The sequence below is a fragment of the Mesorhizobium sp. M0601 genome, assembly GCF_040320845.1.
Taxonomy (GTDB): domain Bacteria; phylum Pseudomonadota; class Alphaproteobacteria; order Rhizobiales; family Rhizobiaceae; genus Mesorhizobium.
This window is the reverse complement of the sequence record NZ_JAMYQK010000019.1, coordinates 57,672-101,410: the sequence shown is the minus strand read 5'-3', so window position 1 is coordinate 101,410 and position 43,739 is coordinate 57,672. Positions and strand designations below refer to the sequence as shown.

Annotated in this window: 37 protein-coding genes, 1 tRNA gene and 1 pseudogene (1 of these 39 only partly in view); 14 read left to right on the top strand and 25 right to left on the bottom strand. The window is 61.9% G+C overall.

The window, feature by feature from the left end:
- Nucleotides 1-144 precede the first annotated feature (144 nt).
- The gene (locus NKI41_RS18550; protein ID WP_352684448.1) at nucleotides 145-1,056 is read right to left on the bottom strand and encodes an Ivy family c-type lysozyme inhibitor; all 912 of its coding nucleotides are present in this window, start codon (nucleotides 1,054-1,056) and stop codon (nucleotides 145-147) included.
- 56 nt (nucleotides 1,057-1,112) lie between these two features.
- Nucleotides 1,113-1,718 (bottom strand): 3-isopropylmalate dehydratase small subunit, encoded by a 606-nt coding sequence (gene leuD / locus NKI41_RS18545; RefSeq protein WP_292663076.1) that lies wholly within the window; start codon nucleotides 1,716-1,718, stop codon nucleotides 1,113-1,115.
- Nucleotides 1,719-1,885: 167 nt separating this feature from the next.
- Here leuD and NKI41_RS18540 point away from each other — a divergent pair, with 167 nt between their 5' ends.
- The 4 genes from NKI41_RS18540 to NKI41_RS18525 all read left to right on the top strand — a co-directional run bounded on the left by NKI41_RS18540 (nucleotide 1,886) and on the right by NKI41_RS18525 (nucleotide 3,675).
- Entirely contained in the window at nucleotides 1,886-2,311 is a 426-nt protein-coding gene (locus tag NKI41_RS18540) for a GNAT family N-acetyltransferase (protein WP_352450225.1), read from the top strand.
- 92 nt (nucleotides 2,312-2,403) lie between these two features.
- On the top strand, nucleotides 2,404-2,715 hold the full coding sequence (locus NKI41_RS18535; protein ID WP_352684452.1) for an ArsR/SmtB family transcription factor: 312 nt from the start codon (nucleotides 2,404-2,406) through the stop codon (nucleotides 2,713-2,715).
- The gene (locus tag NKI41_RS18530; RefSeq protein ID WP_352541961.1) at nucleotides 2,715-3,161 is read left to right on the top strand and encodes an SRPBCC family protein; all 447 of its coding nucleotides are present in this window, start codon (nucleotides 2,715-2,717) and stop codon (nucleotides 3,159-3,161) included. The genes NKI41_RS18535 and NKI41_RS18530 overlap by 1 nt, the downstream gene beginning before the upstream one ends.
- 70 nt (nucleotides 3,162-3,231) lie before the next feature.
- On the top strand, nucleotides 3,232-3,675 hold the full coding sequence (locus tag NKI41_RS18525) for an SRPBCC family protein (protein ID WP_352684446.1): 444 nt from the start codon (nucleotides 3,232-3,234) through the stop codon (nucleotides 3,673-3,675).
- A gap of 36 nt (nucleotides 3,676-3,711) precedes the next feature.
- On the opposite strand, the gene NKI41_RS18520 is transcribed toward NKI41_RS18525, so the two are convergent.
- The 4 genes from NKI41_RS18520 to NKI41_RS18505 are packed head-to-tail and all read right to left on the bottom strand — an operon-like array spanning nucleotide 3,712 to nucleotide 8,730.
- Nucleotides 3,712-4,878, bottom strand: coding sequence for an NAD(P)/FAD-dependent oxidoreductase (locus tag NKI41_RS18520; protein ID WP_352450228.1), 1,167 nt, complete (start codon nucleotides 4,876-4,878; stop codon nucleotides 3,712-3,714).
- A 30-nt stretch (nucleotides 4,879-4,908) separates the two neighbouring features.
- A complete protein-coding gene (locus NKI41_RS18515) occupies nucleotides 4,909-6,495 on the bottom strand; it encodes an ATP-binding protein (RefSeq protein WP_352684444.1) in 1,587 nt (528 codons plus the stop codon).
- A complete protein-coding gene (locus tag NKI41_RS18510; RefSeq protein ID WP_352594351.1) occupies nucleotides 6,483-7,175 on the bottom strand; it encodes a response regulator transcription factor in 693 nt (230 codons plus the stop codon). Before NKI41_RS18510 ends, NKI41_RS18515 begins: the two co-directional genes overlap by 13 nt.
- A gap of 4 nt (nucleotides 7,176-7,179) precedes the next feature.
- Nucleotides 7,180-8,730, bottom strand: coding sequence for a DUF4153 domain-containing protein (locus tag NKI41_RS18505; protein WP_352684442.1), 1,551 nt, complete (start codon nucleotides 8,728-8,730; stop codon nucleotides 7,180-7,182).
- Nucleotides 8,731-9,008: 278 nt separating this feature from the next.
- Between NKI41_RS18505 and NKI41_RS18500 the strand changes: the two genes are divergently transcribed.
- Entirely contained in the window at nucleotides 9,009-9,890 is an 882-nt protein-coding gene (locus tag NKI41_RS18500) for an HpcH/HpaI aldolase/citrate lyase family protein (RefSeq protein WP_352684440.1), read from the top strand.
- 28 nt (nucleotides 9,891-9,918) lie between these two features.
- Nucleotides 9,919-10,125, top strand: a complete 207-nt coding sequence (locus tag NKI41_RS18495; RefSeq protein WP_352470863.1) for a DUF1737 domain-containing protein — start codon at nucleotides 9,919-9,921, stop codon at nucleotides 10,123-10,125.
- A gap of 289 nt (nucleotides 10,126-10,414) precedes the next feature.
- On the opposite strand, the gene NKI41_RS18490 is transcribed toward NKI41_RS18495, so the two are convergent.
- The gene (locus tag NKI41_RS18490; protein ID WP_023680515.1) at nucleotides 10,415-10,837 is read right to left on the bottom strand and encodes a metallopeptidase family protein; all 423 of its coding nucleotides are present in this window, start codon (nucleotides 10,835-10,837) and stop codon (nucleotides 10,415-10,417) included.
- 183 nt (nucleotides 10,838-11,020) lie between these two features.
- Between NKI41_RS18490 and NKI41_RS18485 the strand changes: the two genes are divergently transcribed.
- From NKI41_RS18485 to NKI41_RS18475, 3 genes are read left to right on the top strand one after another with little or no spacing between them, the layout of a single operon-like run.
- A complete protein-coding gene (locus NKI41_RS18485; protein WP_352684438.1) occupies nucleotides 11,021-12,103 on the top strand; it encodes an ImuA family protein in 1,083 nt (360 codons plus the stop codon).
- On the top strand, nucleotides 12,036-13,514 hold the full coding sequence (locus tag NKI41_RS18480; protein WP_352458333.1) for a DUF6504 family protein: 1,479 nt from the start codon (nucleotides 12,036-12,038) through the stop codon (nucleotides 13,512-13,514). Before NKI41_RS18485 ends, NKI41_RS18480 begins: the two co-directional genes overlap by 68 nt.
- Nucleotides 13,511-16,819: an error-prone DNA polymerase gene (locus NKI41_RS18475; protein WP_352684436.1), complete on the top strand. Its 3,309-nt coding sequence runs from the start codon at nucleotides 13,511-13,513 to the stop codon at nucleotides 16,817-16,819. The genes NKI41_RS18480 and NKI41_RS18475 overlap by 4 nt, the downstream gene beginning before the upstream one ends.
- Before the next feature lie 42 nt (nucleotides 16,820-16,861).
- On the opposite strand, the gene NKI41_RS18470 is transcribed toward NKI41_RS18475, so the two are convergent.
- From NKI41_RS18470 to NKI41_RS18455, 4 genes are all read right to left on the bottom strand, one after another.
- Nucleotides 16,862-17,101: a Trm112 family protein gene (locus NKI41_RS18470; RefSeq protein WP_023675986.1), complete on the bottom strand. Its 240-nt coding sequence runs from the start codon at nucleotides 17,099-17,101 to the stop codon at nucleotides 16,862-16,864.
- Between the two features lie 204 nt (nucleotides 17,102-17,305).
- Nucleotides 17,306-17,977: an LON peptidase substrate-binding domain-containing protein gene (locus NKI41_RS18465; RefSeq protein ID WP_352470870.1), complete on the bottom strand. Its 672-nt coding sequence runs from the start codon at nucleotides 17,975-17,977 to the stop codon at nucleotides 17,306-17,308.
- Between the two features lie 163 nt (nucleotides 17,978-18,140).
- The gene (gene trxA, locus NKI41_RS18460; protein ID WP_352458335.1) at nucleotides 18,141-19,133 is read right to left on the bottom strand and encodes a thioredoxin; all 993 of its coding nucleotides are present in this window, start codon (nucleotides 19,131-19,133) and stop codon (nucleotides 18,141-18,143) included.
- An 85-nt stretch (nucleotides 19,134-19,218) separates the two neighbouring features.
- Nucleotides 19,219-19,716 carry a prolyl-tRNA synthetase associated domain-containing protein gene (locus tag NKI41_RS18455; protein ID WP_352684434.1) on the bottom strand — a complete coding sequence of 166 codons (498 nt, stop codon included), beginning with the start codon at nucleotides 19,714-19,716 and terminating at the stop codon, nucleotides 19,219-19,221.
- A gap of 230 nt (nucleotides 19,717-19,946) precedes the next feature.
- Here NKI41_RS18455 and NKI41_RS18450 point away from each other — a divergent pair.
- Nucleotides 19,947-20,021: transfer RNA gene (locus NKI41_RS18450), tRNA-Gly, on the top strand.
- Between the two features lie 132 nt (nucleotides 20,022-20,153).
- On the opposite strand, the gene NKI41_RS18445 is transcribed toward NKI41_RS18450, so the two are convergent.
- The 5 genes from NKI41_RS18445 to NKI41_RS18425 all read right to left on the bottom strand — a co-directional run bounded on the left by NKI41_RS18445 (nucleotide 20,154) and on the right by NKI41_RS18425 (nucleotide 27,731).
- Nucleotides 20,154-22,379, bottom strand: coding sequence for a mechanosensitive ion channel family protein (locus NKI41_RS18445; RefSeq protein WP_352684432.1), 2,226 nt, complete (start codon nucleotides 22,377-22,379; stop codon nucleotides 20,154-20,156).
- Between the two features lie 440 nt (nucleotides 22,380-22,819).
- Nucleotides 22,820-23,890, bottom strand: a complete 1,071-nt coding sequence (locus NKI41_RS18440; protein ID WP_352614629.1) for an adenylate/guanylate cyclase domain-containing protein — start codon at nucleotides 23,888-23,890, stop codon at nucleotides 22,820-22,822.
- Nucleotides 23,891-23,893: 3 nt separating this feature from the next.
- On the bottom strand, nucleotides 23,894-24,385 hold the full coding sequence (locus NKI41_RS18435; RefSeq protein WP_254818889.1) for a Rab family GTPase: 492 nt from the start codon (nucleotides 24,383-24,385) through the stop codon (nucleotides 23,894-23,896).
- 15 nt (nucleotides 24,386-24,400) lie between these two features.
- On the bottom strand, nucleotides 24,401-27,058 hold the full coding sequence (locus NKI41_RS18430) for an OmpA family protein (protein WP_352684430.1): 2,658 nt from the start codon (nucleotides 27,056-27,058) through the stop codon (nucleotides 24,401-24,403).
- Nucleotides 27,059-27,065: 7 nt separating this feature from the next.
- Complete coding sequence (locus NKI41_RS18425; protein WP_352470876.1) at nucleotides 27,066-27,731, bottom strand: DUF3450 domain-containing protein; 666 nt, start codon at nucleotides 27,729-27,731, stop codon at nucleotides 27,066-27,068.
- Between the two features lie 407 nt (nucleotides 27,732-28,138).
- On the opposite strand from NKI41_RS18425, the gene NKI41_RS18420 reads away from it, so the two are divergent.
- Both NKI41_RS18420 and NKI41_RS18415 read left to right on the top strand, forming a co-directional pair.
- Nucleotides 28,139-28,270, top strand: coding sequence for a glycosyltransferase (locus tag NKI41_RS18420; RefSeq protein WP_352684428.1), 132 nt, complete (start codon nucleotides 28,139-28,141; stop codon nucleotides 28,268-28,270).
- 80 nt (nucleotides 28,271-28,350) lie between these two features.
- Entirely contained in the window at nucleotides 28,351-31,323 is a 2,973-nt protein-coding gene (locus tag NKI41_RS18415; protein ID WP_352684426.1) for a trifunctional glycosyltransferase/class I SAM-dependent methyltransferase/polysaccharide deacetylase, read from the top strand.
- 86 nt (nucleotides 31,324-31,409) lie between these two features.
- Here NKI41_RS18415 and NKI41_RS18410 read toward each other — a convergent pair whose 3' ends face one another.
- Both NKI41_RS18410 and NKI41_RS18405 read right to left on the bottom strand, forming a co-directional pair.
- On the bottom strand, nucleotides 31,410-32,090 hold the full coding sequence (locus tag NKI41_RS18410; protein ID WP_352684424.1) for a peroxiredoxin-like family protein: 681 nt from the start codon (nucleotides 32,088-32,090) through the stop codon (nucleotides 31,410-31,412).
- Between the two features lie 19 nt (nucleotides 32,091-32,109).
- Nucleotides 32,110-35,409, bottom strand: a complete 3,300-nt coding sequence (locus NKI41_RS18405) for an adenylate/guanylate cyclase domain-containing protein (protein ID WP_352684422.1) — start codon at nucleotides 35,407-35,409, stop codon at nucleotides 32,110-32,112.
- A 171-nt stretch (nucleotides 35,410-35,580) separates the two neighbouring features.
- Here NKI41_RS18405 and NKI41_RS18400 point away from each other — a divergent pair.
- Nucleotides 35,581-35,791 (top strand): annotated as a pseudogene (locus NKI41_RS18400) (adenylate/guanylate cyclase domain-containing protein); the annotation flags it as partial.
- A 78-nt stretch (nucleotides 35,792-35,869) separates the two neighbouring features.
- Here NKI41_RS18400 and NKI41_RS18395 read toward each other — a convergent pair.
- The 3 genes from NKI41_RS18395 to NKI41_RS18385 form a co-directional block, all read right to left on the bottom strand.
- Entirely contained in the window at nucleotides 35,870-37,255 is a 1,386-nt protein-coding gene (locus NKI41_RS18395) for a hypothetical protein (RefSeq protein ID WP_352684420.1), read from the bottom strand.
- A gap of 204 nt (nucleotides 37,256-37,459) precedes the next feature.
- On the bottom strand, nucleotides 37,460-37,984 hold the full coding sequence (locus NKI41_RS18390; protein WP_352541941.1) for a GNAT family N-acetyltransferase: 525 nt from the start codon (nucleotides 37,982-37,984) through the stop codon (nucleotides 37,460-37,462).
- A 93-nt stretch (nucleotides 37,985-38,077) separates the two neighbouring features.
- Nucleotides 38,078-38,884, bottom strand: coding sequence for a hypothetical protein (locus NKI41_RS18385; RefSeq protein ID WP_352684418.1), 807 nt, complete (start codon nucleotides 38,882-38,884; stop codon nucleotides 38,078-38,080).
- 204 nt (nucleotides 38,885-39,088) lie between these two features.
- Here NKI41_RS18385 and NKI41_RS18380 point away from each other — a divergent pair, with 204 nt between their 5' ends.
- Nucleotides 39,089-40,504, top strand: coding sequence for an adenylate/guanylate cyclase domain-containing protein (locus NKI41_RS18380; RefSeq protein WP_352684416.1), 1,416 nt, complete (start codon nucleotides 39,089-39,091; stop codon nucleotides 40,502-40,504).
- A gap of 52 nt (nucleotides 40,505-40,556) precedes the next feature.
- Here NKI41_RS18380 and NKI41_RS18375 read toward each other — a convergent pair whose 3' ends face one another.
- From NKI41_RS18375 to NKI41_RS18360, 4 genes are all read right to left on the bottom strand, one after another.
- Nucleotides 40,557-41,036, bottom strand: a complete 480-nt coding sequence (locus NKI41_RS18375; protein ID WP_352470885.1) for a class I SAM-dependent methyltransferase — start codon at nucleotides 41,034-41,036, stop codon at nucleotides 40,557-40,559.
- 175 nt (nucleotides 41,037-41,211) lie between these two features.
- A complete protein-coding gene (locus NKI41_RS18370; RefSeq protein ID WP_352470886.1) occupies nucleotides 41,212-42,393 on the bottom strand; it encodes an ABC transporter permease in 1,182 nt (393 codons plus the stop codon).
- Nucleotides 42,390-43,388 carry an ABC transporter permease gene (locus tag NKI41_RS18365; protein WP_023675966.1) on the bottom strand — a complete coding sequence of 333 codons (999 nt, stop codon included), beginning with the start codon at nucleotides 43,386-43,388 and terminating at the stop codon, nucleotides 42,390-42,392. Before NKI41_RS18365 ends, NKI41_RS18370 begins: the two co-directional genes overlap by 4 nt.
- A 2-nt stretch (nucleotides 43,389-43,390) precedes the next feature.
- Nucleotides 43,391-43,739, bottom strand: the end of a protein-coding gene (locus NKI41_RS18360; protein ID WP_352684413.1) for an ABC transporter substrate-binding protein. Its footprint extends 1,550 nt past the window's final position; only the last 349 of its 1,899 coding nucleotides appear in the window; the start codon falls outside the window, past its right edge; the stop codon is at nucleotides 43,391-43,393.

Below are 43,739 nucleotides of genomic sequence, written 5' to 3'. Positions count from 1 at the left end.
GTGCTCAAAGGCCGGACATATGGACGCAAGCGATCGAAAACGACGCAAAACAACCGTTGCAGGCAGGGCGCCGTCCACATATGGATCCTCGGGTCAAGCCCGAGGATGACGAAAGCAGGGTAGTCGCCGCGCCGCGCAAAAAACCTAATTCGCCGACCCCAGCGCCTTGTCCAGCGCTTCCCTCACGTCGGCCGGCCATGTACTCACCGCTGGCCACGCGTCCGGCTCGGGCTTGTCGCCGCGGCGCGCGAAATAGAGCTTCTGGTTGACCGGGTCGACCGCCATGAAGCCGTCATTGCCGCCGCAATCATGCGGCACGCAGCCGCTGGCAAAAAAGGCGCCCGACGCGGTTTTTTCCGTGCCGCCGCCGACCAGCAGGCTGGTCGCCATGTCGGGCATGTCCTTGCCAAGCAGTGTCTCGGCTAGTTTGTAGACCGCTTCATTGTGGAAGGCGTCGATGATGTTGTCGTATTTCGACGGATCAACGTCCTTCCAGTCGGTGCCCGGCTCCGGCATGTAGGTCAGATTGCCGGAAGTCGTCAGTCCGGCCGTCGGCGACCATTGCAGCGCCGGCTTGGAATCGCCCGGCAGCAGATAGGGTACGAAATAGACGGCGCTGTCGGAGATCGCGGCCGGCGGCGCGCCGCATTCATCCTGCTCGACCGTGGTCGTCTGGATCGTGCCGCCTTCCGGCTTCCACACGATCACCTTGGCCGGGCCGCATTGATTGCCGCCGTCGCCGACATCGACCAGCGCCACCTTGACGCCGCCGACCTCGACGATCTTGTCGAAGAAGACGTCGTAATTGCGCGCCAGTTCCTTGCCGTCGAAGGCGAGCACCCGTTCCCCGTATTCTTCCTCCTGGGTGATAGTCAATTGGCCGCCCTCGAACGGGATCGGCGCCTGCTTGTCATCGTCGGCGGCGGCTGTGTCGCTGGCGCCTTGATCTGCCGCTGGCGCTTCCGTGGCGGGCGTCTGCGTCTGGGCATAGACGCTCGCCGGGGGCAGCAGCATCAGCGGCAGTCCGCAGGCAGCGGCAACAAGCAAGCGTGTCATCAAATCCCTCCCCGGACACTTGGCGTAGAGGCCGACCGTCGGCGCGGCTTTAGAGCCTATGCCCAGGGCCGCAGCTCGGCGTTCTTCTTCTCGAACGAAGCGATGGCGCCGGCCTTCTCCATGGTCAGGCCGATATCGTCGAGGCCGTTCAAGAGGCAGTGGCGCTTGAATTCGTCGAGGTCGAACTTGACCACGCCGCCGTCCGGCCCGCGGATTTCCTTGGCTTCGAGATCAACCGACAGCGTCGCGTTGGAACCGCGCGAGGCATCGTCCATCAGCTTCTCCAGGTCTTCCGGGCTGACGGTGATCGGCAAGATGCCGTTCTTGAAGCAGTTATTGTAGAAAATGTCGGCGAACGAGGTCGAGATGACGCAGCGGATGCCGAAATCGAGCAGCGCCCACGGCGCATGTTCCCGGCTCGAGCCGCAGCCGAAATTGTCGCCGGCGACCAGGATCTGCGCCTTGCGGTAGGCCGGCTTGTTGAGCACGAAGTCCGGGTTTTCCGAGCCGTCGTCCTTGTAACGCATTTCGGCGAACAGGCCGGTGCCGAGCCCGGTGCGCTTGATCGTCTTGAGATAATCCTTGGGGATGATCATGTCGGTGTCGACATTGACGATCGGCATCGGCGCGGCGACACCGGTGAGCTTGGTGAATTTTTCCATGGTTCTTGCCCGTCTTCTTCTCGTTGCGGGGAATTGCTGGCGCTCGGTTTACACAATGCCGCGGGCAAATAAAAGACGGCTGTTTTTGGACTTCCGTCGTCGATCGAAACACAAAATCGGTACAAAACAGCTTCAAAACCACCGGCCCATGGTGCACTTTTGTCGACATGACAACGCGATCCACGATCCTTTACGCCAGCGAACCGGGCCTCGGCATCGCCGAGTTCCGCCGCGTTCTGGTGGAATCCGGCCTCGGCGAGACACGGCCCGTCGATGATCATGCCCGTTTGAAGGCGATGCTCACGAGTGCCGACCTGGTGCTCACCGCGCGCATCGATGCACCGGGCAAGCCGCTGGTTGGTGTCGCTCGCGGCATCACCGACTTTTCCTGGGTCTGCTATATCTCCGAGCTCGCTGTTTCTGCATCGGCGCAAGGGCTGGGTATCGGCAAGGGTCTGATGGATGAGGCACGCCGGCAACTCGGACCTTCCGTTGCCATCAGCCTGATCTCCATACCCGACGCCGTCGGCTTCTATGAGCGTATCGGCATGGAGCGCATGCCCAACGCATTCTGGTTCGGCCGCAAGCGCTGAAATCCACTCCCAGCGACCTCAACCCGCGCATTCTTGGCTACGGTTCTGCCTCTTGACATGCAACCAAATGGTTGCATATTAGAGTCATGAGCATGGATGCCGTCTTTCGCGCCTTGGCCGACCCGACACGCCGGCGATTGCTGGACAGCCTTCATGCCAGGAACGGGCAGACGCTGAACGCGCTGTGCGGTGAGATGGACATGACGCGCCAGGCGGTGACCAAGCATCTGGCGATCCTGGAAGAAGCGAACCTCGTCGCCACCATCCGCAAGGGACGCGAGAAGCAACATTATCTGAATCCCATTCCCATCAACGAGATCGCCGAACGCTGGATCGGCAAATTCGAGCGGGGGCGACTGGGCGCCCTCGGCGATTTGAAGAAACGCCTCGAAAGGGAAGACTGATGAGCAACATTTTCGTTTATGTCACCTACATCCGCACTTCGCCCGAAAAACTCTGGCAAGCACTGACCGAGCCGGAGTTCCAGCGGCAATATTTCCTCGGCGCTCAGATGCTAAGCGACTGGAAACAAGGTTCGGCGTGGAAGATGGTTTACACCGACGGCCGCGTCACCGACAGCGGCGAGGTCCTCGAGATCGATCCACCCAAGCGCATCGTGCTCAAATGGCGCAACGAGTTCATGCCCGAGGTCAAGGCGGACGGCTACACACGCTGCACCTTCGCCCTCGAGCAGGAGGGCGAGATGATGAAGCTCGCCATCACACACGAAGCCGATGGACCGCACAAGCTGCTTGGCCATGTGGCGAACGGCTGGCCGCTCATCCTGTCCAGCCTGAAGAGCCTGCTCGAAACCGGCAAAGGCCTGTCGCGCCCAGCGTCGAAGGCTTGAGGTTGTTTCGATAGCGAAACGTTTTCTGGAGGCAGGGCGATGTACAGTTCCGCGGTGCACAGCATGACCAATGGCGAGACCGTTATGGCGAGCGCCGCCCGAGCGGATCTTTGACGCCCTCGTTACACGCGAGGTCGAGCGCTGGTGGGGGTCCGCCAGGACCTACAGGATGACCGGATGGGCGGCCGACCTCCGCGTCGGCGGCCGCTGGAGCGTCACCGTCGAGACGGCGGCCGGCAGACACCTGCCCGCCAGCGGCGAATTCCTGGAGATCGAAGAGCCGCGCCGGATCGTGCAGACGCGGAGATACGACTGGGACCATCCGACGCTTGGCCGCCGCGAAACCAAAGTCGCCTGGCTGCTGGAGCCGATCGCCGGCGGCACACGCGTCACCATCTGCCATGGCGGCTTCGCCGGCATCGCTGCTGCCGCAACGAAGCATGCCGAAGGCTGGGCCCGGGTGCTGGGCTGGCTTCAGGCGTATCTTGGTACGGGCGGCTTGGCGGCGGCTTAATCCACCAAGCAACGGTAGCATCCCTTCGCGCCAGCGTTAAATTACATTCAATTCCCGAAACGGCCGCCCGTCGGCAATCCGGCTGTACCCGAACGCCGAGCAATCCACCGTGCGATAGCCGCCATGTACTATCAGTTCGGCCAGCGCCTTGCCGACCGCCGGAGCCTGCTGCAAGCCGTGACCGGAAAACCCGTTGGCGAAGAGGAAATTGCCGACCTCCGGGTGCGGGCCGATCACCGCGTTCTGGTCGAGCGTATTGTAGTCGTAATGGCCGACCCAGGCGCGCGTCGGCTTGATCGCCTCGAAGGCCGGAATGCGGGTCGCCAGCACTGGCCAGATCACCTCTTCGAACAGCGGCCAGTCGGGGTCGAAGTCGGCGGGGTCGGCCGGTCCTTCGCCCTCTTCCGGCTCGGCGCCGCCGGTGATGTAGACCGAGCCCTCCGGCCGGACATAGATGCCGCTCGGGTCGACCAGCAGCGGCATGTCGTCATATTTTTCGCGCGCCTCGAAGACGAAGACATTGCGCTTGCGCGGCTCCACCGGCAGCGCCAGCCCGGCCATTGCTGCCACCTTGCCGGCATTCGGCCCGGCGGCGTTAACGACGGTGCCGGCCTCGAGCCGCTCGCCATTGTCGAGGGTCACACCGGCGACGCGCTTCCCCTGCCGCTCGATACCGGTCACCGACGCTGTGATGAAATCAATGTTCTTGCTTCGCAGTGCCTTGCGGAACAGCATCAGCATCGCGTGCGCGTCGAACCAGCCTTCGCCGCTGCGGCCATAGGCGCCGGCGGAAATGCCCTCGACCGACAGCCACGGAAAGCGGCGGACGAGCGCCTCGGCATCCTCGAGCACGATGTCGGCGCCCTCGGCCATCTGCGCTTCGTGGTTGGCCCGCAGGATCGGCAGCCCGTTCTCGCCGGCAAGGATGAGATAACCGCCTTCGCGAAAGCCGATATCGGCGTCCGCGCCAAACTCTTCCCTGAGCCGCCGGAACAGTTTCAGCGTGAATTGCGACAGCCGGATGTTTTCCGGGATCGAGAACTGCTGGCGGATTGAGGCGCAGGACAGCGTGGTCGCGGCGCGGGAAAATTGCGGGTCGCGCTCGACAAGCGCGATCGAGCCCGAAAACCCTTCCTCGCGCAGATAATAGGCGACCGAGGAGCCGACGATGGCTCCGCCGATGATGACGATGTCGTAATGCACCTTTTGGCCCTTCCGATCTGAACCGCCGAGTCACGCCGCCGGCAGGATGATCTCGAAGCGCGTGCCGCTCGCCGAGTCAACCAGCCGGATCGTGCCATCATGCGCTTTCAGGAGGGCCAGCACGATGCCGAGGCCCATGCCGGTGCCGCCGGAATCGCGGCGCGTGGTGAAGAACGGCTCGAAGATGCGGCCTCGGTTGCTGGGCGAGATGCCGGCGCCGTCGTCAGCGACCACGATGGTGGCCTTGCCGTCTGCTTTTGCGGCTGTGACCGATACCAGCGTCGTGCCGTGCCGCGCCGAATTGTCGATGAGATTGGCCAGCACGATCGCCGCGTTTTCGGCCGATATGCGCAGCCCGATCTCGGTGCCCGCCTCGACGCGCACCGCCAGCCTGTCGTCGGCCGGCAGCAGCGCCAGCGCAGCAGTGAGCGACGTGCTTTCGCCGCTGGGCTCGAGATTTTCGGCGCGCGCCAGGTCGAGCAGGCGGCGCACCAGCAGATTGAGCCGGCCGGCATCGGTGACGATATTGTCCGAAAACCGCCGCCGCTCGGCCTCGTCCATCGCGCTGCCTGAATCGCGCAGCAGTTCGGCGGCCCCCTGGATCGCCGTCAGCGGCGATTTGAGCTCGTGCGAGACGTGGGTGGCAAAGGTCTGGATGCCGTCGGAGCGTGCGTGCAGCTTTTCGGCCATGTCGAGGAAAGCAGCAGAGAGTTCACCCATTTCGCGCGTGCCGTGGTGATCGAGCGGCCTGATCGCCGCGCGGTCGCCGGCGGCGATGCGTTTCGTGCGTTCCATCAGCGCATAGATCGGACGGCTGACGGCGCGCAGGAAGACCAGCCCGATCAGCAGCGCGCCGCCGAGGATGGCGATTGCCGCCAGCGCCACCTTGCCGCGCTCGCCATAGAGATGCTTGACGATGTTGTTCGGCGTCCGCGACAGATAGACGACGCCGGCGACCTTGCCGGAGACCGCAACCGGCATGGCCACGAAGACGCGAACCTTGGTGCCGCGGCTGACCGAATAGAGCGGCGGCGACGGCTGGTCGGGAACCCGCAGCCTGAGCGCGCTGGCGTAGCGGCCGGCAAGCGCTGCGCGAACCTCGTCGACAGCGGCGAGCGACAGGCCGGCCTCCTCACGGCCGGCGATGACCACGCCTCTGGGATCGAGCAGCCGGAAGCCGGCGAGCGTGGTCTTCTGTGTCTCGGCAAGAATGCCCGACAGGCGTGCGCCGATTGCAGCGAAGGCGGGATCGGCGCTGGCCGCGGTGGCCGCGGGCCGGGTCGGCAGGATCCCGTCGGACGCAAGATCGAGGCGCGGTTCGATTGGCTGGTAGGGAGAGGCCCGATCGCTGGTGCTGGGTGAAGGCACGGGTGCGCCGAGCTTTTCCGGGGCAAGGCCGGCCTCACGGACCTCTTGCGCATAGATCGCGCCAAGGGCGGCGCCTTGGGCGATCAGCTCGGCCTCGGTCTGCCTGATCAGCTGGTTCTCGTAGAGCCGGAAGAAAAACAGGCCGGCCAGCGGCAGCGCCATCACCATGATCAGGATGGCAATGACGACCGTGGCAAGCCGTGGCCGCCATTTGCTGCCAATCAGTTCTTGGGCGCTCACGCGCCGCATCCGCCCAGCCGAAAACCGACGCCGTGCACGGTCTCGATCGCATCGACGCAGCCGACGGCCGCCAGCTTGGCGCGGATATTGCGGATGTGGCTGTCGACGGTGCGGTCTGCGACATGGATATTGGCCGCATAGGCGTTGGCCATCACCATGTCGCGGCCAAGCACATGCGCCGGCCGCGCCAAAAAGCCTTTCAGGATCGCGAATTCGATCGACGTCAGCGCCAGCGGCTTGCCGTCGAAGCTGGCTGTATGGCTTGCCGGAACCAGCAACAGTCTGCCATGCGAGAATTGCCGGTCGTCGGCTGGTTCCGGCGTGGGCCGAGCGCGGCGCAGAATGACGTTGACGCGGGCGACCAGCTCGCGCGGGCTGAACGGCTTGGTGACATAATCATCGCCGCCCATCTCCAGCCCGAGCACGCGGTCGATCTCTTCATCCCGCGCGGACAGGAACAGCACCGGCAGGTCGGATGTGTGGCGCAGCCGCCGGCACACTTCCAGCCCGTCCATTTCCGGCATGCCGATGTCGAGCACGACGAGATCGGGCGCATGGCGCTCTATCGCCTGCAAGGCAGCCGCGCCGTCCGGCACCGCCAGCGTTTTCATGCCGGCCTTTTCCAGCGCGAAGCAGATGATTTCGCGAATGTGCGGGTCGTCGTCGGCGACCAGTATGTGGTGCGGCATCAAATCAGCGGCCCGGCATGAAGGGTTCGGACATCGGAGGAACCACGAACGGGCCACGCCTGTCGAGGGCGCGGTTGAGCCGCCAGTCACGAAAGCTCCAGCCCCGCCAGTTCTCCTGGCCGGCGCGGAAGCGTGCTTCGTCCTGTGCATACCAGCCGGCGAGTTCGCGGATGGAGGCATCCTCCGCGGAAACCGTCCTGCTCTGGTGCTGGACGAAGCGATCGAGCGCCGGCAAGGCGCCGGGCCCGAGCGAGCGCAAGTACCAGACGTCGAGCTGGGTGCCTTGGCCGGTCATTTCGAAGCAATGGTCGACATTGTAGTTGGCGATCAGCGCGGCAAAGTTGATGAACGAGCAAGCATAGAGCGTCGCCGATAGCGTCAGAAGATTGGCGGCAAGCAGCCATTCGTTGGACTTTTCGCGCGCGATGCGGGCCATGATCAGGACAAGGCCCGCCGCCACCAGCCCCATCCAGACGAACGCAGCGACACGCCAATAGGTCAGCGCATAGATACTGATATAGAGATCGAGCCGCAGGATCGACGAGATCACCAGGAGGATGTTCTGCGCCACCCAGGCATAAACCAGCCGGCGGATGAGCGGATCGCCGGAGGTCGCGCTTCCCGGCCGCAGCGCCGCCAGCACGAAGCCGGCGGCCAGCAGCGCCGTGACGATCAGCGGATAGGCGCCGCGATGCGCGTAGGCGGCATAGGTCAGCCCGTCGGGAAGCGCGATGCCGCCCCACAGATAGGTGGCGTCGAGTGCGCTCTGCACCGCGAACAGGATGTTGAAGACGACGAGCGCGCGGAGGATAGCGGCCTTGCCGAAGACGATGTCTTCGATCGTGGGACTTATGGCTGGCCTCGTCGGTGTGCTGGCAGGCGTTCCCAACCGGGGAATATGCCGGAGAAGCCGCGGCAGGCGCGGCCGCAGAAAGGCCCATACGCCGGCGAGCGCGAATAGCCAGAAGGCAAGACGCGGCAACTGCATGAGGTTGAGCAGGGCGAAGAGATCAATCAGCGAAAACCAGTATTCGATGACGGGATTGGCGGCGCCGAACAGCGCGAGGAACACTGCGCCGAGGCCCAGCGGCATGACCCAGACGGCGATCGCCGCAAGGCGCACGCGCCGCCGGCCAAGCCGCCGCGCCGCCGTGCGCCAGCGGAAGAAATCAAGAACGAGCCGAAATGGCGTTGCAACCAGGAACAGCGAGAGTTGGCCGGCAATACGGGCAAGGCCGCGCCGCAACCGTCCGGCCAGTGAAAGCGCGAAGATGGCCAGCCCCGCCAGCGCGATCGAGACGGACAGTGCGCTGACATTTTCCACAAGCGGCAGCAGCGCCATGAGCAGCGCAACCGGCTTGAACCAGAATTTGCCATCGTTGAAGGAGCCGAGAGGATGGAGAGCCATGCTCGCCGCGGCAATCGCAACGCCGAACAGGAAAAGCGTGATGCCCGCCGGTTGGCCATAGAAGAAAAAATCGGCCAGCGCGACGAGCAGGACGGCAACGCCGAAGCGGTTGCAATAGCTCGGCGCCGCCGGGAGGAATACTATCATGATCGGGCTTTCTCGGCGGCTTTGATGCGGCCGGTGGGCGGGGATTTCCGGACGAAAGGGAGGAGGTTTACCGAAGTCCGGGGCGGATCGACGAGCCACCAGCTTTCGCGGCGAAGCCGGTACGGCAGGGACCAACGGGAGTTCGTTTGCTCTTGCATGCCGCCCTTGTCGCATCCGGTCGGGTGGCAAGCGGGGCGGAGACGAGGAGATTTTCCGAAGTTGCGTGCAGTTTTTATGCACGGCTTGCCTCGGCCGGCTGCAGACGGCATAGATCGGAGATGACCACCGAAAGCTACCGCCCGCGCCGCTCGGTGCTTTACGTCCCGGCTTCGAACGACAAGGCGCTGGCCAAGATCCAATCGCTGGCCTGCGATACCGTCGTCATCGATCTCGAGGACGCCGTCGCCCCGGCCGACAAGCCTTCCGCGCGCGAAAAGCTGGTGGCGATTTTCGCCGGCCATTCCAACCGGCGCTGCGAGATGGTCGTGCGCATCAATGCGCTGTCGAGCGAGTGGGGCGGCGCCGACCTGCTGGCCGCGGCAAAATGCTCGCCCGACGCCATCCTGCTGCCCAAGGTCGACACGCCGCGCGACATTCTCGAGGCCGGCGACGTGCTCGACGACAATTTTATCGCCGACGAAGTCAAGCTATGGGCGATGATCGAGACGCCCAAGGCGCTGCTCAACATCGGGCCGATTGCCGAGCTCGGCCGCGATCCGGGCTCTCGCCTGGTTTGTTTCGTTGCCGGAACGAACGACCTGGTCAAGGACACCGGCATTCTCGCCACGCCCGACCGGCGTTATCTCGTTCCATGGCTGATGCAGATGGTGCTCGCCGCGCGCGCCGGCGGCCTCGACCTGCTCGATGGCGTCTTCAATGATTTTCGCGATATGGACGGGTTTGCGCGCGAGTGCACGGAAGCGGCCGCCATGGGTTTTGACGGCAAGTCGCTGATCCATCCGGCTCAGATCGAAGCCGCGAACCGCGCCTTTGCACCGTCGCCCGAAGCAATAGCCGAAGCGCGCGCGGTCAAGGATGCCTTCGCGCTCGCCCAAAATACCGGTAGGGCGGTAGTTGCGCTGAACGGCAAGATGGTCGAGCGGCTGCATCTGGCGCAGGCCGAAAAACTGCTGGCGAAGGCCGCCGCTGTTCGCGCATGACTAACGCAACTGACGACAGGATTGAAGAATGAAACTCTACCGTTTTCTGTCCGGTCCGGACGATTCCAGCTTCTGCCACAAGGTGACGGCGGCGTTGAACAAGGGCTGGCACCTGTTCGGCTCGCCGACCTATGCCTATGACCAGGAAGCCAAGACCATGCGCTGCGGCCAGGCCGTGGTGAAGGACATCGAGGGCCAGGAATACGGCCCCGACACCAAGCTCAGCGACTGGTAGGGAGGTTCGCTGAAGCGCTCGTCCTTCGTCATCCTAGGGCGTAGCAGTCGCGAAGCGACGTCGCGGAGTACCCTAGGACCCATGCCGTTACCTCTGCCGAAGGGCACGGCGGATCAGGATTAGTGTGAGCTACCACCGATCGGGATAGCCCCGTTACCCAGAACGGGATGATGAGCGGTCGGTTCTGCGCCGCCGGCGCACTGCATCACTATCACGGCATGGATCCTGGGGTCTGCGCCGCGTCGCTTCGCTCCTTGCTCCGCCCCAGGATGACGAGGAGCGGGGTCGCTCACTCTGCTGCTTCCTCGATCTTCTCCATGTCGTCGTCCGACAGGCCGAAATGGTGGCCGATCTCGTGGATCAGCACGTGGGTGACGATGTCGCCCAGCGTTTCCTCGTTCTCGGCCCAGTAGTCGAGGATGGCGCGACGATAGAGGGTGATGCGGTTCGGCCCCTCGCCGGTCTGCGGATTCCAGCGCTCGGCGATGCCGCGCCCCTCGAACAGGCCGAGCAGGTCGAAGGGCGTTTCCAGCGAAAGGTCGTCCATGATCTCGTCGGTCGGGAATTCGGCGATCTGAATGACGATCTCGCCGGTCAACTTGCGAAAGTCCTCCGGCAGATGGGCATAGGCCTCCAGCGCCAGGAGCTCGATTTCCTCCATCGTTGGCGAAAGCTGGTCGTGCCAGATGCGTGTTTGGTAGATGCGAGCCATGCTTTGTCCTTTGATCCCGGCATATAGGCTTTCAGGCCGGACTCGGCAAATGGTCGGGCTGGAGTGCCCGTGCCATGCCCCCACTACAGGAATAAATTCCCCATGACTCCGCTTGACTCTTCGGGCGACCTCTGGAATCCTAGAGAACATAACAGGAACAAGTGTGAGTGGAAGCTGACCGTCATGGCGACAAGCGCCGTGGCGCGGGAGACTGTTTTTGCCCTGCGCCGCCAGATCGCGAAGATCGAAGGGACCTTGCCCGAGCGCCTGGAGGCGCCGGCCAGTTCGTCGTTTGACGCGGATGTCCCTCGTCAGAGTCTGACACCCTCTCGGCATCCGACACCCGCTCGGAATCTGACCATTGTCCGGCGCGGCCTTGCCGTGGCGCCGCCCGATGCGTTTTTGCGCACCGGCGCCGAGCGCCTCGATGCCGCGCTGAGCGGCGGCCTGCCGAAGGCGGCGGTGAGCGAGTTTCATGGCGCCGCGACCCGCGATGCCGGGGCCGTTGCCGGTTTTGCCTTGTCGCTCGTCAGCCTGATCCTCAGCCAGGGGCCGCAATTGCCGGTGCTGTGGATCGGCACATCCGAGGTTTTCCGCGAGGCCGGCTTTCCCTATGCCAGGGGGCTTCACGCCTTCTTCGGCATCGAGCCGGAGCAATTGCTGTTTTCCGAGGCGCCAAGGCTGCTCGATGCGCTGTGGATCGCCGAGGAGGCTGCCCGGATGACGGCGCTGGCCGCCGTCATCCTCGAAATCCGCGGCAGCCCGCAGCGGCTTGACCTCACCGCGACGCGGCGGCTGCACGCCCGCGCGCAGAGTGCGGGCCGGCCGCTGTTCCTGCTGCGCCAGGCCGGCGAGCCCGAACCGACGGCAGCGCCCGTCCGCCTCATCCTGTCGGCGGCACCGGCGGCAACGCGTAAGACGCTTGCCGGGCCGCTCGCCGGCTCGATCGGCCGGCCCGCCTTCACCGTCGCCATCGGCAAGAGCCGCACGGCCTTGCCCGGAAAATTCACACTGGAGTGGAACCCCGATGAACGCATATTCGAAGAAAGACGGGGCGAGCAAGGAAGGTCTCAGGAATGGGCCCCAGAACGGCCAAAGAATCCTATCCTTGTGGTTTCCGCATCTCGCCGCCGAGAGGATCCTGCGGCAGCGTCTGGGGCGGTCCTGGCGTTCCCGGCCGTCGGATCACCTGCCGCTGGTGATCAGCCATCGCCAAGGGAACACCCAGCGCATCGCCGCCCTCGACGAACGGGCCGAGGCGCTTAATCTGAAGCGCGGCATGGGCATAGCCGACGCACGCGCCATGCATCCCTCGATCGACATCGTGGAGGCCGATCCGGAGGCCGACCGGCGCCTGCTCGAAGGCCTCGCCGACTGGTGCGACCGCTACACCCCGCTGGTGGCGCTTGACGGGACCGACGGCCTCTATCTCGACGTCACCGGCTGCACCCATCTTTTCGGCGGCGAACGCTCGATGCTGGATGATATCCTGTCGCGTTTTTTCCATCAGGGCTTCGATGTCCGCGCCGGGCTTGCCGCCACGCCTGGTGCTGCCTGGGCGGCGGCGCGGTTTGCTGGCGACCGCATCGTGCCCGATGGTGGGGAGGAAGCGCTTCTCGCGCCCTTGCCGCTGGCGGCGCTGCGCATCGACCCGGAGGTACGCGCCAGCCTCGAAAGCGTCGGCCTGCGCACGGCGGGCGCCGTCATGGCGGCACCGCGCGCGCCGCTGGCCCGCCGCTTCGGCGCATCGCTGCTCTTGCGCCTCGACCAGGCGCTTGGCCGCCTCGAGGAGGCCGTGTCGCCGCGCCTGCCGGTGGCACCGCTTTCGGTCGAGCGTCACCTTGCCGAGCCGATCATGCTGACCGAGGACATCGAGCGGCTGACCGGCATGCTGGCGACCACCTTGAAGAGCGACCTCGAGCGTCGCGGCGAGGGCGCAAGGCGGCTGGCGCTGCTGCTTTTCCGCGTCGATGGCGGCGTCAGCCGCATCGCCGTCGGCACCTCGCGGCCTCTGCGCGAGCCGCGGCTGATCCAGAAATTGTTCCACGAAAGGCTTGCCGCGCTCGAACAGGATATCGACGCCGGCTATGGCTTCGATCTCGTGCGCCTTTCGGTGCTGACCGCCGCCGCCTTCGACATGCAGCAGGCCGACCTTGCCGGCGAGACGAGCGACGACGGTGCCGATATCGCGCTTTTTGCCGACCGCATTCGCGCCCGGCTCGGCGAAGGCGCGGTCTTGAAGCCGGTCGCCGTCGAGAGCCATTTGCCGGAGCGCGCCGTCGCCACCCTTCCCTTCACGGAGGCGCCGCAGAGAAGCTCGCCGCCGAAGCAGCCGGACAAGGCGAAGGACGCTCCCACGACCGTCTTCCAGCCGGAACGGCCGATCCGGCTTTTCCGTTCGCCCGAGCCGATCGAGGTGCCGGCCACCGAAATGCCGGAAGGCCCGCCTTTGAACTTCCGCTGGCGGCGCGCGCTCTATCGGGTCGCGCGCGCCGAAGGGCCGGAGCGCATCGCGCCGGAATGGTGGCGAGGGGCGGCGGGACGAGAAGATGCCCCGACCCGGGATTATTTCCGCATCGAGGATGCCGACGGCCGCCGTTACTGGCTCTATCGCCAGGGGCTTTACGGCGCCTCGCAGCCCTCGCCGCGCTGGTTCATGCATGGGATCTTCGCATGAATGCGCTGACGGCCAACCCCTATGCCGAATTCGGCATCCAGTCGAACTTCTCGTTTCTGCGCGGTGCCTCGAAACCGGAGGAGCTGGTGGTCGCGGCAAAATTCCTGGGGTTTTCGGGGATCGGTCTCGCCGACCGCAACACGGTGGCGGGCGTGGTGCGCGCCTGGCAGCAGGCCAAGGTGGAGGGTGTTTCCTATCATCCCGGCTGCCGCCTGGTTTTTTGCGACGGCACGCCGGACATCCTCGCCTACCCGCAGGATCGCAAGGGTTGGGGTCATCTCTGCCGCATGCTGACGCAGGCCAATCTGCGTGACGAGAACGAAAAAGGGGCGACGCTCCTCAAACAGAGCGATCTTCTCGAATGGGGCGATCTCCTGTCGCTCGCCATACTGCCAGATGTGTCGGCGGACGCGGAAACCAGCCTCGCACTCCTTAGCCGGCTCAGGGATCGTTTCGGTGAAAACCTGCGGCTTGCGGTTTCGCCGGATTACCGCGGCAACGACCGCTTCCGTATCGAGCAGGCGGCGGCGATGGCGGATCTGGCCGGCATCCCGTTGATGGCGACCAACGATGTTCTCTACCATACGTCGGAACGGCGCCCGCTGCAGGACGTGCTGACGGCGATCCGCCTCAATGTGCCCGTCGCCGAGGTGGGGCTGGAGCTGGCGGCCAATGCCGAGCGTCACTTAAAGCCGCCGCTGGAGATGGCACGGCTTTTCCGCAGGCATCCGCAAGCGCTGGCGGAAACGCTGCGTTTTGCCGGCGAGCTGACCTTCTCGCTCAGTGACCTGCAATACAACTATCCCGACGAGCCGACGGAATCGGGTCTTGGGCCGCAGGCCGAACTGGAAAGGCTGGCCAAGGAGGGAGCCGCCATCCGCTACCCCTCGGGCGTGCCCGCTTTTGTGACGCAGCGCATCGAGGAGGAGCTCGCTCTGATCGAGCGTCTGAACTACGCGCGCTATTTCCTGACTGTCCACGACATCGTCAAATTCGCCCGCAGCCAGAACATTCTCTGCCAGGGGCGCGGCTCTGCCGCCAACTCGATCGTCTGCTTCTGCATTGGCATCACCGAAGTCGGCCCGGACAAGATCGAAACGCTTTTCGAGCGCTTCATTTCCGAGGAAAGAAACGAGCCGCCCGACATCGACGTCGATTTCGAGCATGAAAAGCGCGAGGAGGTCATCCAGTACATCTATTCCAAATACAGCACCAAGCGCACCGCGCTGGCCGCCGCCGTCGTCAGCTACCGGGGCCGCTCGGCGATGCGGGAAGTGGCCAAGGCGATGGGCCTGTCGGACGACGTCCGGGGCGCGCTGTCCAGTTCGATCTGGGGCTGGTCGACCTCGGAGCTCGGCGAAAAGGAGACAAAGGCCGGCGGCCTCGATCGGACCGATCCATCGACAAGGCATGTGATAGAATGCGCCAACGAGATCATGGGCTTTCCCCGTCATTTGTCGCAGCATGTCGGCGGTTTTGTCATCACCCGGGACCGGCTCGACGAGATCGTGCCCATCGTCAAGACGGCGATGGACGAGCGCAAGATGGTCGAGTGGGACAAGGACGATCTCGACGCGGTGAAAATCCTTAAAGTGGACGTGCTGGCGCTCGGCATGCTGACCTGCCTGCAGCGCGCCTTCACCCTGCTCCAGGATCATTATCCGCAGGCGCGGGACGCGTACGGCCTGCCCTATGTGCTGGCCACTCTGCCTGCCGAGGACAGGCATGTCTACGACATGATCTGCCGTGCCGACACGATCGGCGTCTTCCAGATCGAATCGCGCGCGCAAATGTCGATGCTGCCGCGGCTGCGGCCGAAAAGCTTTTACGACCTCGTCATCGAGGTGGCGATCGTGCGGCCCGGCCCGATCCAAGGCGACATGGTCCACCCTTATCTGCGCCGCCGGCAAGGCAAGGAAAAACCCGAATATCCCAAGCCGGAACTGGAAAAAATACTCGGCAGGACGCTGGGCGTGCCGCTGTTCCAGGAGCAGGCGATGAAGATCGCCATCGTTGCTGGCGGCTTCAGGCCGGGCGAGGCCGATGAACTGCGCCGCGCCATGGCGACATTCAAGCGCACCGGCACGATCGGCAATTACCGCAAGAGAATGGTCGACGGCATGGTCGCCAAGGGCTACGAAAAAGACTTCGCCGAGCGCTGCTTCAAGCAGATCGAGGGTTTTGGCGAATACGGCTTTCCCGAGAGCCACGCCGCTTCCTTCGCCCTGCTGGTCTATGCCTCCTGCTGGTTCAAGACCTTCTATCCCGACGTGTTCTGCGCCGCGATCCTGAATTCCCAGCCGATGGGGTTTTACCAGCCGGCCCAGCTTGTCCGCGACGCGCATGACCACGGCGTCGAGATCCGCGAGGTCGACGTCAATTTTTCCGGCTGGGATTGCGCCTTGGAGAAATCGCCTTTCGATCCAGATCGTATCCTTGACCGCCATGCCCAGATGCGCGGCGTCATCCGGACCAGCCATGCCGTCCGGCTCGGCTTTCGCCAGGTCAAGGGCCTGTCGAAGGAGCGCATGGAAGCGTTTGTGTCGAGGCGCGGCGCCGGCTATGCATCCATACGCGACGTCTGGCTGCGCTCGGGCCTCAACGTCGACGAGATCGAAAAACTGGCGCAGGCCGACGCTTTCCGGTCGCTTGGATTGAACCGTCGCGACGCTCTATGGGCGGTCCGCGCGCTCGACGGCAAGAGTGCCGCCGAAAAGCTGCCGCTGTTCGACCAGCCGGCGATCCGCTTGCGCGATCTGGAGCCTGCAACCAGGCTCCCGACAATGCCGCTCGGCGAGCACGTCGTCCTCGACTACCGCTCGCTTGGCCTGTCGCTGAAGGCGCACCCGGTCGCCTTCCTGCGTCAAAGGCTGGATCGTTCCGGCGTCACGCCCAATGTGCGGCTCGGCCAGGTGCGGGACGGCCGGCGCGTTTCGGTCGCCGGCCTCGTGCTGGTGCGGCAGCGGCCGGGCAATGGCAAGGCGATTTTCCTGACGCTGGAAGACGAGAATGCGGTCGCCAACATCATTTTCTGGGAAAGGACTTTTGACCGCTTCCGCCCCATCGTCATGGGCGCGCGTCTCATCCGCGTCACCGGCAAGCTGCAATCGGAATCGGACGTCATCCATATCGTCGCCGAGAAGGTCGAGGATCTGACGCCGTGGCTGTCGGTGCTGCTTGAGCAGGCAAGGCCGGCGGACAGACTGTCGAGCAGTGCAGACGAGGCTCAGCCCGGCAGCATCGCGCAAACGGAACTATTGGGAAAGGCAGAGAAGGTCATGCCCAAAGGGCGCAATTTTCAATAGAGGCGCGAACGATCGCGACGGAGCGGCTCTGAACCGCAGCACTCAGGGCGTTCCACCCAGGCGCGGCGGCGGTGGCATGGCATCATCTATGGTGATGACACGCGCTTCCGATGGCAGCATGATCGGAATGCCGTCCCGCACCGGATAGGCAAGCTTTGCCACCCGCGAGATAAGCTCGCCGCGCTCCGGATCCCAGGCAAGCGGCCCCTTGGTCAGCGGGCAGGCCAAGAGTTCCAGCAGCTTGGGGTCGACAGTCCTGTTCCCGTCACGTCCATCCGCCATTTGGTTTGTCCTTCCACAGGGCAATCGGGTTAAGGTTTCGAGCGCGAACTTACTTCTCCCCTTGTGGGAGAAGGTGGCCGGCCGAAGCTCGGTCGGATGAGGGGTGTTCCAGCTTGGCACCGACGACACTCCGTCCAGCACCCCTCAACCGTCTTGGCGCTGCGCGCCAATCCACCTTCTCCCACAAGGGGAGAAGGCAAGAACCTACTGCAAACTCGAACCGAAATCCTCATTGTCGCGCGCCAGCGCCATTTCGGTGATGGCGATCAGGGTCTCGGCGCGTGTCTTCAGATCGGCCGCTTCGAGCAGCGCCTGTTTCTCGGCCGGCCCGTAGGGCGCCATCATCGACAGTGCGTTGACCAGCATGGCGTTTTCGGCGCGGCTGACGCTTTCCCAGTCGGCCTCCAGATCGTTAGCCTGCAGATAGGCGCGAAACGCTTTGAGCAGCGCCGGCCGGTCGATCTCGGCGTCTGCCTGCTCCTCGTCGAGATCGGCGAGAAAGGGTGCCAACCGGCACTGCCGGAACGGTGTTTTGACCGTGAGCTCCTGGACAATACGGAACCGGCACACGCCCTGCAGCGAAATCAGGTAACGGCCGTCGCCGCTCTCGGACAGCGCAATGATGCGCCCGGCGCAGCCGACATTGCAGAGCTCCGGCTCGCCGTCGGGACGCAGCGCACCGTTAAGGCTGGGCTGGATCATGCCGATCAGCCGCGGCCCGGCGATCGCCTCGTCGACCATCTGCAGATAGCGCGGCTCGAAGATGTTGAGCGGCATGCGGCCTCCCGGCAGCAGCAATGCGCCCTCAAGCGGAAAGATCGGCATGGTCGACGGTAAGTCCGCAGCGAGCCGGTAATGCGCGTTTCCCGCCTGCACCTCAATCCTCCGATCGCTTTGTCAGGAAGCGCACCAAATCCGTCTCCTCCCGGCCGGCACAAGGCGCAACACCGGAAACCTGAAATCGAACGCCGTCCGAAAACCTAATCTGGCGCAGCCGCGGCCCACCGCAAGCCCGCGCGACAAAACAGTCTGCGCCGGCTCAGGAAAACAGCAGCGACGACAGTTTGCGCCGTGCCGACAGCGTTGCTTCGTCGGTCATGCCCCATGCCTCGAAGAGCTGCAGCAACTGGGTTCTGGCGCCGTCGTCGTTCCACGAGCGATCGGCCTTGATGATCGCCAGCAGATTGTCGGCCGCCGCCATGCGATCACCCTTGGCGTTCTGGATCATGGCAAGCTCGAACCGTGCCTGGTGATCCCCGGGATTTTCGGCCAGCCGCCGTTCCAGTTCCGCCGGATTGCCGAGCACTGCTGCTTGCGCGGCGAGCGCCATCTTGGCCCGCAGCGCGGCGAGTTGGGGCGCATCCTTCTTTGCTTCCGGCGCCCGCGCCAGCACCGCCTCGGCACCTTCGGCATCGCCGGCCTCGAACAGCAGATCGCCCAAGCCAGCGATCGCCTCGATCGTCTCCGGCGCCTGTTCCAGGATGGCATCGTAAATGTCGGCCGCCGTCTGCACGTCCCCGGCGTCGCGCGCTTCGGCGGCCGCGGCCAGCGCCTCGGCAACTTGCGGCGCACCGCCGTTCTTGCCGCCGACCTTCTGGATGAATTGCGTGATCTGACTCTCGGGAATGGCGCCCATGAAGCCGTCGACCGGCTGGCCGTCCTTGAAGGCAATGACCGCCGGTATCGACTGGATGCCAAGCTGGCCGGCGATCGATGGATGGTCGTCGATATTCATCTTGACCAGCTTGACCTTGCCACCGGCGGCTTTCACCGCCTTCTCCAGCAGCGGCGTCAATTGCTTGCAAGGGCCGCACCACGGCGCCCAGAAATCGACCAGCACCGGCTGGTGACGCGATTCCTGGATCACGTCGGCGGCAAATCCAGCGGTCGTTGTGTCCTTGATGACGTCGGCCGGCGCCTCCGCAAGCGCGACCTTCTCACGCGCGGCATCGGTGCCGCCATATTGCACGGTGGTGGCATACCGGCCGCCATTGCTGCCAAATGGGCCGCCAAAGGGGTTGCTATCACTCATCTCGTCGCCTTTCGGTCGCGCCGCCGGCCAAGGGACGGGCGCAACATCCTTCTTTAGAACCCGGTTTCAGTCACCCATGTGGCGATCATGCCGAGACTTTCAAGATAACAGCATCATGTCCGGTTGCCTCGACGAATTTGACCAGGTCCGCGGCAGCGATGGAAGTCGTCGCTTCGTTGGTCAGCGGGTGGGCATTGACCAACGCATGGCTCATCAGCTCCTCGTCCAACACGACCTTGATCCTTCGCTCGGTGTCGTTGATCAGCCCGAACACCGTGACCGCGCCCGGGACGACGCCGAGAAGCTCCATCAGCATCTCCGGCCGGCCGAAGGACACGCGCCCGGCAGCGCCGATCAGATGGTGTATATGCTTGAGATCGACCATCGCCTCCTCGCCGACGCTGACCAGGAAGAAATTGTCCTTCTTGTCCTTGAGGAACAGGTTCTTGGTATGGCCGCCGGCAATCTCGCCGCGCAGCGCCTGCGAATCGGCGACCGTGAACAGCGGCGGATGCCGCCGCGTCGATACCTCGATCCCGAGTCCGGCGAGAAAGGCGAAAAGTTCGGCTTCGGTCTTCGGCATGGGTCTTTCTTCTGATGGCCCGCTTTCAACTGCTTGTTCGACTAACGCCGTTTACGGCCAATGATGCGGCCAAGACAAGCCCGTCGCGCAACGCGGGGGCGATTGCCTTGCGACGTCTCGCAGGAGGCTTGTCCGCATTGCCGACGAAGCAAAAAGCCTGCGAATTCCCTGTTGCAATCGCCGCGCTCTTCAGCCATATAGGCGCGGCTTGCGGCCCAAAAGCCGCGCGAGCGGGTGTAGCTCAGGGGTAGAGCACAACCTTGCCAAGGTTGGGGTCGAGCGTTCGAATCGCTTCACCCGCTCCAGTTTCCTTGAGGGGAACCAAGCGATTAAGAGGCGCCTTTCGGGGCGCCTTTTGCTTACGTGGCGAAAAGAGTGTCCCTGCCATGGGCGATGCGCGGAAAGCCGCGCTGTGACCAGCAGGTGTCGCAGCTCTTCTATTCCGTTGTGCTGGCTTTTTTTCTGCGCCGAATAGTGTGCGACTGCGCGACGGCCATTTTCAACTCGGGCGTGATCTCCAACGGTGCATTCTCTGCCCCATGTTGGTTCTGTAGCCCCTGGACCTGGACGGTCGGAAATGGGAGTTCGATGCCCTGCTCCTTGAAGACCTGGCGGAGGCGTACATAGAATTTGCGTTTCATACCGAAGGCACCTCCCGGCTTGGTTGTGGCCTTGACCCTCAATACGATGCCGTATTCGCCGAACTCCTGTACGCCCTGCATCTTGATCGGGTCGAGCACCCAGTGTTTGAACTCGGGATCTTCCGCCAGTTCGAGGCCGATCCGCTTGATCAGCTTGCGAGCGAAGTCGATATCGGTGTCATAACCAACGGTGATGTTGAATTTGTCGATAACCCAGTCACGGCTCTGGTTCTGGACTGCCCCGAGTTCACCGAAAGGTATTGTGAACAGCGGACCACGATGGTGGCGCAGCTTCACCGAGCGCAGCGAAAAGCTTTCCACAGTACCCTTGTAATTGCCCGATGAAATGTATTCGCCAACACGGAACGCATCATCGAGCAGAAAAAACACGCCTGAAATGACGTCCTTGACAATGGTTTGTGCCCCAAAGCCCACGGCGACGCCGACGACGCCAGCGCCGGCGATCAATGGGCCGATCTGGATACCCAGCGAGGCGAGCATCATAAGCACCGCCATCACGATGATCGATGCGAGCAGAATATTCTGGAGGATCGGCAAGAGCGTATGCAGCCGTGCCTGCTGCGGATCGAGGATCGGGACGTCGTCGTCGCTGATCACAGGGTGCGGTGTTTCGATGCCCAGCTTTCGTTCGATCAAAGCTTTGATGATCGACCAGCCGAAGTCGGCGGCGAGGGCAATGACCACGACATTGATCAAGCCGCGCAATATGAATGTTGTCGTCGTATCGCTGTCCCGCATGGATTGCATGTCCAGACCCCAGACACGTGCGAGAAGGTAAGCCGCCGCCAGGATGAAAATCATTCGGATTCCGCGATCGATGACAGCGATCGTCACCGCCGGGATCGTGGGCCGGCCGACATCTTCCGAACCTGGCCGCAGAACGAAATTGACCCCGCGCTGCGTCACCACGATTGCCAAAGGCAGGAAGAATGCGGCGAAGGTGAACCAGAAGTATGTATAAAGGCCGGCGATACGCTGCAGGAACAGGACGACGAAATAAGCAGCCAATAGCCATGTCGCTTCCGTGTGACCGATGTGGCGCGCACCGTCTCGCTGCGTTCTTGGCCGACGCCAAATGGCGAGCAGCAGGAGCAGCAGCAGCACGAAATCGGCGCCCAGTGACAGGACCATCATTCCGTCCTGATCGATGCCGAGACCTGGCAAGAGGATAAACGCGGCGCCGAAGAAGGCGAAGACGCCGACGATCCGGGGTAGCCAATAGGACCAATGGTCAGCCGCTTCGTTGGTGATCGGCAAAGCACGAACCTCGACGGCGTTCTCGACGTTCATGAAGGAAGGGACGAGCGTGGCCATGACGTACATGCGCACACCCCATGTAACGACTGCCGCCATCAGAAATGTCAGTACAATCTCGCGGATAAGCATCGGCCAGTCGAACAACATGAACGCGCCGGCGCTGCCCAGTGCGAAAGAGACTATCAGCATGCTGGAATAAAGCAGGCGGCCACCAATCTTCTTGGCTCGCCCAACGGGCGTATCCTTCGGTTGCGCGATAATCCAAAGACGAAATGGACGGGTGAGCTTGAACGTTGCCCAAGTGAGTGCCAGGCCGGCAGCAATGAACATTGCAATCAGCACAAATACGCCGGCGGGCCCCCTGCTGGACATATCCTCCATCGTCTCTGCCCGAACGCGCGCGAACTGGCCTGGCAGCAAGGGCAAAGTTCGCACGATTCTTTCGATATGATGCCTGATCCCATCGAGCGTCGAGGATGCCATCGTATTCATCTGGCCTGGTGCGGCCACGGCGCCGGACGATGCGTCGGTCGGCGAAGCCCCTCTCTCGGCGGGCGCTCCCGTTGACCCGGCGTCCTGATTTCGCTGTTCGGCCACCCAGGCCTTCACTGACGGATCGTCGAGAAGCTCGAACAATTGTTTGACCCTTTCAGGCGGGACGGTCGCCGGCGCCTGCGCTTGCGCCTGACCAGCCAACAAAAGGGCGATCCCAAAGACGAGCGGCCTGGCAATCAGGGCAAACATCGCAGTCAGGTCTCCGAGACGCCGCGCCGGGCGCGCCAGGTTCCTGGCTCCCAATCGTCGAGTCATGAGTGGCATCGTGCTGTTAACCTTCCGATCAGATCGGCGAGCAACGACATCTATGTCCGTTGTTGCCCTACCTTGAAGAAACCGATGTTGCGGTGCAAGACGTCATCGTTCCGAGCCAGACCGCTGTGCCGGGTACGTGGCGGTGTTTATTTAGCCGCCGGGGGCAGGGCATTCCGACCTCGGCCCAGGCCTCCGGCCGTTCTATGAACTGGGCATCGACGTTAAATCTCAGGAACTGATTTCCTGAGATGACCAGGACAGACCTTTGGCGGTCACTCGGTGGTCAACTGCTTCGCGCACCGCTGCGGACATTCGAAACCATGATGTTGCTTGAGATGCAATGCGCTTCCGGGTCGGCACTGCCATGCGGCAAATCAGGCCGGGAGCCGCCACATTCGCACACGACCTGTACCACGCAATTCCGTTTCCTGGAGTGGGTCGCAAGCAAAATTTGGTCCAAGCAGTTGATGAGTTGCATCCGAAATGCGGATTTCATCGGGCTCCGCGGACGTTTGGATACGTGCGGCGAGATTAACGGTGTCGCCCCATAGGTCATAGGCAAACCGCCTTTTGCCTATGACGCCCGCCACGATTGGTCCTGAGTGAATTCCAATTCTGAGTCTTATCGGTTCTCCTGCGAAGCGTTCGCGCTTAACCGCCTTCCGCAGTTCAAGTGCATAGTGCGCAAGGGCTTCCGCATGATCGGATCGCGCGGTGGGCAGGCCAGCGACCACCATCACACAATCGCCGATTGTCTTGATCTTTTCGCAGCCGTATCGCTCCGAGAGCAGATCCGCCGCCTTGAAGAAGTAATTTAAAATAGCGAGCGTCGTCACGGCTCCGACGCTCCGCGCTCTTTCCGTAAAGCCGACGATGTCGGCAAAAAGCACACTCACCTCCGCATGGTTGTCTGCAATTTGTTCGTGCGCTTTTAGCCGCTCCGCGATCGACGCCGGAAGAATGTTGAGGAGTAGGGCTTCGGCGCGCTGGTATTCACGCGACAATCCCTCTTGGCTCGCCCTCAACGCCTCGTTTGTCGATTGTAATTTCTCGTTGAGTTGACGCTCCCTCTCTTGCAGAAGCGTCATTTCATAAGCCTTCTGTTGAAGCCGCTGCCTATTGTCGCGTTCGGCAGTGGCGTCAAGAAAGAGCAGCCACACGCAGGCATTGTCAGCAAAAAGATGGAGGTCCGCGACACGCCCGCTGGGCAGTTCGACCATGGCCATATCATATGGAAGCTCCGGGCAGGGCAACAAACCTTCCATGAATTCAAGCTGCTCGGCAACAGGCTTACCTATGCGAACTGACGAGAGTCCGTAATGGTTAACGTTACCGCCCTTCGCAGCTATGCAAAGCTGGGCGTCGATTTTCAGATATGCGACCGAGCGCTCGTTGTAGAAGAAATCGTAAATCCAGCTTTTAACTTCTCTTGGCAAGACATTCATGGTTTATTTGCTAACCATCGAAGCAAGTTGACGAAACGCATCATCAACATGTTCGCCCGAAAGCGCACTTGTTAGATAGATTTGCCATCCAAGTTGCCTCAGTTCGTCAATTTCACTATCCGATATTGCCCACCGATCGGCCAGATCGGATTTGTTGAACAGCAATACAAACGGCATAGCGCCGAATTCAGCCTCGGCCCGCTCGCGCAACGTGAGCGCAACGGCAAGAGTAGCAGCGCGTGTTCCATCGACGACAAGCACGAGCCCACTCGCACCTCGCACATAGCTGACGCGGAATGAGCCGATATCGTCTTCGCCGGCCAAATCCCACAAAATCAGATCCACGGTTTTGTCCGGGAATGCGACACTCTTCTTGTCGATTTTCACTCCCACCGTGGTCAAGTAGGTTTCTGAAAAGATGCTTTGCACAAACCTGCGAACCAGACTCGTCTTTCCGACAGCGAACCCGCCCAACATGCAGATCTTCTTTTGCAATATCCTGGGCTCCGCCTAGTGGAAGTTTACCGTAACCGAAACTCTGCGGTTGGCGGAGTTCCCGGTTCGGCTATTTTCAATCTCCGCTGGCTCAAAGGTGCCCGCGCCGCGAACCAAGAGCAACTCCGGATCGACGCCGCGCTTCTTGAGAAGCGCACGAACTGTCTCCGCGCGCGCGGCGCTGATCGACAACTTGGCCGTTTCACGGCCCGTCTCGTCCGAATGGCCGGTCAACATGAACTGTGCTGTTACGCCTGCCTTGCGGGCGTCCTCGGCCAATTCCTTCAACTGATTCGCCAATTTGTCGAGAACCGGCAGTTGCTCTGGTCCCGGTACAGCCTTGCCAGAATCGAAGAAAATGTTGACCGCTTGAATAGCCTCCCTCAAATGAGTGAGTTGCGGAGGGGTCAACTCACGCAGCTCGGAGAGTTCTAGAGAGAGTCCGTCCGCGGACAGCTGTTGGGCGGCGACCCGCGCCCGATCTATCCAGGCGGCAGGAGCTTCACCCTGGGCAACGATGCGATCCTTGATGATCGAAAGCCGTACTGAATCCGGCGGAGTCAGCGACGCCATCAGCCGCTTCACCACGAACTTCGGATCAAGGCTTTGATAGAATTGCCACTGTGAATGAACGCGAGCAGGATCGACCCCTGTTCCGGACAGCAGAGCCTTCGGGTCGGCGGCCTGCGGGTCTCTCAGGCCGGAAATATAGAAATGTCCCCCCCTCGCCGTTTGTTGGGCGACGATGATTCCCGCTTGGGCCTCCAGTCGCGACACATAAGTCTGCCAGTGCTCCGCCGCGCGTGCCTCGGGGCTCACATCACGAACCTTGGAGATGTCGAATTCCGGTCCGCCTGCCGAGAGCTGTCGGGCCGCTGCGCGTGCGCGGTCTATCCAGATGTCGGGAGCCTCACCCTCGGCAACGATGCGATCCTTGACGATCGAAAGCCGTACTGAATCCGGCGGGGTCAGCGATACCATCAGCCGCTTCAGGACGAACTTCGGATCAAGGCTCTGATAGAATTGCCACTGCGAATGAACGCGGGCGGGATCTACCTCCGTTCCGGACAGCAGAGCCTGCGGGTCGGCGGCAAGCGGGTCTCTCAGGCCGGCAATATAGAATTGGCCATCACGCACCTTTTGTTGGGCGACGATGATTCCCGCTTGGGCCTCCAGTCGCGACACATAAGTCTGCCAGTGCTCCGCCGCGCGTGCTTCGGGGCTCACATCACGAACCCTGGAGATGTCGAATTCCGGTCCGCCTGCCGAAAGTTGTTGGGCCGCTGCGCGCGCCCGATCTATCCAGGTGTTGGGAGCCTCACCCTCGGCAACGATGCGACCATTGACGATCGAAAGTCGTACTGAATCCGGCGGAACCAGCGACGCCGTTAGCCGCTTCAATACGAACTCCGGATCAAGACTCTGATAGAATTGCCACTGTGAATGAACGCGGGCGGGATCGACCTGCGTTCCGGCCAACAGCGACTGCGGGTCGGCGGCAAGCGGGTCTCTCAGACCGGCAATATAGAATTGGCCATCACGCACCTTTTGTTCGGCAACGATGATGCCCGGCTGGGTCCCCAGTCGCGACACATAGGTCTGCCAGCGCTGCACGGATTGCCAGGAAAGAAAGAACCAACCGCCTGCCGGAATCAAAACCAGCAGGACTGCAGCCACGACCAGCCACGGAAATCCCTGGTTTGATTCCTCCTGCTTCAGTTCAACGCAGGTCTGCAACTGCGTCTCTACGCCGGCCAACTGCGAACTGTCGCCGTCAAACTGCTGTAGAGCCTGTGAGCATTCATCATGGATGCGAAGCAATACATCGCGAATTATTTCATGTAATTCCTCCGGCGGATTTCCCCGGATCACCGCAACCAGAGTCGCAAACGGTCCAACTTCCGACCAGAGACGAAGCTCTCCGAAACGAATGGTATCCAGGCCGCTCTGTTCTTTCTCGTTAAATGAGTCTTTTACAAAATCTTGAATTGCACTAAGCATAGAAGAAATGAGTTGAGGATCTTCGCTAGTTGCATTATCGGCAGTTACATGCGCTATCAAAAGCCCGGAATTGCGATTGATTAGAAAGACGTGTTCTACACGATAAACAAGAGAATGCTTAAGAACAACTTCTGAGAAGCTTGCTCCTGTTCTCCAAGCTTCAAGTCTCCACTTGAGCCCATGCCAGGTAAATATATGTCTTAAAGTTTCATTCAACGATTGAAAGGTCTGGTCGATCTTTTCGCCGATCGACTTGCGAATAGCCGGCAGAAACACCGGGTACAATATATCCGTCAGCGTACGCGGGCTCTTCTGGATGGACCGTTGCACGGCCCTCTCGACAGCTGGCGCAAGGGCCTCTCCGAGTTGCGCATGAGGCGCACGTGCGGCTGCACTGGGGAGAACGCTCCCCACTGCAGCCGCAAGCTGCTCGGGTTCGTCGAGCAGGTGCGTAACTCGTGAAAGCTCCGAAATTTCGCGGCCGACCAGCAACTGGCGCAGCGTTTCCATGCGAGGGTCGGCGGTTGGGATTCCGTCGAGACGCGCACGATAGTCCGGATCAACGTTCCGGGCAATTTCGATCAAAAGGCGAGCCAGCGCCTCGCGATCAATCTCTGTATCGTTCGAAGCTGCTCTTTGAGGGAGGCTGATTGGGCCGACAGTCGACGTCAAGTTCCGATCAACTCACTTTCCAGGTACGCTCCGAGTTGTTCTTGCTGCCGACGGGATCCTGATTTAGACATTTTGCAACCTCAACAAACAGGCCAGCCAAAAGATTTCGGTCGGTCTTGACATTGCCAAGATCGGAAAACATTTTCTCCATCAGCATCTGAATGCTTTCATTCTTTTGCTTGATTTCCTCACGTAGCAAATGATCGTTTCGATTTATCCGGTCCGCAACTTCCCGCTCAAGCTCGCTCAACTGATCCGACAACGCGCGCACCTGCTTTTCGAGCGCCTGATTTTGCTCGCGAAGATTCCGATCAATCTCCTTATCGGCGTCGGCTCGCGCGTCTTTTTCGTTCCGCAATTGCGCCGCAAGCGAGTCGACCTGCTTCTTTGCATTTGACTCGTACATTTCAAGATTGCGCTTGGCCTCGGATTCGACATCCTTGAAGCGCTGCAAGACCCGTTCTTCAAGCTTGGAAAAGCGGCGGTCATAGTCCTGCATCTGGTTGCCGAACAGCAGATCACGTATCTTGTCGACACCTACAGCGTCGCCGGGGGCCCCACTCTCGCGAGCCTGGCCCGCCATGAAGGTCAGCCCGCTTCCGTCTGCATTACTTATCAGATTTGCGTCCGCTTTATTTGCCGAAGAAGCGGTACTCGAAGATTCCTTGGCCATCCCATGCCCCTTCTTTTGAACATTGCCACAGCGCTAATTTAGCAACTGGTAAACTTGCCAGTAAAATTGTCGACCCGCAAGCCGGAATCTTCTCGGCTTAAGTCGGTTCGAACGTCCCCATTCGGGTAGATTTCGACATGCGGCTCGATCCGGATCAGCTCGCGCTCGCGTCTTCGCCCGCGATCATCTTTATGCAGATGAAATGCGAGAGCGGAGATGCCCTGGCGCATCGACCTCAGCTCCAAGCCGTCGGGCATTCGCGCTGCCATTCAGCCTGTGTTCAAGTCTTTTTTGCCCGCCTCTAATTCGCCCTTATCTTGACAGGGCAGTGCTGCCAGCCGATGCCGTCATCCGGTTTTGACATTTGCCAACTCTTGCCGAAGAAAACGAAAGCTCGATGATCCAGGATGCTACCGCAACGCGGTGTGGTACCGATGCTCAATGCCGAGCAAACCGTCGGCGCCATGCTTGCCGGCATCCGCCGGCAGACCTGCCAGATACTGGATATAGTGGCGATGGACGATGGGTCGACGGACTGATCGGCGTCGATTGTGACGGCCTACGCCGAGAAAGTTCAACACATCTTGTTCTACCTCGAACCAGGCGCGGGTAAGACGGCGTGGCGCATGATCCCTTGGTTTCAATCGTGGTTCCTGCGCACAACGCGGAGGTAACGCTGGCGCGCTCACTCGATTGTCTTCTTGATCAGGAAATAATGGATTGGGAGGCGATCATCGTCGACGACGCCTCCACGGACCGCACCCCTGCGATCATCGCCGGTTATGTAGAGCACGATGCCCGATTTCGGATGTTGAGCTCTTGCGCGCATAGCCCCGCCGGCGCGCGCAATAGCGGGATTTCGAAGGCGCGCGGCCACTGGCTCATGTTTCTGGATGCGGACGATTGGGTGGATGCCAGCTTCCTTGCCAAAATGCTGGCCGCACTGAAATCCGCTCCCGATGCAGTGGCTGCCTATTGCGGTTCCCGACGCGTGATGCCCGATGGCGAACTCACGGCGTCGAGCATCGCAACGGAGGTTGCGATTCAACCCTTCGAAACGTTCGCCCGCCGGTGTGCCGTCCGCACTCACGCGCTGCTGGTCGATCGGGAGATAATTGTCGAGTTGGGCGGTTTCGACGTGTCGCTGCGCACCTGCGAGGACTGGGATCTGTGGCAGCGCCTCGCACGTCTAGGCAAAAATTGGGTGATGGTCGACGAGCCGCTCGCTTTCTATCGGGCCAGCCCCAACGCGCTCAGCCGCAATTCGGCGCAGATGCTGGCAGATGGCGAAGTCGTGATCGCTCGCGGCTTTTCCGCCGATCCCAGGGTCAAACACCCGGCATCGGCTCACGCCAATGGAGCGACCGACGCGAACGGCCACACCGCTTCAGAAGCACTCGCGTGGTTCGCGTTGTGGAACGCCGCATCGGATTGCGGCTGCGGCTCGCGCTCGATCAACCCGCAGTCCCTGCGCGCGCTCCCAGCAGGACGTAAGTGGGCGCGTGAGATCGCCAAGGTGGCCGTCGATGGCCTTATGGTAGGAAGCCTGTCGGTGCCAGCGCAATTGGCTGCCAGGTGGGACAGGTTCGGCGCTTCCCTCACCGAGTTGATCCTCGAACTCGGCAAGGTCTGGAATAATCCGGACGCGGCTCGCCGCGTGCAGTATCACTTTGAGCAAATGCTGCTCGATGTCGACGATCTTGCCGCGCCGCGCAGGCTGGCGCGGACACTTGGAATTCGTGTCGACGTGCGAAATCCGGCCTCGATCGAAGTACCGAAAGGAATCGATCAAATCTATGCCCATCTGATGATGGATGGCCAGATCGAGGCTCTCGTGCAGTTCGGCGTACTCGGGAGAGTGACGAGGCGTCATTGGATTGAATTGATCCTGAATTTCCTGCCCTCTGAGCGGCCTATGCACAGTGCCGCGCGACTTGCGAGGCGATCGCCTGTAGATGCACCGCAAAAGGGCGCCGGTGCCGACAAGTCAAACATGTCTGCAGCCGAGGCATTGTTGTCCATGGCGCGACGCCGGTCTGATCAGGACAGCCATTTCGGCAAACTTGCGGGATTGGCCGCGGAAGCGCAGGCGCTGGTTCGGTCGAGCGCCGAAACTAAAGAGCCTTTTGCAGCGCCGCGCCGTGCACGGGCCGCGGATGGGCGCGACAATGACCGCACATCTTTCTGGAATCGCCATTTTGCGATCGAGGATCCCTGGAACTACGGTTCGCCCTATGAGCAGGAAAAATATGAGCGGCAGCTCGAAATTCTGCCTGCCGGTCCCATCGGACGGGCGCTTGAGCTGGCCTGCGCGGAGGGCCACTTCACGCGGCAGCTGGCGCCGCGCGTGGGCCATTTGACCGCAACTGACATCTCCGCCGTAGCCGTCGGGCGGGCGGGCGCGCGATGCAGTGATCAGCCGAACGTTGAGTTCGGCGTACTGGATTTTTCTGCGGACACGCTGCCGGGCGAGATGGATCTGATCGTCTGTTCGGAAGTGCTCTACTACCTGGACGATCTCACCGAGTTGCGGCGCATCGCCAAAAAACTTGTTGAGGCGTTGGCGCCTGGCGGCAGTTTCATCAGCGCACACGCATTCGTGCTACGAGACAATGTTGAAAGGACGGGCTTCGACTGGAACACATTCGGTGCACAAGCGATCTCAGAGACGCTGGCAGCGGGCCACGGCCTCGTTCTCGAGCAATCGATCCAGACCGAGCTCTACCGCATAGACCGCTTCCGCCGCCTGTCACCAGGCGACGTGGCGACGGAACCGACGATAGATCATGTGCCAATCCGCGCACCCGTCGAAATCGGAGTCGCACGAAATATCGTCTGGGGCGGGGCGCGGGCCTTGCGCCGCGACGTCGCACATAGCGAGCGGCGGCAGCGTATCCCTGTCCTCATGTATCACAGTGTCTCCGATGAAGGTCCGGCCGCGCTCGCCCGTTTTCGGCTCGCGCCCGCCGCATTCGCCAGCCAAATGACATGGCTGCGCGCCAATGGCTTTCACGCGATTAGCTCCGAGCAGCTGGAATGGTTCATCGCCAACCGTCAGCCTTTCGTTGGCCGCCCAGTGCTCATCACCTTCGATGACGGCTTCCAGAACTTTGCCGACCATGCCTGGCCGGCCTTGCGCGCGAACGACCTGACCGCGGAAGTGTTCCTGGTGACGGACTTGGTGGGTGAAAGTGCACAGTGGGACGCCTACAGCGGCCCGCCGACGCAGCTTATGGACGCCGGGACGGTGCGACGCCTCGCCGGCGAAGGTGCGTTCTTCGGAAGCCATCTGGCGACGCATCGCGCGATTGATGGTCTGTCGAGCTCTGACTTGGCCGCCGAGCTCCTGCGCTCTCGTATGTTCATCGAACGGTGGACCGGTCGGCCAACCGCGGCGTTCGCGGCACCCTTCTCTGTCACCGACCGACGGCTTGGCAGGCTGGCCAAGGAGTGCGGCTATCGAATCGGCTTCGGCGGCAGACACGGACCGGCGGACCTCGATTGCGATCCCATCGACCTTCCGCGCATCGAGATTCGTGGGGATCGTTCGCTCGATGACTTTGTTGCCGTTGTCGAGGCCGTGCTCGCATGAACCGTGAACTTGTCAGTGTCTAGATTCGTACCAAATTGGTTCCGCTTTTTTGTTCCGTGTCCCGCCCGCTTACCTCGTTCGCAAGTCTATTGGGCGACTTCGGATACGGCTGACATCAGCTCCTGCGGGCTTGGCGCCCCAAACATGTATCGCCCACCCTCTGGAACCTCCGTGAAGCTCCAGCGGACGATCCCCTGCCGGTCCAGCAGGAACTGACCGACCAATTGTCCGTGTCCCGTTGCTAGCATCTGCTCGTCGGCTTCGGTCAGCTCGTAATGGTCCCTCTTGTTGAGCATTTCACTGGCCGCAAGAGGATCCATAGGACCGGGCAACTCGCCTGGTATGTCGACCCGCATATCCTTTGCCGCTGCCATCGAGACCTTGTACGGCCAGTTCGTCTCGTTTTGGGTGAATTCGAGATTGGGCAGTCCAAAAGCACGATGTGAAGCGCGTTCAGGATCGGAGGCCGCAAGCAGATTCGGCATCGGATGGTAGCGGAAATAGAGACGCGCCCGTTCGATCGGCGTGTTGACCACCGTCAGGCTCTCCACGCCCCTTTCGCGCAGCTCCGGATCAAGCCGCGCCTGGGCGGCGATATGGCGCCGGCAAAACGCGCAATGCAGACCTCGAAACAGGCCGACCAGCACCGGTTTTTGGCCGCGAAAATCGTCAAGCGCGATCTTGCCTTCCTGGGTAATGGCGTCGAGTACCACGTTTGGCGCACGGTCGCCCGGTTGAAGCGGCACCAAGTCACTACGCGCGGACATTTCCAACCTCCAACCCCGGCTAGTCGAGAAAAGGCAGCACCACAAGCGCTTCCGGGTCGAGCCCGTGCTGGGCGCATATACCCTGCGCCAGGGAAAAGTAGCGTTCGGCCTCGGCCAGATTGTCGAGATCGAGATTAAGCGTTGCGAGACCATCATAACACGGAAACAGCAGTTGGGGTTCGCCCGTTTCGCGAGCTACGTCCAGTGCTTCGTGGAACAACCCAACCGCCAGGTCCGGGCGGCCGTTGCACTGGTGGATTTGCCCAAGCACGATCAAAGGCACCGGCAGGTGCTCGCGCTGGTCGAGCGCCCGGTCGATCTCGATGGCCTTCTCGGCAGCGGGTACGCCCTCCGTTGGACAGCGATCCGTGAAAGTACAACAAGCGACCGCCAGATTGGCGAGGAGGCGCGCCTGGAAACCCAAATCACCAATACGGCGCGCCACTTCAAGACCGCGCCGACAGACCTCCATTGCCTTTGCGGGATCGATGGTCGTGTAAAGCACGCCGAGATTGGTGTAGCCGCGGCAGGCCGCGCCCAGCAGACCGGCGGCTTCGGCCAATTCAATGCTACGCTCAACCTGACGCACGGCCTCACGGTTTCGCCCAAGGCGAGCCAGCGCGACAGCCTTGGTATTGAGTGCCTCGGCGGTCACAAGAGTGGCATCACACCTTACCTCGGAGACATGCTCCGTTATCAGAGTGCCTACGCAATCCAGCGCCGCGTCTGCCCATTTTGCCGCGAGAGCGTGATCTCCGCTACGGAACGCCTGTCGGCCACGTTCTTGCCACAGATGCGCCTGCTCGATCGGGGCATCCGCTCCATCGAGGAGTGCTGCCGCCTCAGCATAGCGGGGTTCTGCCTTGTCCCGCTTGCCGACATCCCAGAGTAGCCGACCGATCTTACGCAAAACTCGCGCCGAGGCGACGCGATTGGCTGACTCGCGGTATGCCTGCAACACCGTCTCGTAGTGGTGGTGCGCGATCTCGCGGCGGCCTGCCGGGCCGCTCAAATCGGCAATGCGCTCTGCAATTGCCAGTTTGAGCGGTGTTTGCCCGATCGCGCCCAACGCAGTCAGTGCTCGCTCGTAGAAACGAAGGGCGTCGTCGTTGGCATATATCATGCGAGCGCGATCGCCTGCCGCCTGCAGGTAATGCGCGCCCTTCTCCCGCTCGGCGCTCTGTGCAAAATGATGACCGAGCACGGTCAAATCCTCGAGCCGTTCCGGCTCGTCGCCGCACAGTTGCTCCAAGGCAGCACCGATCCGCCCGTGGATTTCGGTCCTGCGTTGCAGGAGCAGATTCTGGTAGATCACGTCCTGCAGCAATGTTTGCGTAAAGCGGTAGCTTTGAGACGAGACCGAGCCTGATCCGGCAACTTCCTCGATGATTTCCGCATCGCAAAGCAGTTCGCAGCCGGCTTCGAGCCGGCCGGGGTCGGCTGTCACGGTTTTCAGAAGTGTGGCATCGAAGCGCGGGCCGATTACCGCGGCCTCCTGGGCCAACCGGCGCACCTCTTGGGGCAGCCGGTCGACGCGGGCAAGCAACATTGCCTGGATAGTGGCGGGGATGCCGGTTGCGACTTCGCCTGCCACAGTCCGCCATCGCTGGCCCTCTCGCACCAGTACACCGCGATCGATAAGGCCGCGAACGATTTCCTCTACAAAAAGGGGGTTGCCGCCCGCGCGCTCGAGGATCTGGTCGAGAAGCCCTCCCGCGGAGCTTACCCAGCTCTCGCCGAAAAGCGCTGCCAGCAGGCTGCGTCCGTCATCATTGTTGAGTGGCGGAAGCCTGAGCGCTGTGTGACTGACCCGACTTGAGTCGAGCTGGTCGTTGTCCGGCGCCGGACGATGCGTGACCAGCAACATCAACCGCGTGCGTTCCAACCTGTCCATCACGAAACGTAGTGCCTCGAGCGACACGGCGTCCGCCCAGTGCAGGTCTTCGACGACAATCAATAGCGGCGACAACGCAAGCCGCCGTTCGATGATTGTGCGGACTGCGTAGAGAATTTGCCGCCGCAGCTGCTCGGGCTCGACATGCTGCAAGGTGGCATCGGGGTCGCCAAGGCCAAGCACATGGTAGAGCAAAGGCATCAGCCGCTTCGCCTCCTCGCCCTGCAGGCCGAGATCGGCAAGCAAGCCTGCGAGCTTCCCCCGCATTTCGTCCCCATTGTCGTTTTGCATCATCCCGGCAGCGCTGCGCACCACTGCGCCCAAGGCGCCAAAAGATTGTTCACCCAGCGGTGAGCACGTGGCCTGCCGCACGGCGACGTTGCGAAAACGCTCCTCGTCGCCGACGCGGGCGACGAACTCCTTCACCAGCCGCGATTTCCCGATGCCGGCTTCTCCGACGAGGCGGACAAGTTGGGCCGAGCCGCCGCACGCCTGGTCAAGGCTCGCCATCATTCTATTGAGCTCCGCCCCACGACCTATTAGCGGCGCACTGAGGCCGAGCGCCTCGAGCCCGCGCGCTGCACGCGGCACCGCTAGCGGTGCGTCCAGTCGATGAACGAGCACGCTGCCAGCCTTGCCGCGAAACACGACATCACCCAGCGACTCGTAAGAGAAGGCATGCCGGGTCAGCCTGTGAGTGAGCTCGCCTACCAGCACCTCACCCGGTGCGGCCAGCGATTGCAGGCGTTGCGCGGTATTCACTGTGTCGCCGGTCACGGAATAGGATCTGGCGGCGCCGATGCCCAACCCGCCAGTAACGACCGGACCAGTGTTTATGCCGATGTGGAGTAACAGAGGCGAGCCGGAGTGGGGGGTGCTTTCGCCGAGCCGCGCCGTCCGGGCGATCATGTCGAGAGCGGCACGAAGCGCGCGTTCCGGATCGTCCTCATGCGCGACCGGCGCACCGAACAAAGCGAGCAGCGCATCGCCGATGAATTTGTCGACGAACCCACCAAAGTTTCGCACGGCCGCCGTCAATTCCTTGAACAGTTTGTTCTGCAGCGCTTGCATGACCTCGGGGTCGAGCTGCTCGCTGAGTGTCGTAAAGCCGCAAAGGTCGGCGAACAGGACCGTTACCGTCCGGCGATCGGCGTCAGAGACGGGATGCAGCCCTTCTTCGCTTTCGATGTTCGGAAGCAGCGACGGAGTTCGAGAAGGCGACACAATGGTCCGGCTTGGTGCCGGAGCAGGCCGTTCGACGGCTTTTGCGGGCGCACCGACGCTTGCCCCGCATTTCGGACAGAACTCGAAATCAGGTGCGCAGGTGTAGCCGCAACTGGCGCATGGCACGGGCTGGCGCCTGCCACACCTCGGACAGAAGGCGTAACCGCCCTCAATCTCGAAACCGCAGCCCGAGCAGTCCATCGAACAAGACCTCACTAGTGGCCGTGACGGCGTGATCTCGCTCGCACTTCACGGCCAGGCTATTCACAAGGATGCACCGATAGCCGTCGGCGGGCAAGCGGCAGCGGGCGATCCGTGTGGGTCCGGTGGCAGACCGCTACCCATGACCTCTGATGCAACGGCTGGCTCGCAAACGCTGTCACCGACGTCTCGCGCGCGTTTCTGGCCGCCAGCTACGGTCATCTGGGCCGCTTCGCCGAGGCCCGCGCGCCATGGCAGGAGGTGCTTCGCGTCAATCGCGACTATTCGCTGGATACCGCTACAAAGTCTTGGTCTGCCACAAGAACCGGTCGATTTCGAACACGTGGTGGATGGGCTCCGCAAGGGCGGTGTGGTGCAATGACAGGTGAGGCCTGTGCGGCGGGGTCAGACGCCAGAGGCTCCCCGATGGATCGCCGTCGCTTGCGGTTGCGAATTAGGCTCAGGTCGGCTTGATCTCTGCCTGGCCGATCTTGCGCCATCTGGCGTTTTCGCGAACCAGTTTCAGGTCGTCGGTCGTCTCGGCAAATGTCCGCAATCGGTATTGCCGGAGCAGGTCCGGGAAGAGCGCTCCTTCCGGCAGGACGGCAAGCTGCTCGCGGACTGAGATCTTTTCATCGATGACCCGCATGCCCCAGGCATTTTCCCGAACCTGCAGTTCCGCGGCCAGATCGCGCTCTTCCGGCACGTTTTCGTCCAGCACGGCCAGGAGGATCGAGTGGAAAAGCGCTACATAGCCAATCTGTCTCAGGCCGCCCACGACCCGCACGCGCGGCAATATGGCAAGGACGAGGAACGTCAGGAACAAGTTCGGCAGCAGCACGCCGTCCAGCAGCGCCTGCCTGAGATACGGCCGCTCGAACGGGATGGAAAGACCTTGCGGCCTGTCGGGCTCGATCAGGTGCCCGTTCTCGAGAACGAGCTTGCGCACGCGCTCCTCGCGGATGCCCCAGAAATAGTCCGTGGCATTGGGCAGGAATCTGCCAAATGGGCTCGATGCGGCCTCTTGCCATGCATGTTCGAGACGCTGGCGTCTTGCGGGTTCAATCAGCAGCCTGGAAAGAAGGCTGCCGTCATATTCTAGATGCCGCGCCATGGCAGCCGCGGCGACCCGATCATCGACGAAAACCGGCAGGGCCATGCTGGCACGATCCCAATTGGCGACCAGATCCTCATTCAGTTCAGTCAGCGCATCGGCGGCGGTTTCAAACACCTTGTCCCGGCTGGCAAGCAGTGTGCCCAGCCAGCGGCTGCCATCCGTTTCATCGCCCACCGCTTCGAGCGCGCGCTTGTTGAGGGAGACGGGACCGGCCACGCAGGCGCTTTTGCGGCACAGTTTGTGGCGTCCCATGCCAAACAGGTTGACCTTGTCGTCGCCGACATCGAGCCATCCCGGCCCCTCCCGGCCAACTGTCTCCATGGTCATCGTCGTTCCCATGAAGCCGACGAAGGCCGACAGCCCGTTTTCGACCGCCCCGAGCCAGGCAAGCAGAAGGGCATCGAAGGTGATCCGGTCCATCAGAAGCAGGCAGTGCAGGCCGGACTGAATCACCGGTCTGTGCTCGAACTCGTCGAGGGCTTTGCCGATCTCCTCAGGCTGCATGATCCTACCGAGGCGCTGATGCAGGACTTCGCGCAGGATCGAGCGGGCAGCGATCGCCGGGCCCGATGCAGGCCTTGCCACGGGCCGCCACAGATGGCGGGCGTAATCGGAAACCGGTGCATTCCAGTTCTGCTCGATGTCGCGCACGACCTCCGGGCAGAGCAGCGACAGCACAGCCAGAATTTCCCGCGGAGGGGTAGGGATTGGATCAAAGACGGCGGTCATTGGTCCCGTCTAGCCGCTTGCGGTGTAAACGCCAAGCGAGACCAGACTTGCTGGATGCGGCCGGCCTACATAGATCGTCAACTCGATCAAGATGGTGTGAGACGAAATGACAGTATCCTACGCAGTTCTCCTTGAGCAATCACCTGTTCGCTGCCTCGGCACGAATTGTCAGATAGGCTAGACAGCTAAGGCAAACAGCGGATCTTAGAACCGCAGCCGGGCCATGCTCAGGAGGTCGTGGTACTGCCCGTCGGTAAAGCCGGCCTTCACATGCCGGCCTTCGATCTCAAAGCCGTGGCTCTTGTAGAGACGGAGGGCCGCTTCGTTGTCGGCATAGACGGTCAATTCGACTCGCTTCAGGGCGCGCCAGTTGTCGGCCACGTCAAGCAGCGCGCCAAGTATGGCAGAGCCGATACCTTTGCCGACAAAGGCATCGTCAAGGCCGATATTGATCTCGCCGATGTGCGAACGGCGCGGTGAACCTTGCACGACCAGGCTGCCATGGCCGACGACCTTGCCGTCCAGCTCGGCAACGATCCAGGTGGTTTCCGGGCCGGACTTGGCAATGCGCCGCGCCACCTGCTCCACCATCTCGAAAGGCATCCTGAGCGTGCCCCAGCGGAAGCCCGGCATGTTGAAGATAGCGCAAAGCGCCTCCGCATCGCTTGGCCGGACGGACCGCAGCAGCGGCTGGATTTTCTCGGCGGGTGGCGAGGTCGTGCTGGTCATGGCGTTCCCGGCGAAGGCAAGCGGCCCGGTACGATGCACCGGACGCCACCCGAAAATCCAGCCGTCTCTGACCTATATGATGCCGATTGCGGGCTAAAAATACCGGGAGGCGGCGTGGAGTTTGAAGACGCCGCTGATGCCTATCCAGCCGAAAAGGGCGAGCCAGCCCAATGTCCCGGTCGCCGTCCAGTCGATCCGGTGCACCGCAGCGTCGGTGATGACGACGCCGAGGATGGCAAGCAGGCCAACCAGACACTGCGCCAACCCGAGCACCAGCAGTTCCTCGCGCGGCGCGCTTCTCCAGACGAGATATATACCGCCCGCACCGGCGAGGAAGATGGCGCTGTAGACCTGAGCGTGGAAGGCATCGATCGGCCATGGCCAGATGCCACTGAATGTCAGGGGAAACAGCAACAGGCCGACGCCATAGAGCCCAAGGATCGCGGATTCCGTCGGCATGTAGCCGCGCCATGCGGGATTTAAGGTCACGCCTTTTGCAGAAGGACGGGCCCTGGCCCGCCACAGGAACAGCCCGGATACCGCGGCCGAAGCAAGATAGACCAAAAACCACAGCCAGGGCGCTTTGCGCTCGAAGTTGAAATAGCCGAGATTGATGAACGAAGCCACCGACACGATGACGGTGAAGATGAAGGCCATGACGAGCACGAGCCTGCCGGGCGACCAGCGATTCCAGACCAGCAGTGCCGCCATCACGACCATTTCGGCGGTGTAGAAGCCACCGAGGAAGCGCGCATTGAACGGCGTGACGGCCCAAGGCCAGCCCGGTTTCACCAGCGCAGGCATGAAAAACAGGCCGGCGCCTACGATCAGGACGACGATGACCCCCGCAGAAAAAAGGCGCAGGACCGCGGGAAATGGCGGATTGTCTGATGTCGGCATGGGAGAAAATCCCAAAGATGAATGCTCCATGGACCATCATAGTGCTGCTTGCGGCCGGTTAAAATCCGCCGAATGGAAATTGAACGGTCACCAGGCTTATCCATTCGAATGGCCGTACGGTCCGTTTCGAAGTAAGATGGAACACTCGGACCAAAGATCGGTCCGGTCAAAACGCCTCGAGGTGCATTTTCCGGAGCCTGCACGATGAACGAAGCTCAGGATCTATTCTCACTTCTGCGACGATCGGCCGATGTCGATCCGCAGGCGATCGACGCGATCAAGCGAACCATCGCGGAGGGCGAGGACCGCGAACTTTGCCGCATCAATGCGCCAGCCTTCGCCAGCAAGCATGGCCTCGACGAGGAGCGTGCAATAGGCGCCTTTCTCCATGCGGCGCGGGTGGGCATCTTCGACATTTCCTGGAATGTTCTGTGCCCCGGCTGCGGCGGTGTGCTCGACACCAACGCCACGCTGAAAACCCTGCAAAAGGACGAATACACCTGCGCGCTGTGCTCCGAGGGCTATTCACCGACTCTCGACGAGATGGTCGAGGTGACATTCACCGTCAGTCCCCGCGTGCGCAGGATTGCCGCACACAATCCACACGAACTGCCGGTGGCGGAATATTTCCGCCAGATCTACTGGGCGTCCGGCGTCGATCTGCCGGAAGAGGATTTCGTGAAAAAGCTGGAAGCGTTCTCGCTGGAGGATATCGAGCTTGCGCCCGGTGAAAAGGCGGTTCTGACCATACAGCTTCCGTCTGAATTCATCATCGTCTTCGAGCCGGTCACCCATTCAGCGCAGTTCATCGACGGGAAGGGCGAACCAACAAAGGAGCGCCGGAGCCTCTCTTTGGCCTTCGACCGCGACCATGTCCAGAACCAGACGCTGGAGATGCAACCCGGCCCGTTGCGCATTTCGCTGGAAAACCGGACCGACACCCGCGTGCTGCCGACAGTCTTCATCGCCGGCCAGACATTGCATGATTTCCTGGGAAAACGCCGGCCCTTCCTGACCGCCAAGCGCCTGCTCACCAACCAGACGTTCCGCGATCTCTATCGCACGGATACACTCGACATCAACCAGCGCCTGAAGATCACCAGCCTGACGTTCCTGTTCACCGACCTGCGCGGATCGACCGAGCTTTACGAGCGGGTGGGCGACCTTTCAGCCTTCGATCTCGTGCGCGAGCATTTCCAGGTTCTGCACGAGATCGTCACGGCGGAGGCAGGCGCGGTGGTGAAGACGATCGGTGATGCGGTGATGGCGACCTTCGCGACGCCTGATCGTGCGATTGCTGCAGCCCTCAGGATGCGCGATGCCATGCGTACGCTCAACGACAAGAGCGGGCGCGAGGATCTGCTGCTCAAGATCGGAGTCCATGCCGGCCCCTGCATCGCCGTGTCGATGAATGAGCGACAGGACTATTTCGGCCAGACGGTCAACATTGCTTCGCGGGTCCAGAACCTTGCCAACGCACAGGCGATCTTCGCCACTCGAGCGGTGGTCGACGACAATCTCACCGCCGATCTCTTACACAGGAACGCGCTGACGCCCGTGCCCCACGAGGTCTCGCTGCGCGGCATTGACCGGGAGATAGCGGTATATACGATCCCCTGAAGACTTGGCCCCTGGAGACTTGGCCCCCGAAAATCTGGCTCGTCCCGGCCCCTCACACGCGCCTACAGATAAAATAGCGATCGGCGGCAATCGAAGGTGGCGGCGAGAGGCGTTGCAACTGCGGGTGATCGAGCGGCGTGCCGCTGACCGCGATGCCGCCGACGCGAAGCAGGCGCGCGGCTAGATCGGGAAGCCAGGTAGAGATCACTGCATCGCGATCTTCATAGCCGGTGCCGATGTCGGCATGAACAAGAGCGGCGTCGATGCCAATGAACCTGCTCGCCGTCTCGCGTATTTCGCCGAGCACGAGGTTTTCAGCTTCGGGAATTGAGCTGGCGTGTGCGGCAAGTGCGCGGTCGAACGCTACGATCCGGCGTCCGGGCAGGCGCTCGCGCAGATGGTGGAACGTCCGGCCATTGCCGAGGCCGAGCTCGAGCACGGGCCCCTCCATCTTCGCCACCTCGGCGCAGACATGATCGAGTATGTCGCGCTGTGCGGTCATCCTCCGGATGAAGCTGTCGAGGCGACTCATGTGCGATTGTATGTCCTGAACCAGTCCACGGAATCAACTGCCCCGAGCAGAGCGTTTCGCGACGAGTCTTGCCGCGTGTAGAGGCGAACGATGAACACTGCAACAGGCGAACAGGCTGCCAACAAGGATCATACCGGGTGGAGTCGGCGGCGCTGCGCGCGGCGGAATAGCGATCTCACTTGTAGGGGTCCGCGGCGTCCCGCAACCCGTCGCCGAGGAAGTTGAACGCCAAGATGACGAGAACGACGGGGAGCATCGGCAAAAGCAGCCATGGATAGAACGCGATAACGCTGACGCTGCGCGCCTCGGTGAGCAGGATGCCCCAGCTCGTTATCGGTGCCCTCAGGCCGAGCCCGAGGAAGCTCAGCGCCGTCTCGCCCAGGATCATGCCGGGTATGGAGATCGTCGCCGTCGCGATCAGATGCGACATGAAGCCGGGAATGAGATGCCGCCCGATAATGCGGCTGCTTCTGGCGCCCATCAATTGCGCGGCCAGAACGTAATCCTCCTCGCGCAAAGCTAGAAGCTTTGAACGCACGGCCCGCGCCAGTCCGGTCCAGTCGAGCAGCCCGAGGATGACGGTGATGCCGAAATAGATCAGGATCGGACTCCAGGTTATCGGCATGATCGCCGCCAGAGCCAGCCATAGCGGAATGCTGGGGATCGATTGCAGAACTTCGATTATCCGTTGGACGATCAGGTCGAAGATACCGCCGTGATAGCCGGCCAGTCCGCCGATGACAATGCCGAGCAGGAAGCTGAAACTGATGCCGACGAGGCCGATTGTCAGTGAAATGCGGGCGCCATAGATGATGCGCGAGAGCACATCGCGCCCCAGCCTGTCAGTGCCGGCCAGAAAGAGCTGGCCGTTTTCGGCGGGGCAGACAAAATGCCTGTCACCTTCGATCAGGCCCCAGAACCGGTACTTATCGCCCTTGCAGAAGAAACGGATCCGCTGAACATCATCCTGGTTCTCGATGTAGTTCCGCTTGAGCGTGTCCATATCCAGCGTCATCTGGCGGCCATAGACGAACGGCCCGACGAACTCGCCGTTGTGGAACAGGTGCACCCGCTGCGGCGGCGAATAGATGTAGTCCATGTTGCGCGTGTGCAGATCGTAGGGCGCCAGGAACTCGCAGATCAGTATCCCGAAATAAAGCGCTGCCAGGAATATGCCGGATACAAGGGCAAGCCGGTGCCGACGGAATTTCCACCACATCAGCCGCAACTGCGACGCCTGAAAGACCTTCTCCTGCTCCGGCGTCATCGCCTCGACCGACTGCAGGTCAAAGGGCTCGATGGAAACGTAGTGTTGCAGTGGGGCACCCGGAGCGGGCAGCGGCGATTGCGTGTTCATTTGGTGCTGCCGCCTTGCAAACGAATTCGCGGATCAAGTAGCGCCAGCGCCAGGTCGGAAATCAGGACGCCGATGACCGTCAGGAAGGCGAGGAACATCAGGAACGACCCTGCGAGATACATGTCCTGGCTTTGCAGCGCCTTGATCAGCATCGGCCCGGTCGTTTCCAAAGACAGCACGATCGCCGTGATTTCGGCACCGGAGATGATGGCCGGCAGGATAGAGCCGATATCCGAAATGAAGAAATTGAGCGCCATGCGCAGCGGATATTTGACCAGCGCCCTGAAGGGATGAAGGCCTTTGGCGTGCGCGGTCACGACATATTGCTTATGTAGCTCATCGAGCAGATTGGCGCGCAGCCGCCGGATCATGCTTGCCGTGCCCCCGGTGCCGATGATCAAGACCGGAATCCAGAGATGGGCGAGGATCGATTTCGCCTTGGCCCAGCTCATCGGCTCGCCGAGATATTGCTGGTCCATGAGATGGCCGATAGACGTTCCGAACCAGATGTTGGCGAAATACATCAGGATCAGCGCCAGCATGAAGTTCGGAATCGCAAGGCCGAGAAGGCCGAAGAAAGTCAGGCCGTAGTCGCCCCAGCTGTATTGATGCGTGGCGGAGTACATGCCGATCGGAAAGGCGATGAGCCAGGTAAAGATGATCGTGACGAACGAAACCAGCACCGTCAGCCACATTCGGTCCCCGACGACGTCGCGAACCGGCAGCTCATATTCGAAGGAATAGCCGAAATCGCCGTGCAGCATCCCGCCGACCCAGTAGAAGTAGCGAATGACCGGTGGCTTGTCGAAACCATATTCCTTGCGCATCATCTCGATGCGATCGGAATCCACCGCTTCGCCCTGAGCCCGAAGCTCGGCAACATAACTGTCGAAATAGTCGCCTGGGGGAAGTTCGATGATCGTGAACACCAGTGCCGATATGACCAGCAGCGTTGGAACCATCACGGCGATACGCCAGACAAAATATCGAAGCACGCTCAGGACTCTCCAAGCCAGAATGTATCCGGCATATAGACACCGAAATAGGCGGTCGGGTCGTAGCCGTAGAGCGCCTTGTCAGGCAGATTGCGCAGCCGCGAGGATGCCAGAATCGGCTGATGCGTTCCGTTTACCGTGCCGATCGAAAACACCTGATCGGTATAGATCGACAGCATTGAATTCCAGATCTCGGCGCGCTCCGTGGCTTCGGTCGATGCGTTCCAGCGCTTGAGTAAAGCCATCAACTCGACCACGGGCGGAAGATCGGGCGCTTCGCCGACCTTGCCACGGGACAAGTAGTGAGCACCCCAGAGCGGCCATTGCAGCTGGTCATCGACGGTGGGGGCG

What these genes read in the sequence shown, in the direction of transcription:
- NKI41_RS18550 (WP_352684448.1), bottom strand. Translation starts at nt 1,056, where the DNA reads ATGACACGCTTGCTTGTTGCCGCTGCCTGCGGACTGCCGCTGATGCTG.
- leuD (WP_292663076.1), bottom strand. Translation starts at nt 1,718, where the DNA reads ATGGAAAAATTCACCAAGCTCACCGGTGTCGCCGCGCCGATGCCGATC.
- NKI41_RS18540 (WP_352450225.1), top strand. Translation starts at nt 1,886, where the DNA reads ATGACAACGCGATCCACGATCCTTTACGCCAGCGAACCGGGCCTCGGC.
- NKI41_RS18535 (WP_352684452.1), top strand. Translation starts at nt 2,404, where the DNA reads ATGGATGCCGTCTTTCGCGCCTTGGCCGACCCGACACGCCGGCGATTG.
- NKI41_RS18530 (WP_352541961.1), top strand. Translation starts at nt 2,715, where the DNA reads ATGAGCAACATTTTCGTTTATGTCACCTACATCCGCACTTCGCCCGAA.
- NKI41_RS18525 (WP_352684446.1), top strand. Translation starts at nt 3,232, where the DNA reads ATGGCGAGACCGTTATGGCGAGCGCCGCCCGAGCGGATCTTTGACGCC.
- NKI41_RS18515 (WP_352684444.1), bottom strand. Translation starts at nt 6,495, where the DNA reads ATGCGGCGCGTGAGCGCCCAAGAACTGATTGGCAGCAAATGGCGGCCA.
- NKI41_RS18510 (WP_352594351.1), bottom strand. Translation starts at nt 7,175, where the DNA reads ATGCCGCACCACATACTGGTCGCCGACGACGACCCGCACATTCGCGAA.
- NKI41_RS18505 (WP_352684442.1), bottom strand. Translation starts at nt 8,730, where the DNA reads ATGATAGTATTCCTCCCGGCGGCGCCGAGCTATTGCAACCGCTTCGGC.
- NKI41_RS18500 (WP_352684440.1), top strand. Translation starts at nt 9,009, where the DNA reads ATGACCACCGAAAGCTACCGCCCGCGCCGCTCGGTGCTTTACGTCCCG.
- NKI41_RS18495 (WP_352470863.1), top strand. Translation starts at nt 9,919, where the DNA reads ATGAAACTCTACCGTTTTCTGTCCGGTCCGGACGATTCCAGCTTCTGC.
- NKI41_RS18490 (WP_023680515.1), bottom strand. Translation starts at nt 10,837, where the DNA reads ATGGCTCGCATCTACCAAACACGCATCTGGCACGACCAGCTTTCGCCA.
- NKI41_RS18485 (WP_352684438.1), top strand. Translation starts at nt 11,021, where the DNA reads ATGGCGACAAGCGCCGTGGCGCGGGAGACTGTTTTTGCCCTGCGCCGC.
- NKI41_RS18475 (WP_352684436.1), top strand. Translation starts at nt 13,511, where the DNA reads ATGAATGCGCTGACGGCCAACCCCTATGCCGAATTCGGCATCCAGTCG.
- NKI41_RS18470 (WP_023675986.1), bottom strand. Translation starts at nt 17,101, where the DNA reads ATGGCGGATGGACGTGACGGGAACAGGACTGTCGACCCCAAGCTGCTG.
- trxA (WP_352458335.1), bottom strand. Translation starts at nt 19,133, where the DNA reads ATGAGTGATAGCAACCCCTTTGGCGGCCCATTTGGCAGCAATGGCGGC.
- NKI41_RS18455 (WP_352684434.1), bottom strand. Translation starts at nt 19,716, where the DNA reads ATGCCGAAGACCGAAGCCGAACTTTTCGCCTTTCTCGCCGGACTCGGG.
- NKI41_RS18445 (WP_352684432.1), bottom strand. Translation starts at nt 22,379, where the DNA reads ATGTTTGCCCTGATTGCCAGGCCGCTCGTCTTTGGGATCGCCCTTTTG.
- NKI41_RS18440 (WP_352614629.1), bottom strand. Translation starts at nt 23,890, where the DNA reads ATGAATGTCTTGCCAAGAGAAGTTAAAAGCTGGATTTACGATTTCTTC.
- NKI41_RS18425 (WP_352470876.1), bottom strand. Translation starts at nt 27,731, where the DNA reads ATGGCCAAGGAATCTTCGAGTACCGCTTCTTCGGCAAATAAAGCGGAC.
- NKI41_RS18420 (WP_352684428.1), top strand. Translation starts at nt 28,139, where the DNA reads ATGCTACCGCAACGCGGTGTGGTACCGATGCTCAATGCCGAGCAAACC.
- NKI41_RS18410 (WP_352684424.1), bottom strand. Translation starts at nt 32,090, where the DNA reads ATGTCCGCGCGTAGTGACTTGGTGCCGCTTCAACCGGGCGACCGTGCG.
- NKI41_RS18405 (WP_352684422.1), bottom strand. Translation starts at nt 35,409, where the DNA reads ATGGACTGCTCGGGCTGCGGTTTCGAGATTGAGGGCGGTTACGCCTTC.
- NKI41_RS18395 (WP_352684420.1), bottom strand. Translation starts at nt 37,255, where the DNA reads ATGACCGCCGTCTTTGATCCAATCCCTACCCCTCCGCGGGAAATTCTG.
- NKI41_RS18390 (WP_352541941.1), bottom strand. Translation starts at nt 37,984, where the DNA reads ATGACCAGCACGACCTCGCCACCCGCCGAGAAAATCCAGCCGCTGCTG.
- NKI41_RS18385 (WP_352684418.1), bottom strand. Translation starts at nt 38,884, where the DNA reads ATGCCGACATCAGACAATCCGCCATTTCCCGCGGTCCTGCGCCTTTTT.
- NKI41_RS18380 (WP_352684416.1), top strand. Translation starts at nt 39,089, where the DNA reads ATGAACGAAGCTCAGGATCTATTCTCACTTCTGCGACGATCGGCCGAT.
- NKI41_RS18375 (WP_352470885.1), bottom strand. Translation starts at nt 41,036, where the DNA reads ATGAGTCGCCTCGACAGCTTCATCCGGAGGATGACCGCACAGCGCGAC.
- NKI41_RS18370 (WP_352470886.1), bottom strand. Translation starts at nt 42,393, where the DNA reads ATGAACACGCAATCGCCGCTGCCCGCTCCGGGTGCCCCACTGCAACAC.